The following is a 57,671-nucleotide window of genomic DNA, read 5'->3' on the forward strand; positions in this document are numbered from 1 at the left end:
TGCACCCTTGAGCACTCCGTGGTGCCCCAGCGAGAGGTGTGCGAGTTCGTGTGCCAGGCTCCAGTTCTCGTAGAACCAGTTCCCTGTCCCCGGGATCACGATGACCGGACGCTCCTCCACCAGGAACGAATAGGCCGTGCTGAGGTCGTTGAGTCGTACCACGTCGACATCGATCTCCGCGAGCCGATCGACGAACGGCCGCACGAAGTCAGACCGCAGAAGCGCCCGCGCCCCTTCCACGTCGCGGTGGAGCTGCCGGGCTGCCGGAACCTTCCCTGCCTGCGCGTAGGCGAGGCGAATGTTCTCCAGGAGAACCCGATCTCCGGAGGCGCCGTCGAGCCGTCGCTCCCCTGTCTCATGGTCATACTGGTGCCGGGCCGAGAGCACGAGGCGGTGAGGATCCGGCTCCCCTGTGACCAGTTCGTGCATGTCCGCGTCAAGCTCTCGTGAGATCTGCGCGAGCTCCACCGCAGCAAGGCCCCGTTGCCCGCTGAGCACTCTGGACAGCGCGTCGGGAGTCATCCCCACGCGCTCCGCGAGCTGCTTCTGAGTCATGGACACGGCCCGCATCGCAGCACGGATCCGCTCACCGATGGAGTTCATCCATTCAGCGTACTCGGATATTAGGATTTTCCCAATCGCCAAGTTGTGCAACGCACTCAGCGCCGGCTCAAGCCCAGGGCATGACGCTCGACGCGACGGCGCCCAGCTACTCCGCGAGCTGCGGCAGCTCGTCCCCGGTGCTCGGGTAGCTGGGCTGAGCGCCCTGACCGGTCGCGGCGAAGGCTCCCACCCGGGAGGCGAGACGCGCCGCGGCGGGCAGGCTCTCCCCGCTGGCGAGGCCCACGGCGAGAGCACCGATGAACGCATCCCCCGCGCCGGTGGTATCCACGGCGGTGACGCGTGCGGCAGGGATGCGGTGCGTGCCGTCGGCGTCGGCGACGAGCGATCCCTGTGCGCCGAGGGTGAGGACCACCGAGGTGATCCCGGCCTCGCGCAGTGCGCCGACGATCCGCTCCGGCGCCTCGGGCACCTCAGCGCCCGGGGCGAGCTGGGCGAGGACGAGAGCTGCCTCGTGCTCGTTGACCACCAGCGGGTCCGAGGCGCGCAGCACCGCGGGGTCGAGCTCCATCACGGGGGCGGGGTTGTGCAGGAAGCGCCCGCTGACCAGGGCGGGCAGGGCCTCGATCCCCTCGCGGGGGATCTCGCCCTGGCACACCACGATCGCAGAGGCCGCGATCACCTCCTTCGCCTCAGTGACCTGAGCGGTGTCGACGGAGTCGTTGGCTCCGGCGATCACCACGATGGTGTTCTCGCCGTCCTCGGCCACGGTGACGATCGCGAGGCCCGTGGGCCCCTCGATCTCGCGCACCCCGGTGAGATCGACGCCTGCGGCGCGCAGGCCGGCGAGGCCCACCTCGGCCTGGGTGTCGGTGCCGACGGCGCCGATCATCCGCACGTCCCCGCCGAGCTTCGCCGCCGCGACGGCCTGGTTCGCGCCCTTGCCGCCGGGCAGCATCTGCCCGCCGGTGCCGTGGAGGGTCTCCCCGGGCATCGGGTGCCGCCGCACCTGGGCGATGAGGTCGACGTTGATCGAGCCGACCACCGTGATCACGCCGGCCGGGCTCACTCGTCGTCGTGAGGGCGACCGTGCGGGTCGGGCTCGGACCGCAGCTGGTCCGCGACCTCCTCCTCCGGGCGGGGCGCCGTCGACTGGTCCTCCTCGAGAGTGGGGATCGGCGGCTCGCCGGTCTCAGGGACGGGCTCTTCGGCGGGCTGCTGGGTTCGATCGGTCATGACGAGGCCTTTCATGCTGTGGTCGAGCCAGGATACGCATGGCCGTTCACCGGTCGGCCCCGTCTGGGATGATCAGGGGGACGTCCGATGGACTGCACGGAAGGGGTGGCTGTGGGACTGCGTGATCGTCTTCGCCAGCGCTCGTCGTCGCAGCTCGGTGCCGACTCCCCTGCCCTTGCCTCCGCGGCGCGTTTCGCCGTGCTCGATGTGGAGACCACCGGGCTGGACCCCTCGCGGGAGAGGATCCTCGAGATCGCGATCGTGCACACCGATGTGCACGGACGGGAGCTTCACCGCTGGAGCACGCGGATCAACCCCGGCATTCCCGTGCGTGCCACCCACATCCATGGGATCACCGACGCGGATGTCGCCGACGCACCCCGCTTCGCGGATCTCGCGGTCACGATCGGGATCGCTCTGCAGGGCTTCGTGGTCGTCGCGCACAATGCCGAGTTCGACGTGGAGTTCCTGCGCGCGGAGTTCGCCCGTGCCGGGATGCCGATGCCGCGCTTCTCCACCTACTGCACCCTGCAGGGCAGCACGCTGTACCTGCCTCAGCTGCGGCGACGCACTCTCGCCGAGTGCTGCGCGGCGCTGGGCGTGCCCCATCAGCAGGCGCATTCGGCGCTCGGGGATGCGGCGGCGACGGCAGGGCTGCTCGAGCGATTTCTGGCGCTGGATGCGCAGACCGGCTACGACGCCCCGCTCACGGCGACGCGGGCACTGCGCGCGGCAGCCCCCGCAGAGCAGCGCGACAGCCGGCTGACGAACCAGAATCCGCCCGGAACGGGTCGTCAGCTGGCTGTCGACGTGCCAGCGTCCGCGGCAAGTGGTGCGCCGGCCCCCGCTGCGGCGGTGGCGCCCGTTCCGGTGCCGGCGGGCGACGCTCGCCCCGTTGACCTCTCCCCCACCGCGATCAGGGCCTGGGCCCGCTCACAGGGCATCGCCGTCGGTGATCGCGGGCGGATCAAGGCCGAGCTGGCCGCGCAGTACCGTGCCGCGATGGGCGTGAGCGGCGCCGCCCCCGCGGCGGTGGGCCCGGCGGCGGCTTCGGCGTCTGCGGCTCCGGCGACTGCGGCCCCGGCGGCGGCCCCGGCGGAGCAGCGCAATAGCCCGCTGGCGAACCAGAAATCGCGGAAACTGGGTCGTCAGCTGGCTGTTGACGTGCCGGCGTCCGCGGCAGTTGACACGCCGGGCCCCGCTGCAGCACCGGCACCGCCCGCTGCCGCCGCGCCGCTCACCATCACCGAGGACTTCCAGGCCGCACTCGACCACCTGCACGCCGGCCATCACCTGTTCCTCACCGGCAAGGCGGGCACCGGCAAGTCCACGCTGATCCGCCACTACCTCGAGCACACGCAGCGGTCCACGATCACGGTGGCCCCCACCGGGATCGCGGCGCTGAACGTGGACGGGTACACGATCCATCGCCTGTTCTCGTTCCCGCTCGGCGTCACCGAGGATACGGTGCGCGGTCCCGGCTACTACCCGGGCCGCTTCGCGAAGGCGCTGAAGAACCTGGACACGCTGATCATCGATGAGGCGTCGATGGTGCGGGCGGACCTGTTCGACGCGCTCAACGCCGCGCTCGAGCTGTACGGCCCCGCGCCGGGCACGCCGTTCGGCGGGGTGCAGCTGGTGCTGGTGGGCGATCTGTACCAGCTGCCGCCGGTGGTCACCGATCACGAGGCGGGCTGGATCGAGGAGCGCTTCGGCACCCCGTTCTTCTTCTCCGCCCGGTCCTTCGACACCGAGACGTTCCCGGTGGTGGAGCTGTCCACCGTGTTCCGCCAGCAGGGCGATGACCGCCTGGTCGAGCTGCTGAACGCGGTGCGGGAGGGGACGCTGCTGGAGGATGCGCGGGCGGAGCTGAACCGGCGCACCGATGCCGAGTTCGAGCCGGCGCTGGAGGAGTTCTGGCTGACGCTCGCGACCACCAACCGGATCGTCGGCGCCCGGAACCGGCAGATGCTCGAGCGCCTCCCGGACCCGCCGCAGACCTTCACCGCGCGCATCACCGGGGACACCGACGGGTTCGAGCACCCCACCGAGGACGTGCTGCACCTGGCGGTGGGCGCGCAGGTCATGCTGCTGAACAACGATCCGTCGGACCGCTGGGTCAACGGCACCCTGGGCCGCATCACGGCGATCGGCTCGGATGAGGACGGGCCCGTGGTCACGGTGCTGCTGCGCGACGGCCGCACCGAGCACGTGCGCGAGCACACCTGGGAGATCACCCGGCCGAGCGTGGAGGGCGGCTCGCTGGTGCACGAGATCGTGGGCACGTTCACGCAGCTGCCGATGAAGCTGGCGTGGGCGATCACGATCCACAAGTCCCAGGGGCAGACCCTGGACCGGGTGGTCGTGGACCTCACCGGAGGCACCTACGCGAACGGTCAGCTGTATGTGGCGCTGTCGCGCTGCACGAGCCTCGAGGGGCTGGTGCTGAAGCGCGAGGTGCTGCCGCGGGATCTGAAGACGGACCAGCGGGTGCGCCGCTATCTCGCCACCGGCGCCGCGGCGACGGACACGCTCGGCGAGGCGTACCTGTCGGTGCTGACGGTGGGCACCGTCGGAGATCGGTGGCGGCCCCGACCGGTGGAGATCGCGGTGGTGACCGACGACGGGGACGAGATCTCCACCGTCATCAACCCCACCTCGGATCTGTTCTCCGCGCGGGACGAGTTCGGGCTCACCACGCGGGACGTGCAGCTTGCGCCGCTGCTGGCCGAGGCGTGGCCGGCGCTGTCGGCGCTGCTGGCCGGCCGGGTGCCCGTCGGCGTGGACATCGACCGTCAGCTCGCCCACGTCGACTTCGAGCTCAAGCGCAACGGGATCGTCGAGCCGGTGCCGCTCGGGCTCGAGGTCCCCGGCGGGCTGCTCAGCGCCGACGAGCTCGCGCGGATGAAGGCGCCGACGGCGCTCGAACGCGCACGGGCCGTGCGCGATGCGGTCGCGCGGGTGCGGGCAGCAGGCAAGGAGCTACCCGGGACCGGGGTGGCGTTCCGGCAGGTCGTGGCGGGGCACGGCTATCTGCTCGCCCGCACGACGGGGCCGACGGGGACCAGCGCCCCGACGGGCTTCGTCGTCGGCGGGAACCTCGGCGCGCAGGACGACGCCGCCGAGGTGCTCGCCCACCTGCTCGAGGGGACCTGGCAGCGGGTCCTCTCCCCCGATCAGGAGGTCCTCGAGCGTCTGCGCGGGGTCGAGGAGCATTTCGGGGCGCGGGTGCTGCCCGAGGGCTTCGAGGTGAAAGGCCCGACCAGCGCGGCCGACGTGCTGGTGCCTGGGGCGCGGGTGTGCTTCTCCGGCACCGTCCACTCGCCCCGCCACGGGTTCCTCGAGAAGGAGGAGCTGCACGCCATGGCCGAGGCGCGCGGGCTCGTCGCCGTCCCGAACCTCACCAAGACCAGGACCGATGTGCTGGTCGTGGCCGAGGCCGGGTCGCAGTCGAGCAAGGCGAGGAACGCGGCGAGGTGGGAGAAGCCGGTGCTGACGGCGGAGGAGTTCCTGGAGTGGGTGGGGTGACTTAAAGACTTGGACGCCTAAGACAATCCCGAAGGCAGAAGCAGTCAATTCACCAGTTCACAACACTTCAAGCAAGCCCCCATTGCCTCTTCCAGCCCAGGAATAGCATTGCTTCCGCCAGTATTCTTACACCTCAAGGACTTCACAGAACACACAATCACGCTACCCCCTATCAGTGCCTGCCAATTTGTCACACCCACCCCCTTTCCTGTACTCCTTGAGCCTGCTGTCCGCCTTCTCTTCTTCTCGGTCACGCTCCGCTCTCATCTCACGCCAGATCAAACCGAAAACAATAGCAAATAAAACCATTCCGAGAATCGTCCAAAGCGCACGCACACCCACAGTGGCAGAGTCTGGATTCACATAGAACCACTCAAGGATGGGTGGGATAACTGTCGACGGAAGGAAGAGAGTCGCAATGGCTCCGATAAATATTGCGAAGTGCCGATCAAACTTAGCTCGAGCTCCTTGCACCTCTCGCTCGTGACGAGCCTCAGCTTCCCGATCGCCCCGCTGTCGCTCAGTCTGCTCTCGGAGCTCCTCGCGGTCTATCTGATCTTGACGACGCCGCTTCTCATCTTGCTGCATTCGCGCAATCTGGGCGAGACGGTCGAGGTTCGCCTGGGTTCGCTCAATGGCCGCGTCGACGTCGATACCGAGAGCTGAACGGAAGGCCTCTAGGAACCTCTCACTCCGGGAGCTAAGAACAGGGACACCACTGGCGTAGTCGGTGGTGAAAAGTGCAAATTCTTGCCAGATGCTCAATGCCGTCTCGTGCTGCCCTTTTTCAAGCAGGAGGTCTTCGGCAGTCCGATGCAGCCGGTCAGAGAAGTCTTTTAGGATTCTTCCCTTGAGTAGTTCAAGTGCCAACAGATCTGCGTAGAAGCCGGAGACTTCAGCTCGGTGATCCACGCCGTCCCAAGGCGACAAGGACTCGCCGGGCATGGCAGCAACCCCCGCGCCTTGGCGACTGAACTCCACATGCCAGCCTCGCCACGGTAATGGCGGATTACTGCGGCCCGGAAGATCCTCAGGAACCGAGCAGTCAAGCCAGAAGTCGCGGTCAAGGGTTGCGAAAGCAAAAGCGCGAGCGGCGCGCAGGGCGTCTGCCGAATACCCTTCTGTCGCCACCTCATGATACTTATCATTCTTGCTACTTTTCCTATCGCTTTCAAGACTTCGGAGGGCATCCTCCACGGACCCCGTAGCCACCGTCAAGAAGCTGTAGATTGGAACCAGTGCGCTCGTGCCCGCACTCCCCGCGCCTAAGACACTCACCATCGTCGACGAGTTACCAAGGCTGCCGCCGTCATCAAGAAACTCAAACCTCTTGCTGTCCGTGTTGAAAGCACATTCAGTCGTCGACTCCCGCGAGGACAGCAAATTACCAATCAGGGCACAGAACTGACGCTGGTAGTCTCGCATCAGTCGCCGCAGGGTGTTTGCCAACGCCTCCGCCCGGATCGCCGCATGCCCAGTAACCACATCGCCAGCCGCCACCGTGAGGTCCAGATGGACGATAACAATCGCGGGCGCCATATTACCCATATTTTCGCCCGACTCAAAAGAGGACGATCCTCTACTGGCCCGGACCGGATTCGTGTCTGTTCGAAGGATCTCAAACCCTGTAACAACGATCGCTCGATCCGCCCCAGCCCCCTCTCTCTTGAGGCTACGGATCGTATGCCGGACGTACCTGTGGAAGCGCCGCCCCTTGCCATGCACTAACCGACGAAGTTCGGGCCCTAAGTAAGAAGACCGCTTCTCCCCATCAATTACCTGAATACCTCTAGTCTTACTTGCCCGCTTCACCAGAGAGATAGGCCCTTCACTCCACTCGCTTGGCCCGCCGACACCCGCCGCGCTACGAAGTCGATCGAAGTCTACGTCCGCTTCGAGCAATACGTAGCTGCCTGACGCGTAGTGAGGCCCAACTTCTTCCACATACTGGCTCTTCGCGGCTCGTGGTGAAGGAGAGCGTCGCGTCGCTGGCGTAGAACGACCCGTGGTCCTGCTGTGATGGGTGTTGTCTAGACAGCCACATCCCAGAGGACCACGAGCCTGTGCATGAGAATACGGGTTCGCAGCGAGATGCTGCGAGCACGATCTTCAACCTGCCCGACTACCGCGTCATCGACGCGATCGACCTGCCCGATGGAGGCCGGCGGGTGGTGATCGAATCCATCGAGCCGCCGGGCTGTCCGTCGTGCGGGGTGCTCGCGACCAAGGTCCACTCCCGCCGATCCCAGAAGGTGCGAGACGTGCCCGTGGCCGGGGCGATGGCGGTGGTGTGGGCCAAGCGGCGCTGGTTCTGCCTCGAGTCGGCCTGCGCCCGGCGCACGTTCTGGGAAGCGACCGACCAGGTCCCGCACCGCGCGCGCTCGACGACCCGGCTGCGGGATCAGGTCGTCTCCGCGGTGATCACCTCTGGCCGGGCAGCCTCGGAAGTCGCCCGGGCCCATGGCGTCTCGTGGTGGCTGGTCCAGGCCGCGCTGGCGGCTGCCGCCGTGGTCCTGCCCACCGCCGAGGACGTGTCAGTGACGCGCCTGGGCATCGATGAGCACCGCTACCGGTCGGTGCGCTGGTTCCGCACCGACGACGGTGCCTGGAGACGGTTCGAGCCCTGGATGACGACCCTGGTCGACCTCTCCACCGGGCAGGTCCTCGGTATCGTCGACGGCCGGGACTCCACCGCCGTCGGCGACTGGCTCGCCCAGCGCTCCGAGCTCTGGCGGGAGCGGATCGAGATCGTCGCCATCGATCCCTCGGCCGCGTTCCGCAAAGCACTGCGGACCTACCTGCCCCGCGTTGCGGTCTCGGTCGACAAGTTCCACCTCGTCAAGCTCGGAAACGACATGGTCACCACCGTCCGTCAACGCCTAGCCCGCACCCATCGCGGTCGTCGCGGCCGCAAGGACGACCCGGCCTGGGCCCACCGGATGCTGCTGCTACGCGGCGCTGACACCCTCACTCCACGGGCCTGGGAGCGGTTGGAGTCGGTGTTCCGCACCGATGACCCCACCGACGAGCTCTCGGCCGCCTGGGGCATCAAGGAGCAGCTCCGCCGCTTGCTGGCCACCGACACCCTCGCCCAGGCCTGGGACGAACGGATGCGGATGGGCTACTTCGCCCAGCTCGCGAACATGCCCGAGGCGACCAAGCTCTACGACACCGTCGTGACCTGGTGGGACGCGATCGAGGTCCTCATCGTCACCGGCGCGACCACCGCCCGAGTCGAGGCAGCGAACACCGGCATCAAGAACATCAAACGCACCGGCCGCGGCTTCCGTAACGCGGAGAACTACCGGACCCGTATCCTGTTAGCCAGCGCCGCGAGAACCGTAGCGTGAATACCCGCTACAGCAGGGTCATTCACCACGAACCGCGAAGAGCCCACATACTTGCCAATCTCTTCCGATCCTTGTTCGGCGCTCACCAGACTCCCCCTCATGTGCTGCTCAGCTTCTCGACGCTATCCCTCTTAGTATCTACTACCGGAGCGTAGCGATGTACCACGGACCGCGCCTGAGTGAATGCCCTAGATTCTCTGTCGCCGCTATGCGGATACTGCTTCTCAAGCAATTACACGTGTAGAAGCTTCTCGGCCGTAGCCAGGGGGACTGTCCCAAGGAACTTCGCATGCAACGACTGTCCCATCGACCGCCTGAGCCGGGGACGAGTGCTTGACGTCCGAGGGCCTCAACGAGGTCAGTGCTAGGTACAAGTAGCCCGGGAGGCGACGGACGCCGCGAAGTGGGAGAAGCCGGTACTGACGGCGGAGGAGTTCCTGGAGTGGGTGGGGTAGGTGCGATCAGCACAAAGAAGTACGCCCTGAGGCACCGCCTGCGCTTCGGGGCGACTACTCGAGCTCTGCGGCGATGAGGGCTTCGTCGTCGCGCCCGCCGTAGTAGATGCCAAGCACCTCGACGGCTTCCTCTGTCACCGCGAAGGCGATCACGACTCGACGACGGAATCCGATTGTGCGCAGACCGGGCCGGAGATCATCGCGCGCAACGCCGATGTACGGGAAGACGACCAATCCGTCGCAGTAATCGAGAATCTCGGCCAGATAGCCAGCAGCGCGTTCCGGATATCCGGACTCATCTGCAATCCATGTATAGAGGTCGGTCAGTTGCTCTCGTGCTCGCGGAGCGTAGACGACACGACGGTTCATGCCCCGCTCGACGCAGTGCGCTCCTCGTGGACCATCGCAAGATGCGCGCGCATGTCGTCGGCGCTGATCGCCTGCGACGGATCGGCGCGCAGCTCGTCGTACGCTGCGACGACGTCAGAGCGCAGCCAAGCTTCCACAGCCTCATCGCGCGCGAACAGGGCGCGCAGACCATCGCGGAGCACTTCGCTCTCACTCGCATACGCGCCCGATGCAACGCGCTCCTTCACCGCATCAGCCATGCCCGTAGGAAGGGTGATGCTGAGCTGTTTCGTAGTGCGCATGGCGCCTCCTGCCACATGAGTAGGATTCAATCCTACTCCTGGGCGTCCGCTGTGCACAGTGGTCATCTCACGCCCGACGCGGCGGGCCCGCCCGCGAGGCGCAGCCCCCGGTAGCGGTTCACGGCCGCGTGCAGCTCGAGTGGCCGGGGCCGGGCGAGATGCCCGGGGTGACCGCGATGGGGTGAGAGGACGTCCAGCCCCTCCGCCTCGATCCGCTCGCACAGCGCCGCGATCGCCTGCTCGAGCGAGAGCGGCGCACCGTCCGGTCCGGGCTGGTCGAGCAGTTCGGCGAGGCGGTCCAGGGCGTGGGCGATGGCCTGGGTCTGGGCGGCGTCGACCAGCTGGGAGACGGCGGCGAGGTCGAGGTGCTCGTGGCCGAACCGGATCGTGTCCCGGCCCCGTGCGGTGGCGGGTTTCTTCGTACCCGGCGGGCGCAGCGTGCCCGGCGCCGGGATGCGGGGGCGCGCAGCAGCGAACACGTCGGCCGTCGGCGCCGGTGCATGCTCCGTCGCGAGTGCGCGGGCCTGGGCGGTGACGTCGCGGGGGATGTACTCGTCGAGCACGATGACGTGATCGGCCACGTCGAGGAAGGCGGCCGAGCCGCCGGCCACCAGGACCGTGGACACTCCGCGCTCGCTCAGCAGCGGGCGCACCCGGTCCACGAGCGGGGTGATGGGTTCGCGCTCGGCCGGGACCAGGGCGCGCATCCGCTCATCGCGGAACATCATGTTGGTGGCGGAGGTGTCCTCGTCGATCAGCAGCGCGCAGGCGCCGGCGTCGACCGCTTCGACGAGGGAGGCGGCCTGGGAGGTGGAACCCGAGGCGTTGGTGGTGGAGAAGGCGCGGGTGTCGGTGCCGGACGGCAGGCCGGTGAGGAAGGGCGAGATGTCCACGCCGGTCACGGCGCGGCCGTCCTCTGCGCGGAGCGCGGCGGCGGTGGCCCGGGTGATCACCCATTCGCGGCCGTCGCCCGCCCGGTGCGGGTACACGCCCTTGGCGAGCGCGCGCAGCAGCGTGGACTTGCCGTGATAGCCGCCGCCCACGATCACGGTGACCCCGTCCGGCACGCCCATCCCGCTCACGCACCGGCCGCTGGGCAGATCGAACCAGACCCGCAGCGAGTCGGGGCTGTCGAAGGGGACGGCGCCGTCCGCGAGCGGCAGGTCAGAGTCGCCGGAGCGGCGCGGCAGGATCGCGCCGTCTCCCACGAAGGCCACCAGGCCCCGCCCTGTGAGCTGGTCGCGCAGCGCCTCCTGGTCGCGGTGGAGGGTGACGTGCTCGCGCAGCGCGTCGTCGTCCAGGCTCGCGTGGAGCAGCGCCGCCTCGGCGAGGCGCGGGAGGTGCTCGGTGAGCAGACGGGCCGCCTCGCGGCCGCGGATCCGGCGCCCGGCAGCGGGCAGCGGAACCGCGAGCCGTGCCTCGACGCCCTCGGCGGTGAGGGCGACGCTGGTGCGCTCGAGCACCTCCTGGCCCGGGGCGCCGGCACTGATCCCCTCCCCCAGCTCCGCGGCGACGCGGGCGACGGCGCGGGCCAGGAAGTCCGTGGTCGCGACGCGGCCTCGGTGATCGGAGAGCAGATCCTCCGGCAGGTCGGCGTCGGCCCGATCGACGATCACCCGCATCAGCGACGGCGGGGCGTAGGGATCGACCTGCACATGATCGACCACGAGACGGCACACGCCCAGGTCGTAGCTGCCCCGCAGCTGCTTGTAGGCGCCGTAGCTGCGGGAGTCGATCCCGGTGAGGGTGCGGGCGAGGGCGGTGGCGTCGGCGGTCATGGGTCCATCACACATGACGTTCCGGGCCTTCTGCATCCGCGGCCCACGCCGTCATGCCTGCGAGAGCGCCTCCCGCGCCAGTGCCCGGGCAGCGTCGGACCAGTCGCCACGCGCAGCGCGTCTGTCCTGTACCGGGGTGATGTTCCGCAGCACGGTCGCGGCGGGCAGATCACGCACCATCCAGCGGTCCACGGCGCCGTCCTCGCGGGTGCGCCAGCCGAGCCGGTCCAGAGCTGCGGGTGTCGCGTGCGGATCCACAGCGGTCCCGCTCGGGGTGGATCCGATGTGAGCGAGCAGCAGCACGGTGGCGTCGTGCGCGAAGGATCCCGGTGGTGGGATCAGGGACTGGGCGAGCAGGGACCACAGGGCCTCGGGGTCCTCTGCCACCGGACGTGCACGGCGGGTGGGCAGCAGCTGCCCTTTGAAGGTGCGCAAGATCTTCAGGTGCTTGAGCGCCTCGCGGAAATGGAGCAGCGGAAACGCGTTGATCTCGCGGTTGTTCTTCCCGATCCAGTCGCCCATCTCCGGCACCACCCGGCTCGCGGCTTCGACGTCCGCGGGCTTCAGGTAGCCAGCCGCGGTCAACGGCAGACCTCCATCGGCCGCACGGTCGAGGAACCAGGAGACGCCGCGCAGCGCCGTGCGCTTCTCCTCGGCCGACGGCGCGTCGGTGGCGGTGGCCAGTGCCAGCGACCTGGCGAGCAGGTCGTCCCGAACCGGGGACGGAGGCAGGCGGGTCACGACCGCGGTCAGCACGGCAGAGGCTCCGTACGAGGCGGGGTCGAGATCGGCGAGCTCGAGGGAGCGCTGGAGCTCGGCGAGGTCGAAATGCGCCGGATCCGGGAGCACGCCGGCGAGATCCTCCGCGCGGGTGAGACCGCCGCAGTCCTCGGGCGGGGCAGCACGCCGTCCGCTGAGGGCGCGGGCGGGCGGGGAACCATCCCCTGCCGGGCGCACGGATTCCAGCAGCAGCCGCAGCTGCCAGTCATCGCCGTAGTCATAGACGTATCCCAGGCGGTCTCCACTGGTGCTGAGCACCTCGTCGAGCCGCACCTGCGAGGCGGGAAGCCCCTCGTCCTCCCCCTCGTCGACGTCGAACGGGCAGAGGAACAGCTGTGACTCGAGATCGAAGGGGTGCCCGCCGGCGGCGAAACGCCACAGGTGCGCATCGAACCAGCCAAAGGCGGTCTGGAGGATCCCATGGACCTCCTCGAGCATGAGATCCGAGCGCAGCTCGAGCCGGCGCCAGATCGGCGGAGAGGCATGCTCGAGATCCACGCGGAGCGTGAACAGGGCGGGCTCCTCGCGCGGCGGGTGGCGCAGATCGGGGCGCTCGGGGCGGCGCACCGCTCTGCCCGAGGCGTCGAGCACGCCGTGGAGGATCCCGTGGATCTCCTCGGAGCTCATCCCATCGAGCTGCGCGCGGAACTGGCGCAGGAGCTCGTCGTCGGGAGTCTGGTTCGAGGGCATGGGGCCACGGTATCGGTGCGGCGTGATCACCGAGCTGCCGTGCGACTATGCGGCCGACGGGTCAGGCGAAGCCCTCCTCGACCAGCACGCTCCCGCTCTCTGTGATGACGTGGGCCTGGCCCGAGCCGCCGGCGACGCGGCTCCAGCTCTCCACGACGAGCCGGCCGCGATGGACGGAGAGGCTGAACCCCCCGTACATCCCGGGGTACGGGACCCACAGGGTGTCCATCTGCTCCATGACCAGCAGCTCAGTCGGGACGGGCCGGAAGCGGACCGGGTCGAGCGGCCGGGCGCGCTCGGCGATCAGGTCTGCGAGGTGGGAGTCCCAGGCCGCGAACCTGCTCTCCTCGGAGGGGCCGACGTCGCGCACGGCGAGCGTCTCGAGCAGGTGGTGGTGGCCGCGCTGCCGGGCGAGGTCGAGCGGCCGGTCACCGTCCGCCGTGCGCAGCGACCGCCAGGCACCGACGTTGAGCAGCCGCTCGGCCACGCCCACCGGGGCGCCGAGCCATGCGGCTTGGTGCAGCGGGGTGAACCAGGACCGGCCGGTGACCCGCCACTGGTTGGCGCCGACCCAGGTGCCCTGCTCGACGAGGTCGAGGACCGTGTCCCAGCTGCCCGCCTTCGCGGCATCGGCGAGGCGGGCGGAGTGCTCGACGAGATCGTCGTTCAGCACGTCGGGGTCGAGGACCCCCTGCCATTCGTCGATCACGTGTGGCCCCTCTGCTCGGTGGTGGAGTCAGTATGGCGGTGGTGGCGGACAGTCGGTGCGGGAGCTGGCGTCGGCGGCCGTGGCCTCATCACAACAGAGACTCCGGTCGACATGCCGATGTATGCGCACACATCTCCGCGAGCACCGATCAGAGCCCGGCGACGGAATCAAGACTCTTGCACCGCTTGACAGACGAAGACGTGTGGCTCATGATCTCCGTCATACGAATAACGTCAGCGCGGATCGCACCGGTCCGAGGCGACACCCGACGAGACCCGGAGGCACGCGAGATGGCACAGCGCCCGACCATGCACGACGTCGCCGCAGCCGCCGGCGTGTCCCAGGCCGTGGTGTCCATCGTCCTCAGCGGGTCATACGCAGGCCGCGCCTCGGAGACCACGGCGCAGCGCGTGCGGGATGCCGCCTCGCAGCTCGACTACCGCCCCAACCTTCAGGCGAAGAGCCTGAAGACAGGGGTGGCCGAGATCATCGGACTGGTGGGCGACGAAGTCGCCACCGCCCCGTTCTCGGGAATGCTCATCAAGGGCGCCCAGGACCGCGCCTGGCAGGACGACCACATGCTGATGACCATCGACACCGGTGGCGACGACGCTCTGGAGCACGCGGCGATCCGGACGATGCTCTCGCACCGTGTCCGCGGAGTCATCTACGCCGCCATGTACCACCGCGAGGTGGAGATCCCGGCCGCCGCCCTGACCACTCGCGCAGTGTGCCTGAACGCGAAAGAGCGTGAGAACAGGGTCCCGAGCGTCACGCCGGACGAGGTCGCCGGCGGATACGAGGCGACGAAGGTCCTGCTCGATGCCGGGCACACCCGCATTGCGATGATCAACATCCATGACGTGCTGCCAGCGGGCCGCGGACGGCGCGAAGGGTACGAGCGGGCGCTGCGCGAGGCCGGCATCGATCCTGACCCCGCCCTCATCTGCGGGGGAGAAGGCATCCAGCGCTCAGGCTTCAAGGCCTCCCGGCACCTGATGAGCCTCGATTCACCCCCCACAGCAATCTTCTGCGGCAACGATCGCAGCGCTCTCGGCGCCTACCAGGCCCTTGCCGAGCTCGGCCTCCGGATCCCCGAGGACGTCTCGATCGTGGGCTTCGACGACCAGGATCTGCTGCGCGACTTCTTCCATCCGCCGCTGACCACCGTGCGCCTGCCCTTCGCCGAGATGGGCGATCGAGCGGCCGCTCTCGTGCTCGACTCTGACGCTCCGGCAGAGGTCCACCTGATCCACTGCCCTGTCATCCACCGCCAGTCAGTCGCCCCGCCGAAAGGACGATGATGTCACCTTCGCCCACCACCGCCGATGCCGGCACCGCACCCCTGGTCGATCCTGACCATCACGCCGCGGTCGCCGCATCACCACCCGAGACCCCTCCCCCGCGCGCGAAACGGCGCCTAGTCACCCGCATTCTCCACGCCTGGCAGTTATACGTATTACTCGCGCCGGCTCTGGTCTATCTCATCGTGTTCAAGTACTGGCCGATGTACGGGGCGCAGATCGCGTTCCGTGACTACAACCCGGTCGACGGGTTCTTCTGGAGCCCCTGGGTGGGGCTGGACCACTTCGTCACCTTCGTGACCTCGTTCCAGTTCGAACGTCTGGTCATGAACACCCTGACGATCAACACCGTCGGCCTGCTGGTGGCCTTCCCCGTCCCCATCATCCTCGCGCTGATCGTGAACCAGCTGCCCAGCGAACGGTTCAAGCGCTTCACGCAGACCGTCCTCTACGCCCCCTCGTTCATCTCGGTCGTGGTGATCGTGGGCATGATCCATCTGCTGTTCTCCCCCAGCTCCGGCATGGTCAACCATGCGATCTCGCTGCTGGGCGGCGACCCGATCTTCTTCATGGGCACTCCCGAATGGTTCCGCCCCCTGTACATCGGGTCGGACATCTGGCAGAACGCCGGCTTCTCGATGATCATCTACCTCGCGGCCCTGACGGCGATCGATCCGTCGCTGCACGAGGCCGCCCGGATGGACGGCGCGAACCGCTTCCAGCGGATCCGGCACATCGACATCCCCGGCATCCTCCCGGTGATCACGATCCTGTTCATCCTCGCGGTGGGAAACATTTTCAATCTCGGCTTCGAGAAGGTCTATCTCATGCAGACGGACCTCAATCTCCCCACCTCCGAGGTCATCAACACCTACGTCTACAAGACCGGCCTGCAGAACGCCCAGTTCAGCTATTCCGCAGCGATCGGGCTGTTCAACTCCGTCCTCAACCTCATTCTTCTCCTGACCTTCAACTGGGTCGCGAAGAAGGCCAACCAGTCGAGCCTGTGGTGATGAACATGTCGAGAACTCTGTCCCCCGCCAAGAACTCGCTGCGCCGAGAGCCCTTCCACCGACGGCTGGCCGATCCTCTGTTCGCACTGGTCACCTACGGTCTGATCGGTCTGTCGATCATCGCGATCATCTACCCGCTGTACTTCATCGTGATCGCCTCGATCTCCGACCCGAACCTGGTCCAGCAGGGCAAAGTGATCCTCTTCCCCCGGGGCGTCACCTTCGACGGGTACCTGACGATCTTCGGCACCTCGACGATCGTGCGCGGATTCGCGAACTCCGTCCTCTACACCGTGGTGGGCACCACGCTCAGCGTGGCGATGATCCTCACCGGCGCCTACGCGCTGAGCCGGAAGGACATGCCCGGGCGCAACCTGTTCATGATCCTGTTCGTGATCACGATGTTCTTCGACGGCGGCATGATCGCCCGGTACCTCGTGGTCAAGGAGCTGGGCATGCTCAACACCCTGTGGGCGGTGGTGCTGCCCGGAGCCGTGGGCGTGTGGAACCTGATCATCGCGCGCACATTCCTCCAGCAGAACCTCTCCCCGGAGCTGCGGGAAGCCGCGCAGCTCGATGGCGCGTCCGATTTCCGCTTCTTCTTCGGGATCGCGATACCGCTGTCCAAGCCGCTCATCGTCCTGATGGTGATGATCCATCTGGTGGCGAACTGGAACGCGTTCTTCGACGCGATGATCTATCTGAACGACGAATCGAAGTATCCGCTGCAGCTCATCCTGCGCAATGTCCTCATCCAGTCACAGGCCTCCTCCTCCGGGATGGACATGGCTTCGATGGACAGCACCGCCGCTGCGCAGAGGATGGGCGAGCTGCTCAAGTACTCGATGATCGTCGTCTCCACGATCCCGCTGCTCATCGCCTTCCCCTTCCTCCAGCGCCACTTCATCAAGGGCGCCACCCTCGGCGCCCTGAAGAGCTGACGCCCGCCCCACTCGCACTGCCCCATCCGCTCTACCCCACCTGTACCGCATCACCGCTACGAAGGAGTACCGCCATGCTGTCTCGCCGTCATTTCACCCTCTCCGCCACCGCCCTCGGCCTCACGATGCTGGGCGCTGCCGGCTGCTCCCGCCCCTCGGAACGCACCACCGAGGATCTCTCCGCCGACGTCGGCCTGACCGACTCGGGCCTGCCGATCGTGACCGACGAGCTGACCCTCACCTTCGGCGGCGCGAAGTCTCCGCTCGCACCGGAGTACGAGGCGATGGAGCTGGTGCAGACCTGGAAGGCTGACTCCGGGATCGAGATCACCTGGAACAACGAGCCCGACGAGGTCTGGGGAGAGAAGAAGAACCTGCTGCTGGCCAGCGGCGAGCTCCCCGATGCCCTCTTCAACACCGGGCTCTCCGATGCGGAGGTCGCCAAGTACGGCGCCAACGGCACCCTGATCGCGCTGGAGGATCTGATCGAGGAGAACGCTCCCACCCTCGCGGGGATCCTCGCGGAGCGTCCGGACATCAAGGCCGCGATCACGGCGTCGGACGGCCACATCTACACCCTGCCCTCCGTGGAGGAGATGGGGCTGGTCGAGTTCCCAAGCATGCTGTTCATCAACACGGACTGGCTCGCGGAGCACGATCTCGAGATGCCCACCACGGTCGAGGAGTACCACCAGGCGCTGCTGACCTTCAAGGAGAACGGGCCCAGCGGGGTCCTCCCGCTGTCCTTCCTCGACGTCGGGAACATCGCCGATCTGATCGCGGCGATCGGCGGCCAGGCCGACAACCCCGACCACCGCATCGTGCAGGACGGGAAGGTCCTCTTCACGGCGAACACTGACGGCTTCCGCGACGCGATCGCCGAGCTGCACACCTGGTACGGCGAAGGGCTGATCGACCAGGAGTCCTTCTCCCAGGACTACGTGCAGTTCGTCGCCAAGGGCAAGGCGGAGCCCCAGTCCCTGGGTTCGTTCTACTTCTGGGAGGGCCCCGAGGTGGTCGGGCCCGAGCGGGCCGGTCAGTACGAGATCGTGCCGATCTTCCCCGGCCCCGACGGCGTGCAGCGTGCGTGCGTCGCCAACAACCAGGAGATCAACCGCGGCGCCTTCGCGATCACTCGCACCAACCAGTACGCCACCGCCACGCTGCGCTGGGCGGACATGCTCTTCGATCCGGTCATGAGCGCACAGGCGAACTGGGGACCGATCGGGGTCTCGCAGCAGCTCAATGAAGAGGGTCTGCTCGAGCAGATCCCCGTCGGCGAGGGCGAGACCGAGCAGGAGCGCCGGGTGAAGGTCGCCCCCGGCGGCCCCAAGATCATCACCGCGCAGGACTTCGAGACGGTCGTGCTGGCCGAGCCCCGCGCCGCAGAGCGCCAGGCCCAGATCGCCGAGTTCTACGAGCCCCACCGCGCCAACGAGAAGTACCCGCCGGTCATGCTCTCGGTCGAGGAGCTGAATCGGGTCAGCACCATCGAGGCCGACATCAATACCCTGGTCACCGAGAAGATCGCCGCCTGGATCGTGCGGGGCGGCATCGAGGAGGAGTGGGATGCGTACGTCACCCAGCTGGAGACGATGGGCCTGCCCGAGGTGATCGAGGTCTACCAGGACGCCTACGACCGCTTCACCGCGAACACCTGACCTCCCGGACGCCTCAGAGCCGCCGGTCCCGCCCCACCCGTACATCGAGAGAGATCATGAATACGACGTCACCGCCCGCTGCACTCACCGACGTGCACCGTCCCAGGTTCCATCTGACTGCCGAGGACACCTGGATGAACGACCCCAACGGCCTCATCCGGCACAACGGCATGTGGCATGCGTTCTTCCAGAACAATCCGCACGGCAGCACCTGGGGCAACATGTCCTGGGGCCATGCGGTCTCGGAGGACCTGGCGAACTGGTCCAACCTGCCCGTCGCCCTGCCCTTCTCCGAGACGGAGCTGATCTTCTCCGGAAGTATCGTCCACGACGCCGAGAACACCTCCGGCCTCGGCACGCCAGGCGCAGACGGACCGCTCGTCGCGTTCTACACGAGCGCCTTCACGCAGTCCCACCCCACCACGCCCGGCATCCAGGCCCAGTCGATCGCCTTCTCCCAGGACGGCGGCGCGACCTGGACCTTCTATGCGGACAATCCCGTTCTCACTCGTGATTCCGAGAACTTCCGTGACCCGAAGGTGTTCTTCCACCGCGAGAGCGGCCGCTGGATCATGGTCACCGTCGAGGCCCTCGACCACAGCGTCCATTTCCATGCCTCTGATGATCTGCTGGCGTGGGAGCCCGCCTCCGTGTTCACCCATCCGGGCCTGGACGGCGGCATCTGGGAGTGCCCCGATCTGCTGCGCGTGCCGAGCCCTGACGGCGGGGAGGACTCGTGGGTCCTCGTGATCAGCACCAATCCCGGCGGCCCGGCCGGCGGCTCCGGCACCTACAGTCTGATCGGACACTTCGACGGTCGCCGCTTCACGACCGAGGCACCGCCGCAGCCGCTGGACCTCGGGCCGGACTGCTATGCGGCGGTCTCCTTCTCCGGTGTCCAGGGGGATCCGGTGCTGCTGGGCTGGATGAACAACTGGGCCTACGCGGAGCAGACCCCGACGGCTCCGTGGCGCTCCTCGATGACTCTCCCCCGCACGCTCCACCTCGAGCGGGCGGCCGACGGCACGCTCCAGGTGATCCAGCACCTGGTGATCCCCGAGGAGATCCGGACTCTCGATCTCGAGGTGCAGGCCTCCTCCGCGGTGCTGGCAGAGCTTGATGCGGAGGAGCCGTTCAGGCTGCGCGGCGAGCTGCCCACCGCCTCCGCGCACCGGCTGGTGCTGCGTTTCGGCGACGGCGGGCGGGATCGCGATCTGGTGCTCGCCATCGACTCCGAGGGGCACGTCTCCTTGGATCGCAGCAGCGCGCATGAGGAGCCGTTCGCCCCCGAGCACACGCACTCCCAGCCATACGCCTCGGCACGGGCCGAGGGAGCGGTCGCCTTCGATCTCGTCGTCGACCGCTCGTGCGTGGACCTCGAGCTGGACGGTGGCCGCGCCCTGATCTCCCAGCAGATCTTCCCAGGTGCTCGCACGGTCACCGTCCTCACCGAACCCGCGGCATGAGAGAGCCCACCGCTCTGGTCATCGGGGAGGCTCTGACCGACATCGTCCACGAAGCGGACGGCACGGTGCTGTCTCGGCCCGGGGGCAGTCCCGCCAACGTCGCCGTGGGTCTCGCGCGGCTCGGCGTCCCCACCGCGCTGCTCACCCGCCTGGGCGCCGACGTGAACGGCGGCGCTCTGCGCGAGCACCTCGAGCAGTCGGGGGTGAGGCTGCGCGAGGCCGGCACTGAGCCCCCGGAGAGGGCGCCGACCGCCGAGGCACGGATCGGCCCGGACGGTGCGGCGACCTACCGCTTCGACATCGACTGGAACCCCGGGCAGATACGGCTCGACCCCGTACGCGTGGTCCACACCGGTTCCCTGGCCACGGCGATCGAGCCCGGCGCAGCGGCCGTGGAAGCGGCACTCGCCGCCGCCAACCCGGGCACGCTGATCTCCTTCGACCCGAACGTGCGGCCATCGCTCGGCCTGCCGGTGGAGGACATCCGCGGCAGGGTCGAGCGGATCGCGGGCCTGGCGCATGTGATGAAGATGAGCGATGAGGACCTCGAATGGCTGTACCCCGCGGAATCGGTGGGCGATGTCGCGGCCCGGATGCACGAGGCCGGGGAGGCGCTGTTCCTCGTGACCCGCGGCGCCCGGGGCTGCGCGCTCAGCACTCCCCGCTGGACCTCCGAGATTCCGGCGCTGCCGGTCACCGTCGCCGACACCATCGGGGCGGGCGACGCGTTCATGTCGGGCCTGCTGTTCGCGATCCTCACCGCCGGCGGTGATCAGGCGCTCCGCGACGGCAACGTCCGCCAGGACGCTGCTGAAGCGTGGGCGACGACCGCGCTGCGCAGCGCCGCGATCACGGTGGGCAGGCGTGGGGCGCAGCCGCCGTTCCTCGCGGATCTGGCAGAGGACGCTTTCCGTTGAGGGGCTCGGGCAGGGCCGACCACCCCCGGCTGCGGCTGTACTGACGGCCGACGGGCAGCTGACACCCACCGATGCCAGTAAGAGACTGCAAATCAGTCATTGACTGACTTGGAGCTGTTATGCAGCACTCCGCCCCGAGGCCACGTCAGACGATACGGTCCGGGGGCCGATGGCCCACTTGAACTTGGTGGTGATCCATCCGTTCGCCGATGGGAACGGGCGCACGTCACGTTCGTGCTGGCCGCCCACTACCGGCAGGCACGGACGGTCCAAGGGAGGCTGTGGAGCGCAGATCGCGTCGCCGAGCAGGTCGACGACATCATCGAGGCCGGACTCGCGCCGGAGCGTTCCGCACCCGCGCTCGATCTGGCGTCCTCCGGCTGGGCATTGCGGAACGCCACCTACCGCGAGCTCACGAATGTCACCGCGACGACCGCTTCCCGTGACCTCGCCGCCCTTCTCAGTGCCGGGATCCTGCAACGCCACGGAGCCAAGAGGAGTGACTGGTACAGCCCGGCGGAGACCTATCGTGCCTGGCTGACGGATCTGCGCGAGCAGACGAAAGAGTCGTTCGACGCTGGGGCAGCTCCCTACCGTCTGTCCGCACGCGGTGAGGAGATCCCCATCGCCTCCACGGGGGTCTGATGGTCACGTGCCGGAGCCGGACTGCAACCAGCGTTACCCCGGCAGTCCAGCCTTGGTGAACTCGTCCTGCAGCGCGGGGCGCCGACAGTTCCGGGCGCGGAGGTCGAGGAGCTGCTCGGTCAGCGCTTCGGCGTCGGCGCCGCTGACGTAGCCCATCGCCTCTTTGAGGAACCGTGCCGCCTCCGCGTAGGCGCCACGCTGCCCGACGCTGACGGCAGCCCGCGCGAGCTCGTGCAGCACCCCTGCCGCCTCGGCGCCGTGGATCGGTGCGCGCCAGCGGGCGAGGGCGAGCCATGCGGAGTCCCGCGCCCCGTGCTCGGTCGCCGTCTCCCAGGCGCGGGGCATGTCCTCGTCCCAGATCAGCACGTCCACGAACGACGACCACGCGCCGTGCTCGGCCGCCTGCTCCTGCAGGATGGCCAGCGCCTGCTCTCGCCGCTGAGGGAAGGCAGGGCCGCTGCTGAGCTTGAGGGACTGGAAGGTGCGCAGGAAAGGGTGCTCGACGAAGTTCGTCCACGACAACTCGGTGGCCTCGTCGTATCGGCCCGCTCGGGCGAAGGCCTCGGCGGCGACGGCTCGGAATCGGGCGCTGTCGCCGAAGCGCTCGCGCAGCGCCTGTGCTTCAAGCGCCGCGTCCTCGATGCGCTGTGCATCCAGGAGCACGTTCACCAGTGCGGCGGCGTCACCATCGGTGTCGAGTTCTGACTTCTTCAGCGCGACCAGGCCGTCGGTGCCCCCGATCGCCTCCGCGATCCGTTCGCGCTGCCCAGCGACCTGATATCGGTGCGCACGGTCCTCGTCGCCGAGAGTGCGCCAGCGCTCCTCCACCGCGTCGCGGAGCTCCTCGAGCCCTTCGGCGCCGAGCAGGTCACGGTACTGCTCGGCGGCATCGCTGAACACCTCGAGATCACTGGTGAGCGCGCGCCGCGCGAGGTCCCTCGCGAGCTCTCGCGGGTCCCCCGGAACGGCCTGGGAGGCGCGCAGGTGGATCTCTTCAGCCCGGGAGCAGACGACCGACAGCCCGCCGTCGGAGTCATCCACACCGCACAGGAGTCCTTCGAAGCCGTCGAGGGCGAGCAGCGCCAGCCGTGCCGCGGCCCGCGGAGCGCCGAGCTCGAGCAGCTCCTCGATGCTGTCGAGTGCGTCCCCGATGCCGGTGAAGAAGTCATGCGCCTCGTAGTAGGAGACGTATCCGCCGGTCTCGAGGGAGGCGAGCAGCTGACCGCGCACCGCGTCCTCGTCGATGCTGTCCTCGGGGTCGGCTCCGGCGGCGATGAGCAGCTGCGGATGCAGGGAGGGATCATCCTGTGCGAGGGCGAGCAGCTGTTCCGCGAGCCATTCACGGTCCTGGGCGAGCAGGAACTCCCGCAGATCGGGCACCTGCGGTGCCGGCCCCGCGGCAGGCTCGGCGACCGACGGGTCGGAGTCCTCGAGCCAGAGCAGCGCAGCGGCCACGATGTGCTTGCAGATCGGCTGGTCCTCCGCGAACGGGCAGGTGCACGACCCGGTGAGGCCCCCGGTGGCAACGGAGAGCCGCACCGTGTACTCGTGGTTGCCCATCACCATCGCGACGGCGCTGCGCGACCCCGCCGCGACCAGGACGGCTCGCCCCTGCCCCGCGTACTGGAGGCCACGCCGGAACAGGACGTCCCCAGCGCGAAGGCGGAGGGTGTCCTCGGAGAACGGCAGCGGTGGCATGGGGTCCATTGTGGACCCGCCGCGAAGCAGAGATCAGCTCAGGGCCTGCCCGCGAGTGGATCACTCACGAAGCGACCACCTGGCGCGCGGGTCCTTGTCCGAGCGCCCGTCCCAGGTGACGAGCCCGAGCGCCTCCATCTCGTTCAGCACGCGCCTCACCCAGGGCCTGGAGCGCCCGGTCTCCTCGACGATGTCGCCCGTGCCGAGGGGACGGCTGAGGCCCCGAAGCACCGCGAGGACTTCATCCGCCCCATGAGGGAGCGCATCCTGCTGTTCAAGGCTGAGCCGACTGCTGGCCGAGAGCGTGAGCCGCACGCTGCCACTGGTCTGGTGGTATTGAGGGTCTGCGAGCCCGAGCAGGCGCATCTCCTCGAAGATCCGTCGGATGCCTTCACCGCGCTCCAGGGTGATACCGAGGTCGGAGCAGACCCGGGCGATGCGCGGGTTGCGGGCGTAGCGCGCGATATCGAGAGGGCGGGTGGGATCAGCGAGGCCGGGGAAACGGCCGGGGCTCTCGATCTCTATGCGAGAGGGGTAGATGCTCACGCGGATGTGGTCGCCGGCCATCGAATAGCTGCGGTGGACCACCGCGTTGACGAGCCCTTCCAGCCAGGCGTCGGCGGGGACGATCGGCTGGTCGGTGAAACGCCGGTTCGAGCCGAGTGCGCGCCGGTGAGGGATCCACGCCTCGATGCATTTCGCTGCCTCATCGATGACCTGCGGAATCGGCCCTTCCAAGCGGGCGTCCTTCCCGGATTCCAGGGACTGTCTGCTTCCGGTGCCCGGGGAGTTCTCGCTGTATCGCATGACGCGCACGTGCGCCTGGGGCAGCCAGTCCTGCGGATGCTTGCCGAGAAGAAGGATCGCGGCGTGTGTGAGGCTCCCTTCCCGGCGGAGCAGGCTGCGTGCGCGGAGGGCGGTCGCGTCGTCGACGCTGGCTCCGATGGCGCTGCGATAGCGCTGGAGCTCACGGCCGTCGAGGTCGGCACACGTCGCATCGGGCACCGGTTCGCTCTCGAACTGGGCGCTGCCTCGGTCGTAGTCGAGCTCCCGACGCTGCCCATAGGTGAGCTTCTTCGACTCGTCACCGACGCGCAGATACACATCACCACCGGTGGATTCGTGCACGTGCTCACTGGGAGGGACGTCGATCAGGATCAGCGACCGCCCTCCCCCGAGCTCGAGCCTGCGCACGTGACTTCGCACCGGTGGAACCGTGAAGTCGATCCCGGCTTGGCGGATCGCGTTCTCTTTGTCCGCATCGAGCAGCTCACCGTCATAGGAACCCTCGCGCAATCCGATGGCAAGCGTGCCGCCTTCGGCATTGGCGAAGGCGATCAGCGGCCTGGCCAGATCCTTCACCGCCACACGCGCGGACTTGCGGTCGAACCATTGATCCTCCGGAGCGTCGAGGAGTCGCTGGAGGCGATCATTCGGTGGTGTCTGGTCGAGGTCATGCAGGATCACGGTCGACATGAACCTACTCTAAACGATTTAGAGTAGGTTCGAGCTGGCCTGAACTCGAAGTGCCCAGACAACGGGTCACGCGGCGAACTCATCCTGGAGCACGGGCACCGACTGACCCGGCAGCGACCTAGCGAAGGCCACTCGCCGACGCAGGCGGGGCCGTCGTCTCGCGCGTGACGAGCGTGGTGGCGAGTTGCACGTGGTGGGAGACCGGCTCGATGCCGTCGCCGATGCCCAAAAGGGTCGACATGCCCAGCCGCGCGATCTCCGGCAGCGGGGTGTTCACGGTGGTCAGCTCGATCGGCCCGGGCACCGCGGCGTAGGTGTCGTCGTAGCCGACCACGCTCACGTCCCCGGGCACGGACAGCCCGTGGTGGGTCAGTTCGCGCACCACGAGCAGGGCACCGGGGTCGGTCACACAGAAGAAGGCGGTGGGCGGTGCGGGCAGCTCGAGCATCGTCAGCGCCGCCTCGCCCGACCCCTCGATGCCGGTCTCGGCCACGAGCGCGGGATCCTCGGGGATGCCGGCAGCCTCCAGCGCCGCGCGATATCCGCTGCGGCGCTCGCGGAAACCGGCATGGCTCGCGATCCCGCCGACGAAGCCGATGCGCCGGTGCCCCAGCTCGATCAGGTGCTCGGTGGCCTGCATGCCGCCAGACCAGGCATTCGAGCCGACGCTCGGCACGCTCGCGGGGAGCGCATTGGTGGGGTCGATCGCCACGACAGGGAAGCGCAGATCGGCGCAGACGGCGACGGCACGGGACGGGAGGCGGGCGGTCACCACTAGCATGCCCGCATGCCCCCGCCGGTGCAGCTCCCGGATCCTCTCCTCGGTGATCTCCCGGCCGTAGCTGCTGGCCAGGGGGTTGATCACCTCGAGCACGAGCTCCACATCGCCGGCGGCCGCCTCGGCGACGAGGCCGTCGAGGATGCGCAGGTAGTACAGATTCGCAAGGGTCTCCAGGACCACCACCACGGAGCGTCGGCCGCTGCTCGCACCGGGAATGGTGGTGCGTTCGTAGCCGACCTCCTCGAGCGCCGCCCGGACCCGGGCGCGCAGGGCAGTGGAGACCCCGGGGCGGTCGTTGAGGACCTTGGAGACGGTGGCCTTGGAGATGCCGAGCGAGGCGGCGACGGAGTCGAGGGTGGGTCGATCCTGCGGTCGTCCGGTCATGCGCTCCTCCTCGGCTGGTCCGAGAAGGATCCTACCGGCGAGGAAACTGTTTCGCAGCGCTCCGTGGCGTGACTCACGCTTGACCTCCACTCGGCCTGGACTTACGGTCACTGCATCGTAGGAAACACTACGAAACAGTTTCTTCTGCAAAGGGGCATCGATGACTGACACCACGGCACGCCCGCACCCGGCCGGCACGTACGGCGGAGTGGGCGCCCCGTTCCCCAATCCGGTGCTGCCGGGCTTCAACCCGGATCCCAGCGTGGTGCGCGTGGACGGCGCCTACTACATCGTCACCTCCACCTTCGAGTACCTGCCGGGCCTGCCGGTGTACCGCAGCGAGGATTTCGTGACCTGGGAGCAGATCGGCAACGTCGCCACGAGGCCCGAGCAGCTGGAGATCGCCGAGGTGCCCACCAACATGGGCGTGTGGGCACCTACGCTGCGCCATCACGACGGCGTGTTCCACGTGATCGTCGGGGTGCCCGGCGGCCGCGGCTGCCTCGTCTTCACTGCGACCGATCCCGCAGGTCCCTGGAGCGACGGGATTGTGCTCGAGGGCCTGAACGGCATCGACCCCGATCTCGCCTGGGACGAGGACGGCACCGCCTACGTGACCTTCTCCGGCCTGATCCTCTCGGGCCCGGAGACGGGCAAGCACCTCGGCATCCAGCAGGTCCGTGTCGACCTCTCCACCGGCGCTCTGCTCGAGGAGCCGCGCTCGCTGTGGTCCGGCTCGGGCTTCATGTTCCCCGAGGCGCCGCACCTGTACCGGCGCGGCGAGCACTGGTACCTGGTGATCGCCGAGGGCGGCACCGAGCGCGGTCACGGGGTCTCGATCGCCCGGTCCGACTCCCCCGTCGGCCCCTTCGAAGCCGGCCCCGCCAACCCGATCCTCACCGCCCGCAGCACCACCCGGCCGGTGCAGAACACCGGTCACGGCGATCTCGTGGAGGGCCCCGACGGCTCGACCCTGCTGGTCATGCTCGGCGTGCGCCCCCTCGGCGGCACCCGCGCCTTCTCCCCTCTGGGCCGCGAGACCTTCGTGACCCGCATCGAGTGGGTCGATGGCTGGCCGGTGGCCGAGCCCGTCGCGCTCGCTCCGCGCCCCGACCCCAGCGAGCACGTCCGCTTCGACGCGTCGCTCGACAACCGCTGGATCGGCGTGCGGCGCCTGCCGCAGGAGATCGCAACCCCGGACACCGCCGCCGGGACGCTGAGCCTCACCGGCGACGGCAGCACCCTCTCGGATCTGCGGCCCGTCTTCCTCGGCCGCCGCCAGCTCGCGGTCGAGACCGCGGCGAGCACCACCCTCGACGTCTCCGCCGGCACGGGCGGCCTCGCCGTCCGCTTCGACGAGGACCATCACTACTCGATCCGGGCCCGCCGTGAGGGCGACCGCGTGCAGGTGACCGCCGAGGCGGTGGTGCCCGGGATCCGCCAGGAGTGGACCGGCAGCCTTCCCGCCGGTCCCGTGACCGTGCATCTGGACTCCTCCCGGCCGCGCAGCGCGACCTTCGGCACCCTCGCAATGACCAGCGACGTCATCGCGTTGTGGGCCGAGGCCGGCGGTGAGGAGCTGCGCCTGGCCGAGGTCGATGCCCGCTACCTGAGCGCCGAGACCGCCGCGTCCTTCACGGGGCGAGTGCTGGGGCTGTTCGCCACCGAGGGCACCGCGGTCTTCCACGGCTATGACGCCGTCGGCACCGAGCAACCCGTCACTCCCTTCGGCTCTACCGACTGAGCGCCTCCCCCACCGCACCGACTCCCGGGCGCTCCCCTCCTGTTCAATGACGACACCCCTCAAGGGACACCATGAGCCTTCACCCGCCTTCCATTCCCGAATCGAGCACGAACCCGCAGCCCGAGGCTCTCGCCCCGGACGACGCCACCCCTGACCACAGCGTCCCGGACAGGGTCGCTCCGGACCTCGGTGCCGTTCCCACCAGGGCACGGATGATCCGCTTCGGCGCCGGATTCCTCGCCTTCGGCCTGCTGTGGGCGGTGGGCCTGGCGATGGTCGCCAACGTCCTGCTGCCCCAGCGGCTGACCGACATCGGCGTCGCCTCGCCGGACGCCTGGTTCGGCACCATCAACTCAGTCACCGCGGTGGTCTCGCTGGTCTCGAACCTCGTCTTCGGGAACCTCTCGGACCGCATCCGCTCGCGCTTCGGCCGCCGCACCCCGTGGATCCTGGGCGGTGCGCTGCTGGGCGGTGCCTCGCTGTTCCTCGTCGGCACCCTCGGCGATCCCGTCGCGATCATGGTCATGTACTGCGTGACCATGGTGGGCCTGAACATGATGCTCGCCCCCGCGGTCGCCGTGATCTCGGACCGGGTGCCGCTGTCGATGCGCGGCACCATGTCGGCCTTCTTCGGAGCGGGCGCGACGGTCGGCTACCCGCTCGGTGCGCTCATCGGTGCCTCCTTCATCACCGCGACGCTGTCCGGCTACACCCTCGCCGCGATCCTCCTGGCCGCCGCGGGCGTGATCACCCTGTTCGCCTGGCCCCGTGAGCGCTCCGCCGCCCACGACGCCCCGCGGGATGCCGGCACCTTCAAGGACCTGCTGCTGTCGTTCCGACCGCCGCGCCGCGCGCCGGACTTCTACCGCGCCTTCGCCGGCCGCCTGTTCATGCTGGTCAGCTACCAGATGATCGCCGCCTACCAGCTGTACATCGTGCAGAACTACGTGGGACAGTCCGTCGTGGAATCCGCAGCGACGATTTCCACCATGTCGGTGATCACCCTCGTGGTGGGCCTGGTCGCCTCGCTCGGCGCCGGTCCGCTCTCCGACAAGATCGGCCGCCGCAAGGCGCCCGTGATCGTGGCCAGCCTGCTGTTCGCGGTGGGTGTGGCGATGCCGTGGATCTTCCCCTCCACGACGGGCATGCTGCTGTACGCGGGCATCGCCGGGCTCGGCTACGGCGTGTACAGCTCGGTGGACCAGGCGCTGAACGTGGACGTGCTGCCGAACCAGGAGGAGGCCGGGAAGGACCTGGGCATCCTCAACCTCGCCACCACCCTCGGGCAGACCCTCGGCCCGATCATCACCTCGAGCGTCGTCGTGATCACCGGCTCCTACCTGCTGATCTTCCCGATCTCGATCACCATGGCGATCCTCGGTGCCCTGAGCATCGTGGGCATCAAGTCCGTCCGCTGACTCACCTGAGAACGGAGCATCATGACTGTCTTCCCCCTGTCCCGCGGCTGGACGTACCGCACGCCGCTCGGCCCCTTCCAGGCTGCGGACGCCGCGACCACCGCGGAAACCCCCGTGCACCTGCCGCACGATGCGATGCGCGATCTCGAGCGCTCGCCACAGGCACGCTCGGCCGGCGCGATGGCGTACTACCCGGGCGCCGCCTTCGCCTACCTGCACCGCCTCGAGGTGCCTGCCCAGTGGGCGGGCCGCACGATCCATCTCGAGATCGAGGGGGCGCAGCGCCGCTCCCAGGTGTTCGTCAACGACGAGTTCGTGGGCAACCGTGCGAACGGCTACGCCCGCTACTTCGTGGAGCTCGGCCCGTACCTGCGCTACGGGCAGACCAACGAGCTGCGGATCGAGGTGCGCACCGGCGAGGACTCCCGCTGGTACTCCGGGGCTGGCCTGCACCGTCCGGTGCGGCTGCACGTCGCACCCGCGGTGCACGTGGTGCCCGACGGGGTCACCGTGCGGACGCTCGAGCTCGAGGACCACCGGGCGACCGTCGAGGTCGCGACCACCGTGCGCAACGCCTCGCCCCTCACCGCGACCCGTCGGGTGCGCACCGTGCTGCGGGGGCCGGGCGGGGGGAGCGTCAGCGTCGAGGACTCGCCGGTGACGCTGATCCCCGGTGAGCAGGCGCTAGTGCGCCAGCGGTTCTGGCTCTCCGATCCCGCCCTGTGGTCGCCGGAGGCCCCGCAGCTGCACACCGCTGAGGTGGCGCTCGACGACGGCGAGGAGCCGGTGATCGAGACCTTCGGGGTGCGCACGATCAGCGTGGACCCCCAGCGGGGGCTGCGGCTGAACGGGCAGCCGGTGCTGCTGCGCGGGGCGTGCGTGCACCACGACAACGGGCCGCTGGGCGGGGCAGCGATCGGCCGGGCCGAGGAGCGGCGGATCGAGCTGCTGAAGGAGGCCGGGTTCAACGCCCTGCGCGCCTCCCACAACCCGTTCTCGAGCGCCATGCTCGAGGCGTGCGACCGCCTGGGCATGCTGGTCATGGACGAGGCCTTCGACATGTGGACCCGCTTCAAGTCCGTCGAGGACTACGCGCTGGACTTCCCGCGGTGGTGGCGGGAGGACCTCTCGGCGATGATCGCCAAAGACCGCAACCACCCCAGCGTGATCATGTACTCGATCGGGAACGAGATCATCGAGACCGGCACCCCACACGGCTCCCGTCTCGCCCGGCAGCTCGCCGAGCAGGTGCGGGAGCTGGACCCCACCCGTCCCGTCACCAACGGCATGAACGCCATGCTCGCGGTGATCGACCAGGCAGGAGACGTGCTCGACCCGTCGGTGCCGCTGAACGAGGCCGGTGACGTGTTCAACCTGGTGGGGGCGAGCGAGGCGGCCTCCCAGCGCACCGAGGAATCCAGCGCCGTGCTGGACGTGGTGGGCTTCAACTACGCCGAGAGCAGGTACGCGCTGGACGCGGGGCGGTTCCCCTCACGCGTGATCGTGGGCTCGGAGACCTTCGCCCCGAAGATCGGGCAGCTGTGGCCGCTCGTGCTCGAGCATCCGCACGTGATCGGTGACTTCACCTGGACCGGCTGGGACTACCTCGGTGAGGTGGGGATCGGCGCGACCGCCTATGCGGAGGATCCCGACGCCGTCGCCGCGCTCGAGCGCGAGTACCCCTTCCTCAGCGCCTGGACCGGTGATCTGGACATCACCGGTCACCGCCGTCCCGTCTCCTACTACCGGGAGATCGTGTTCGGGCTGCGCACGGAGCCGTACATCGCGGTGCTGCGCCCCGAACACCACGACCACACGATCACCATGCAGTCGCCCTGGGCGTGGTCGGACTCGATCTCCTCGTGGACCTGGCCCGGGTTCGAGGGCAAGGCCGTGCAGGTCGAGGTGTACGCCGACGCCGACGAGGTGGTCCTGCAGCTCGACGGCGCCGAGGTGGCGCGGGGCGAGGTGGGTGCCCGCCTACCGATGCTCGCCGACCTGGAGACCGAGTACCGGCCCGGAGAGCTGGTCGCGATCGCCCTGCGCCACGGGGAGGAGGTGGGTCGCACGGCACTGCGCACTGCCGGACCGGAGCGCCTGGTCGCGACCGCGGATCGCACGAAGCTGCGGGCTGACGACGACGATCTCGCCTTCGTCGAGATCGAGCTGCGCGATGCCGAGGGGACCCTCGCGACCGCGGCCGAGCACCCCGTGACCGTAACGGTCGACGGCGCCGCGGTGGTGCTCGCCGGGATGGCCAGTGCTCGCCCGTCCACCGAGGAGCGCTTCGTGGACGCCACCTGGCGGACCTTCGACGGCCGCGCCCTCGCCGTGATCCGGCCCGTCCGGCCGGGTGCCGCGACGGTGACCGTCAGCGCGCCGGGTCTGGAGAGCGTGGAGATCGCGCTGGAGGTCGAGGCGAGGCTCTGACGCCTGGGGTGAACTGGGTGCGCTTCTGAACCACTGCCGGCGCTGAGGTGGTTCAGAACCGCGTCCGATGCAGGCGTGGGACCCTCACCGTGTCGAGACCGAGCGACCTGATGCTGCGGGGCGACCCCCGGAGCGGCAGGTGCTCACCGGGCGGGCACGTGGACGATGCTGAGGGTGGTGAGCTCGTCACCGGTGTAGTTGAACAGGACGTGGCGTCCCTGTGCCCGATAAAGGTCGATGTCTTCTCGAGTAGCGCTGGAGCTCGGCGAGGTCGAAGGGCCCCGCCGGCGGTGTAGCGCCACAGGTGCGCATCGAACCAGCCGAAAGGGGTCCGGAGCATCCCGTGGATCTCCTCGGAGCTCATCTCGCTGAGCTGCGGGCGGAACTGGTGCAGGAGCTCGTCGTCGGGAGTCTGGTCCGAGGGCATGTCCGCGGGCATGAGGCCTGCGGTACCGGTGCGGGTCGGCCGAGGGGTCAGGCGCAGCCCTCCTCGACCAGCACGCACCCGCTCTCGGTGATGACGTGGGCCTGGCTAGAGCCGCCCACCACACGGCTCCAGCTCTCCACGACGAGCCGGTCACGGTGGACGGAGAGGCTGAACCCGCCGTACATCCCGGGGAACGGTACCCGCAGGGTCTCCATCTGCTCCATCGCCAGCAGCTCCGTGGGCACCGGACGGAAGCGGACCGGCTCGAGCGGCCGGGTTCGCTCGGCGATCAGGTCGACGAGGTGCGAGTCCCAGGCTGCGAAGCGGCGTCGATCGGATGCACTGACGTCGCGCACGGCGAGCGTCTCGAGCAGGTGGTGGTGGCCGCGCTGGCGGGCGATGTCGATCGGGCGGTCACCGTCCGCAGTTCGCAGCGATCGCCATGCGCCGGCGCGCAGCAGCCGCTCGACCACGCCGACGGGGGCGCCGACCCATGAGGCCTGGTGCAGCGGGGTGAACCAGGAGCGGCCTGTGATCCGCCGCTGGTTCGCGTTGCTCCACGTGCCGTGCTCGACGAGGTCGAGGACCGTGTCCCAGCGGCCGGCCTTCGCGGCATCGGCGAGGCCGGCGGCGTGGTCGACGAGGTCGCTGTTCAGCACGTCGGGGTCGAGGACCCCCTGCCATTCGTTGGTCATGCCTGGCCCCTCGGGTCGGTGCTGGGGTCAGTACGGCGGAGTGCGGGACCGACTGCTTCGGGGTCAGACTTCGCGGGGATGCGTACCTCGGTCGACGCGAGGATTTCGACTATACGAGGCTAGTCCGGATGACGTGCGCCTCTCACTCGCCGCGTCAGTTATCCGCTCCGTGCTTGTCTGACACTGACATAGAGCTCAGATGGCCGGACGCCCGTATTTGCTGCCCTCCGGTTCGTCAGCCTCACGCAGGTCTGATCGAATACCGCCGTCCCGCCCGCCCCAAAAAAGCCCAGTTCTACACTCGGCACCGACTGTGCTCGATAATGGCTGGGACTCAGCTCGCGCCCAGCGCCGTGTCACAGAGCCTCAGCGATCTCCAGCATCCGTTCTGCTGCATGCCGATCCGTGATCAAACCGGTGATGAGCCCGGAACGCGCGACTCCCGTGATCGCTCGTGCTTTGTCTCCACCAGCAGCCACCGCGATCACGTGAGGCGCCGCGCTGAGCTGATGGATCTCGGTGGTGACGCTCATTCGCGTGATGCCCTGCGCTACGACCCCGCCGTCGGCGGTGAACCAGTGGCCGAGCATCTCGGCCACCGGCCCCTCGTCGTCCAGCTGTTCTTGAACCGCCGGCGGGTAGGCCGTGCGCAGAATAGACCTCGATGGGCCCCAGGCACCGATCCCGACCACGGCAAGATCGAGTTGTTCGTACAGCTCTCTCACGGCCCCCAGCTGCGAGATCCAGCTGTCCCGGCGCTGGACGCTTCCAGCGAAGAGCGGCGCGCCGAACGTGTGCACGCGGCCACCGGCGTCCTCGACTCCGGGGCGAAGCTGGTCCAGGGGGGCCATCGGTGCTGTGGATGGGAGGGCGCCGACCAGCTGCACCACAGTCACTGCCGGGGGGTCCACGATCTGCGCTCCGAGCACGTGCATCGTTCGGCCACCGCCCACACCCACGACGTCACCCTCCTCGAGCGACTCTCGCATCAGCTGCGCGGCCATCATCGTGACCGCTTCGCGCACCTGCGCGGGTGACCCCTTGGACTCCACGACCTTGACCAGCGGGAGCCCAAGTGTGGTCTTGAGCGGATCGGCGAGCTCAGGCAGGTTCTGCGAAGGCTCGTGGATCTCGATCCGGATGATTCCGCGCTCCCGGCCCTTCGCGAGCATTCGCGCGATCTTGAAGCGCGACAGATCGAACCTGCGGCCCAGGTCAACCTTGGAGACGTCTTCGAGGTAGTACAGCCGACCGAGCTCGGCCAGCAGCTGATCCTCGGTCATCGCGTCGCCGCGTGCTGCGTCGCTCGGATCGCCGTGGCCCAGGAAGGGCGCAGTTCGCACGGGTCGAGCACCTCCTTTGGTCTCAGAACGGATGCATTCCGCAGTGGCAGTTGACACCATCGCGCACTCACCATAGCTTTGCGCATAGGAGCACGACGTCGTGCTCATCTGAGCATTCTATGGGCAGGTGCGCACCAGCGCCAGATCCCGCGGCAAGCGCGATGACGACGACGTTCATCCCGCATCTCAGTGGCCAGCCTTCTCGACAAGGAGTACGTGTTGCGCAAGATCATCAACGCCCCGCAGGACTTCGTCGACGAGTCGATCGACGGGATTCTGCTGGCGCACCCCGACAAGCTGCGCGCCGCTGACGCGGAACGTCGCGCCATCGTGCGCGCTGACGCTGGAACTTCGAATCGCGTCGGTATCGTCACCGGTGGAGGCTCTGGCCACCTCCCGCTGTTCCTCGGATACGTGGGGCGCGGCCTCGCGTCCGGCGTCGCCGTCGGGAACGTCTTCTCCTCCCCCTCCCCCGAGCAGATCCACGCCGCGACGATCGCGAGCGACGACGGCGCAGGTGTGCTGTACCTCTACGGGAATTACGGCGGGGATGTGTACACCTTCGATCTCGCCGCAGATCTGTCCTCGGCCGACGGAGTCCCGACGGCCACCGTGGTCGGCACCGACGACATCCTCTCGGCCCCCACGGAGAAGGCCGCTACGCGCCGAGGGGTCGCCGGCCTGTTCTTCGCCTACAAGACCGCGGGAGCTTCCGCCGAGCGCGGCGATGACCTCGAGACCGTCACAGAGATCGCGCAGCGCACGGTGGACCGCACCCGCACCATGGGCGTCGGCCTCTCCCCCACGATCCTTCCGGCCGCCGGGGAGCCCACGTTCACCCTCGACGAGGGCGAGATGGAGGTGGGGATCGGGATCCATGGCGAACCGGGACACCACCGCGGCCCGCTGGAGACGGCTGATGAGATCACCGACCGATTCATGGGCGAGCTTGTCAAAGAGCTCCCGCTGACCACCGGCACGAAGGTAGCGGTGCTGGTGAATGGTCTCGGATCGACTCCTCTCGAAGAGCTCTACCTGATCTACCGACGGGTGCACCGCACCCTCATCGAGCGTGGTGTCGAGATCGCACACACCTTCGTGGGCGAGTACGCGACCAGCCTCGAGATGGCTGGGGCATCGGTCTCGATCTGCCATCTCGACGATGAGCTCTCCGACCTGATCTCTCAGCCAGCCGACTCGCCGTTCTTCACGCACGGGAGCCCCGCCGGCAACGCTTCCCCCCGGGAGACCACGAGTGCGCCGACGGCCCCCACGGACGCATCGAAGCGCACCGAACGAGAGATCGAAACAGTCCAGGAGCCCGGCCCGCTGCGGGAGGCGCTGGTCGACGTCGCCACGCGACTCCCCGCCCACAACGACGAGCTGCGGGAGCTCGACGCCGCACTCGGCGACGGCGACCTCGGCATCACGGTCGCCTCCGGCGCAAATGCGGTTCGCGAAGCACTGGCCGCTCTGCCCGCGGGTGCCTCTTCCCGCGAGGTGCTCCGCGCTGCGGGAACAGCCTTCGCCTCAGCCAACCCCTCGACGTTCGCCGCGCTGATCGGCGGCGCGACGCTGGCCGCCGCCTCCGCTGCCGTCTCCGAGGAGATCGAGCCGCTGACCCTGGTGGAAAAGATTCAGGAGCGAGTCGCACAGCGCGGCGGAGCCGAAGTCGGCGACAAGACGGTGCTCGACGCCATCGACGCCATCCGGGCCTCACTCGCAGAGACTCCCAGCGCAGATCCCGTGGAGCGGGCTCGAGCAGCCCGCGAGGCGGTTTCCGCCGTGGTCACCGACTATGCCGACAAACATTCCATGCGAGGTCGCGCCGCATGGGTCGGGGAACGTTCCATCGGACGCAAAGACCCCGGGCAGGTCGCTGCGCTCCGCTTCCTCGACGACCTCATCGAGCATCTCGAAGCTCGCCTCGCCCGCTCTTGATTCGCACCAGAACCGACAACTCTCCACAGGAGGACACCATGTCCCGCATCGCTCGTCCCACCCCCAGCCGCCGCTCCATGCTCTACGCCGGCTTCGGCGTCTTCGCGCTTCCTACGGCCCTCTCTGCCTGCGGCACAACTGAGGAGGGCGCCGACCCCGCAGCTCCCGTCGATGGTGAGGGCGGCGGCGGTGATGCAAGCGGCGCCGTGGTCTCGGTTCCCAAGCTCACCGGCATACCGTGGTTCAACCGCATGGAAGAAGGCGTCGAGCTCTACGCCGAGGACACAGGCGAGAATGCCTACTACCAGGGATCCGCCGAGGCGGACGCCGCCGCGCAGGTCCGCGTGATCGAAGACCTCATCGCCTCCGGCGTCTCGGCCCTCTGCGTCACGCCCTTCCAGCCCGATGCCGTCGAACAGGTTCTCGCCAAGGCCATGGATTCCGACATCGTCGTGATCACCCATGAAGCGCCCACGATCGAGAACGCCGACTACGACGTCGAGGCGTTCAAGAACGATGAGTACGGGATCAACCTGATGGACGAGCTCGCCAAGGCGATGGGTGAAGAGGGTGAGTACGCCCAGATGGTCGGCTCGCTCTCCTCCACCACCCATATGGAGTGGGTCGACGCCGCGAAGAAGCATCAGGAGGAGAACTACCCGAACATGACGCTCGTCGGTGACCGCGTCGAGACCTCCGACGATGCCCAGAGGGCGTACGAGGGCATGCAGGAGCTGCTGAGCGCCTACCCGAACCTCAAGGGGGTACAGGGCTCGGCATCGACCGACGTGGTCGGCGCCGGCCAGGCTGTCGAAGAGGCCGGCATGCAGGATTCCATCGCGGTGGTCGGCACCGCGACTCCGAAGGACACTGTCGATCTCCTGGAGTCGGGCGCGATCGACGTCATCCAGTTCTGGGACCCGGGCTATGCCGCATACGCCCAGAACGTGATCGCCAAGCTGCTGCTCGACGGGGAGACGGTCGAGGACGGAGCCGACCTCGGCGTCGAGGGCTATTCGGCGATCAGCATCGAGGACAAGGTGATCTATGGGGACAAGGCCTGGATCAACGTGACTGCGGAGAACTCCGGCGACTATGACTACTGATCGCCCCGATCCCGTCGACCCGGACCGCGACGAGCTCGCGGTCCGGGTCGACGGAGTCACCAAGACCTTCGGCACGGTCCACGCGCTCGACGACGTCTCCTTCCAGGTGCGCCGCGGGACCATCCACGCACTCGTCGGTGAGAACGGTTCCGGCAAATCAACTCTGACCAAGGTGATCGCCGGAGCTCACGCACCGGACTCCGGCGCCGTCTCCCTGGACGGGGAGCTCATCGAAGACCTCACTCCCCGCGATGCGCTCCGCCACGGCGTCCGCGTCATCTATCAGGACTTCGCACTGTTCCCCAATATGACGGTCGCCGACAACATCGGCTTCGACGGCGACGTGAACCCCGCCGGGCTAGTCCCGCGGGGCAAGAACACCGCGCGAGCCCGCGACGCGCTCAAGACTCTCGGGCTGACCATCTCCCCGTCGACCGTGCTGGGCTCCCTGTCCACGGCGGAGCGCCAGCTCGTGGCCATCGCCCGTGCGGTCTCCGCCGATGGCCGGATCATCCTCATGGACGAGCCAACAGCCGCGCTGACGCAGAAGGAGATCGATGCCTTCCTCGGCACGGTCCGCCATCTCGCCTCCCAGGGACTGAGCTTCGTGTTCATCTCGCACAAGCTGCGCGAGGTGGTCGAGATCGCCGACGACGTCACGATCATCCGTGATGGGAAGATCGTCGACAGCGGGCCCGCCGAGAACTTCGACCAGGAACGGATCTCGAACCTGATGACCGGCAGCACGGTCTCGAACGTTCGTCGGGAGACCGCATGGGACGTCTCGGAGCGGCCTCTTCTCGCCGCGCATCAGATGCGCCTGGGCTCGGTCTTCGCCGACATCGATCTGGAGCTCCATGCCGGGCGGGTGCTCGGTCTGTCCGGACTCGTCGGATGCGGCAAGATCGAGATCGGTCTCGCCCTGGCTGGGCTGATCCCCATCGATCAGGGCCGCATCGAGCTGGACGGGGCTGAGCTCCACAGAGCCCGCTCGGAGAGGTCGATCCAGTACGTGCCCGATGACCGGCTCACCGAAGGGCTGATGCTCGACTGGTCGATCGCGGACAACATCGCCATGAACTCGCTGGACCAGACCACCGGACGCGGGGGGCTCCAATCCGTCTCGAAGCTCGGCGAGCTCGGCAAAAGGTGGAAGGAACAGCTCCGGATCAAGACCCCCACCGTCGCGGCCCCCGTTTCCGCGCTCTCCGGAGGCAACCAGCAGCGAGTGCTTCTGTCCCGGATGCTTGCCCCCCAGCCGCGCGTGCTGATCCTCAACAACCCCACGGTCGGCGTGGACGTCGGCTCTCGAGCAGAGATCCACGACCTGATCCGTTCGGTCGCGGATGACGGCACCGCAGTGCTCCTCATCTCCGACGAGCCCGCAGAGCTGATGAGCGTCTGCGATGACCTCGTGTTCATCGTGGACGGACGGATCACCGCCCGGCACGCAGCAGACGAGATCGACGAAGAGGGAATCATCGACATCAACGGACAGGGGAAGGCGGCATGACCACCGAAACCCACACCGCCCCAGCCGGCCAGAGCGTACTTGCACTCCTCCTGGCCCGTCGCGAGCTGCTGCTGATCGTGGTCATCATCGCTACGGTCATCATCTTCTCGATCGCCAATCCCTCATTCCTCTCGCTCGCACACCTCTTCGGGGTCGGGCGTTCCACGGTCTACATCGGGCTGATGGCCCTGGGCGTGATGCTCGTGCTGCTGACCGGTGGCATCGACATCTCCGTCTCCGCGATCGCCGTGAGCTCGATGTACCTCACCACCGTCACCCTCATGGCCTTCGACTACCAGGGGACGTTCCTGGCAGCGGTCGCGCTCGCCGTGCTCATCGGAGGAGTGCTCGGCTTCATCAACGGCGTGCTGGTGACCTGGCTGAAACTTCCCTCCCTGATCGTCACCATCGGCACGCTGACTCTGTACCGCGGAGCATTGCTCGCGTTCGTGGGCACCGACCGCTTCCGCAGCCTGCCTGCACAGATGGCAGAGTTCTCCGGTTTCGCCGTGTTCAGGACCTCGGACAACGGACGTATCGTCGCCCTCCACGGCGCCGTGCTGATCCTGATCGTGATCGGCGCCGTGCTGGCACTGGCGCTGAGCCGCACCTGGTGGGGGCGCTACATCTATGCCATCGGCGACAACGAGGAGGCGGCCGAGCGGATGGGCGTCCCTGTGCGCACCATCCGGGTCACCGCCTTCGTGCTCTCCGGCGCTCTCGCCGGACTGGCCGGGCTGTTCTACGCGGCGATGAGCCGGACTGCGGATCCCGCATCCCTGAGCGGCGTGGAGATGACTGTCCTCGCAGCAGTAGTGCTCGGCGGCGTCGCCGTGACCGGAGGACGCGGCAGCGTGCTCGGCACTCTGCTCGGGGTCCTGCTTATCACCATGGTGGGCTCGAGCCTCGTGCTGGTGGGGATCCCCACCGCATGGCAGCAGCTCTTCATCGGGCTCTTCGTCCTGTTCGGGGTCGGCGTACCCGCACTCAGAGAGCGAAGAAACGAACGTCGACGAGGAATGGTGGTGTCGGAATGATCGAGGCACGTCTCGGACCCCGCGCGCACATCGTGCTGCTGGGCGCCCTGGTCGTCGTGCTCGCCGGGTCGCTCAGCGCCCTCGCGCCCAGCACGTTCCCGACGCTGCGGAACATGCAGTCGATGATGGGGCAGATCGCACCTCTGGCGATCCTGGCCATCTGCATCGGGATCACCTTCCTCATCGGAGGCATCGACCTGTCGATCGTCGCCGTCGCGAACTGTGCTGCGATCACTGCGGCGCTCGTCGGGGAAGCCATGGGGCCCGACGCCGGCGCTCTCGGCATCCTCGCTGCAGCCGGCTCCGCGCTGGTGATAGGCCTCCTGGCGGGGCTCCTCAACGGATTCCTGATCGCAACGCTACGAGTCCACCCGATCCCGATCACGCTCGGCACGATGAGCCTGTTCATCGGGATCAGCACCGGCATCACCAACGGCGCGACCGTCTTCGGGAACGGGTACCTGAGCGGCCTGAGCACCGCGACCGTCGCGCTGATGCCAATGACCTTCGTGATCTTCCTGGTGCTGCTGGCGGTCTTCACCGTCATCACGCTGAAGACCCGCACCGGTTTCCACATGTACGCGCTCGGGGAGTCCGCCAAGGTAGCTCGGTTCTCAAGGCTTCCCGCCAGCCGCACGATCCTGCTGACCTACGCCGCCTCGGGTGTCCTGGCGGCTGTCGCCGGCCTGATCATGTTCTCGTCCACCAACGCCGCCAACGTCTCCTTCGCCAGCTCCTACCTTATGCAGGCCATTCTCATCGCTGTCGTGGCCGGCATCGATCCGTACGGAGGCACCGGACGACTGTGGGCGATCCTGCTGGGCGCCGCTGCCATGCAGATGCTGCAGACCGGGATCAACATGTCGCTCGGCAGCTGGTCCGGCTCGGCATTCGCCTCGAACTTCATCTGGGGCATTCTGCTGATCGCAGTGCTCGGGCTCTCGAAGTGGCTGTCCACGAGGAAGCACCGCATCCGCGAAGCGGAGGTCGAGGAGAAGCTCGAGAAGACGGAAAGTGTGGTGAGCACCTGAGCTGATTGGTGCGGCCGCCGTGCGTGGAGCGGGGTTTGCGGGGTGATGGAACCGAATGGAGCGGTTTCACCCCCGGGCCCGTACCGACTACTTCCGCCGCGGCGGCCGCAGGTCGATCCGAGGCCAGTCGACGTCGTGCCTCATCAGCTTGATCAGATCGCCCTGCCGTGGTTGCTCCATAACGGAGCGGTACGCGCCGAGAGTGCATTGCAGTCGCAGACAGCGGCCTCCAAACTCCTGAAGCAGGATCCCAGTCGCGAGCCCCTCGCAGACACGCCACCGCTCTCCCCCCATCACGCACTGTCCGCGTTGCTGGGCTCAACCCTCCCTCCGAGCGCGCCGCGGCCCGCACTTAAAGCCAGCCGACAGTCCCGTGGGATGGCGGAAGCGGAGGCAGTTCGAGTCGTAGGCCCTGGTGAGCCAACCCCTCTGGAGAGGCTAATTGGGGATCCCACGTGGAAGCTGGCGGCACCGGCCCTCGCGCCAGAAGAGACGGAGTATCTGAGGCGTCTCCACCAGACCCTAACGGAGGACGGCTTCGTCAGCTCCTGGCACCTGGCTACTTCCGGGGTGCTGGCTCGCTCTACGTTCTTGCGTGGGATTAGAACCTCCAGCAGGCCCGAGGCGCATCAGTCCACGGGCGACCACGCCACCGCTAGGGCCTCCCGGATCTCCGCCGGCCCCGCGGCCAGGTCGACCTGTCGCACCGCGACGGGGAGACCATCGATCTCGACGTCGAGATCGCGACCCCTGGAACCGTCGACGAGAGCGCCCAGCAGCACCGCGCGGGTCTCTCCCGCGAACTCGCCGCGAAAGACGGAGGCGTAGGAGACGAGCTGACGGAAATAGCCGGGCTTGATCATCGTCTTACCCTGGTGGTGGGTGAAGATCGGTGCGAACTTGCACTCGAGGATGACCTGCTCGCCGTGCCCGCGGATCACCACGTCGGCGTTGAGGTTCGGCAGGAATGCGAGGTCAGCGGGGTCCCCGGTGGCGGGCCAGGGGCGCCGCTCGGCACGGACCGAGTAGCCTCGGGGGCCTAGATGGTGGCGGTAATAGCCGCGCAAGGCCTGCTCGAACAGTCGTCGCAGCGCGTGCTCGTTCCGCAGGATCGCCGGGAGCTCTACCTCACCGGGTGAGTGTTCCGGTGCGCACATGTCCCGCAGCAGGACGCTGAGGGTCAGGAGCGTGCGATCCTCGGCGTCGAAGTGGCCGAACTGCTCCTTGGAGAGCTGAGCCGGGGTCGGGTCCAATGGACTCACGCCCGAGCGCTCGAGCATCTGCGCGGTGGTCAGGCAGCGCCGGCGCACGGCGCCGGAGACCGCACAGCGGGACGCACGGCGCAGGGTGACGAGCATGGACCTGTAGCGGGGCAGGTCGACCGTTCGCGGTCCGCGGCTCAGTCGACGCTGGGCCAGCGATTCCGAGTCAGCGGCTGGTGTCGCTGCTGGAGTCGTGGTCTATGGGGCGAGCTGACTGACGGCAACGGCTGAGAGCGAGGTCGCGAGCTCATGAGGGCCAGGTCATGGACACCAATTCACCGAGCCGGCCGCCCCATCATCTGCCGAGAGCGCTCCGAGTCTCCTGCCACACGCGGAGGACATACGCGCGCCCGGACTCCCCGTCGAGCGGCTTGATCTCCCGTTCGCCCGACGCATCGCGGATCCACAGCGTGACACGGTCCCACTCCTCACTCGAGGGTGGGCCGACGAACACATGGATCGGGTCAGCTGCCCCGTCCGCACGCACCAGCCTCGATCCCAACCGCTCAGCGCCGTCTCCCTCGTTGACGCCAACAGTCCCTTCTCCGTCGGCGCCAGCTCGAGCAGGCGGTGCGGGAGGATCACCTCCCGTTATTCGTCGACGAGGAACTCCTGCGTGGCGGTCCGGCGGCCCTCGCGGACGCCTCGGACGCGACCGCATGCGTCTGCTACGGTCGTTGCCGATCCCTCGGGTGCCCGTCGCAACGGGCTGAGATCGAACTGTCGCGGTTCGAGCACCGACCGAACCTGCCCCGGGTCATGCCGGCGAAGGAAGAAGGAGAGCGACTGCATGTCCGCACGCCCTGAGAACTACCCCACCCACAGCCTCGGCCATCTCGAGGACCCCGCGCACGGCCTGCGGGTGCCCGTCACCCGCATCGCCCAGGACCCCTCCCCCGACGGGACGGCCAACCCGCCGCTGGCGGTGTACCGCACCGCCGGCCCCGGATGCGTCCCGGAGGAGGGCCTGCCGCCGCTGCGCGAGGAGTGGATCCGGGGCCGCGGCGACGTCGAGGAGTACGCCGGCCGGGCCCGCGATCTGTCCGACGACGGGCGCGAGGCGGTGCGCCGCGGCGAGGCCAGCGCCGAGTGGCGCGGCGAGAGCCGGCCCCCGCTGCGCTCCCTCCCGGGCCGGCGCGTCACCCAGATGCACTACGCCCGTCGCGGCGAGATCACCCCGGAGATGCGCTATGTCGCGCTGCGGGAGGGCTGCGACGTGGAGCTGGTGCGCAGCGAGGTCGCGGCGGGCCGCGCGATCATCCCCGCGAACGTGAACCATCCCGAGGCGGAGCCGATGATCATCGGACGCAGCTTCCTGGTGAAGGTCAACGCGAACATCGGCAATTCGGCGGTGACCTCCTCGATCGCCGAGGAGGTCTCCAAGCTCGAGTGGGCCACCCGCTGGGGCGCCGACACCGTCATGGACCTCTCCACCGGGGACGACATCCACACCACCCGCGAGTGGATCCTGCGCAACTCCCCGGTGCCCATCGGGACCGTCCCGATCTACCAGGCGCTCGAGAAGGTGAACGGGGACGCGAACGCGCTGACCTGGGAGATCTTCCGGGACACCGTGATCGAGCAGTGCGAGCAGGGCGTGGACTACATGACGATCCACGCCGGGGTGCTGCTGCGCTACGTGCCGCTGACGGCGAACCGGGTCACGGGGATCGTCTCGCGCGGCGGCTCCATCCTGGCCGGCTGGTGCCTGGCCCGGCACCGGGAGAACTTCCTCTACGAGCACTTCGACGAGCTGTGCGAGATCTTCGCCCGCTACGACGTCTCCTTCTCCCTCGGCGACGGGCTGCGGCCAGGCTGCCTCGCCGATGCGAACGACGACGCGCAGTTCGCCGAGCTCGACACCCTCGCCGAGCTGACCCGCCGGGCGTGGGAGCACGATGTGCAGGTGATGGTCGAGGGCCCGGGGCACGTGCCGCTGCACCTGGTACGCGAGAACGTGGAGCGCCAGCAGGAGCTGTGCGACGGCGCGCCGTTCTACACGCTCGGCCCGCTGGTCACCGACGTGGCGCCGGCCTACGACCACATCACCTCCGCCATCGGCGCGACGGAGATCGCCCGCTACGGCACCGCGATGCTCTGCTATGTCACGCCGAAGGAGCACCTCGGGCTCCCGGACCGCGATGACGTGAAGACCGGGGTGATCACGTACAAGATCGCCGCTCACGCGGCCGATGTCGCCAAGGGACATCCCGGGGCCCGCGAGCGAGACGACGCCCTGTCGAAGGCCCGCTTCGAGTTCCGCTGGCGGGACCAGTTCGGGCTCTCGCTGGATCCGCAGCTGGCCGAGGAGTACCACGACGAGACCCTGCCGGCCGAGCCCGCGAAGACCGCGCACTTCTGCTCCATGTGCGGGCCGAAGTTCTGCTCGATGAGGATCTCGCAGGACATCCGCGACACCTACGGCGACGCCGCCTCCCAAGAGCGGATCGCCCAGGAGGGCATGGCCGAGAAGTCGCGGGAGTTCCGCGAGCGCGGCGGCACCGTGTACCTGCCGACGCCGCGATTCTGATCCCCGTCCGCCCGCGGAGCGCGCCGCGGCGCGCGCGGGGCTCGGCGGCCGGGTGCGGGGGCATGCACAGTCGCCGTCGCACCCGGCCGGGCCGCACTGTCCCTTCACGGCAGGCGGGAGCTGTGCCAGGCCAGCGTCGATGTGGATGAGGTCATGGACCCGCTCCGCCGAGCCCCTCAACGCTCTGCTTGCGCAGCCTCCCACGCCCCGTAGCTCTTGCCGAGCTCGTCAACCCACTCGATTCGACCATTGGCAGTGGCTCGGCCCAGGACAACTGCCGCTGCAGCGGACGGGGACGAGTACACGACGTCTTTCAGAACGCGCCCCAGTTCCCCACCACTGAGCGGCTCCACCACCTTCATCAGATCCGCGTGCTGGATCGACCGGCTCTCGAACTGCCGGGCCGTGGACGCCGCCTGCTTCCCAGATCTGCGCATCACGCTGCTGACGATCGACCCTTCGAGGAGCGTGAATTCTCCATCGAGCACCTGGGCACGGGCTTCTATCCCCTTCGGCGTCCGGAGGAAGAAGGTGGGGCTGTCAGGGGCCACCTGCTCGAGCTCCAGGGCCGCCTGCCCTTTTGCGCGATTGACGGGGACGGATTGTGTCGTCGCTCTGCCGCGGAAGATGTCGTGTCCGAGCACGGGCATGAGGATCCTCACCTGATCGATGAAGTAGTCCATGTCCGAGGCGTCCGCCTCGGGCAGGTCGGCACCCCCGGTCGGTCCTTGTATGTTGACGAGGGGGATTCGGCCGATGTCCTTGGCGATGCGCACCAGCCGGGATTCCAGGTAGCGCACGTGGGCGCTGGTGAGGTTCGCGTCTTTGGACGTCACGATCACGACCTCATCCCAGAAGTGCTTCTTCGCGTCGTGGTCAACCAGCCTCTTGCCCACGTTGTCGCTCTCGCCGATGTATGCGACCCGTTCATCGTCGTCACCTGTGCCGAAGAGGATGTAGATGCCGGTGCGGCTGGCTTCGGGGCGCGTGCGGATCTCTCCGAGCTCGAGCCGCTTCCCCTTGAGCACATGACCCGTCCAGTTGCCGATCTCGGCGGTCATGAGCCCGCCCGGCTTCCCGTCGACGAGGAAGAGTCGTACATGTTTGCCGGTCATCGAGTGCCGTCCTCCCGCAGCTCCTCCGCATACCGCGGCGCGAGCGACTCCATCTGCTGCATGACGTCGACGATGGCCTGGGGCTGCTGGTCCGGCGGGTACTTGTACTTGCGCAGCAGGCGCTTGATGGAGGAGCGGAGCTTGGCCTTGACGTCGTCGCGCACGGTCCAGTCGGTGCGGATGTCACGTTGCATGATCGTCACCAGCTCCCGAGCGATCTGGGCGAGGGTGTCGTCGCCCATCACGTCCACGGCCGAGGGGTTCTGTGCGATGACGTCGTAGACCGACAGCTCGTCGGTACCGAGCGGAGGACTGAACTGCGTGCCACGGTCGGCTTCGGCACGGACCTCCTGGGCCATCTCGATGAGGCGCGCGATGATCTCCGCGGCGGTGAGCTGCTTGTTGGTGTACTTCAACATCAGCTCGTTGATCCGCTCGGAGAACAGCTTCGAGCGCACCTCGTTCCCGCGGGTGACCCGGGCGGCTTCCTCAAGGATGGTGGCCTTCAGTGCTTCGATCGCGAGCTGGGACTTCGAGGGCTTCTTCGCCTCCTCGGCCCAGGCGGGGGTGATCGCATCGAGCCGCTGGAGTTCGAGCCCTGCCTCCTGGTAGATGTCGACCACCCCGGTGCTCTCGGCGGAGTCGACCAACAGTTCGCCGAGCAGGCGCCGCACCTCGTCGGTGATGGGCTCTCCGCGGGATAGGCGCTCGCGGGCGTCGTACTTCGCCATCCACACGCGCACCTCCTTGTAGAACTGCACCTCGGGCAGCAGCGGCTGGATGTCGCTGTGCCCGGCGGCGAGCGCCCAGGCGCGGTCGAGCTTCGAGGAGAGGCTGCGGAAGGCGTCGGCAAGGGGGCGGGCGTCCGGGTCCTCCGGGTCGCTGTTCCCGTCGGTCAGCGGTGAGCGCAGGAAGTTGGTGGTCGCGGAGACGGCGTCGATGAAGCCGCGGCGCACGTCAGCGTTCTGGATCGCCCTCCAGTCGAGGGTGACGATCTCGCGCAGCGAGCCGACGAGGGCGTGGACCAGCTGGGCGGCCTCGTCGACGTCGCGCCGGCCGACGCTCGGGTCGGTCGGGTCGGCGTCGTGGGTGAACTCGCGCAGGGCGGCGTTGAGGTTCTCGAGCAGCGGGGCGTAGGCGACCAGGAGACCGTCCTGCTTGCCCTTGTAGGTGCGGTTGACGCGGGCGAGGGTCTGCATGAGCAGGGCGCCCTTGATGCTGCGGTCGAGGTAGAGGGTGTGCAGGGCGGGAGCGTCGAAGCCGGTGAGCATCATGTCCTTGACGATGACGATCTCGAGCTCGTCGGCAGGGTCCTTGACCCGCTGCTTCACGGCGGCGATCGCGCTGGGTCGGCGCATGTGCGCTCGGATCTGCTCGGGGTCCGACGGGTTCGCGGTGTAGACCGCCTTGATCCTCCCCTTGGCGTCGGAGTCGTCGTGCCAGTCGGGGCGCAGCGCGATGATCTCGTCGTAGAGCCGGGCGGCGATGGACCGCGTGGCGGTGACGATCATGGCCTTGCCGGGTCCCTCGATCGCGGTGCGCATGTTCTCCCGCCGCTGCTCCCAGTGCGCGACGAAGTCCTCCGCGAGGGTGCGCAGGCGCTCGGGTGCGCCGTAGAGCGCCTCGAGCACGACGACGGACTGCTGGAGGCGCTGGCGGTCCACGTCGTCCAGGCCCGCGGTGGCCTCCTCGGCGGCGTCGTCGATCGTGTCGTCGTCGAGGTCGGCGAGGCGGGCGAGCTGGATGAGGCGGGGTTCGAAGTAGACGGGCACGGTGGCCTTGTCGTCCACCGCGCGGCGCAGGTCGTACACGTCGATGTCGGCACCGAACACCTCTCGGGTGTCGCGGTCCGCTTCCCGGATGGGTGTGCCGGTGAAGGCGATGAGCGCGGCGTTCGGCAGGGCGCTACGCAGGTGGCGAGCGTATCCGTCGAGGTCGCCGTAGTGGCTGCGGTGGGCCTCGTCGGCGATGACGATGATGTTCCGTCGGTCCGAGAGCAGGGGATGCGCGGCGCCGGCCTCACGCTCGGCCTGGGAGCGGCCGAACTTCTGCAGGGTGGTGAAGTAGATCCCGCCGGTGCGGCGCTCGCTGAGCTGGGCGCGCAGCTCTTCGCGGGAGCCGATCTGGCGGGGCTGCTCGGGCAGCAACGTGGAGCGCTGGAACCCGTCGAACAGCTGAGTATCGAGCTCGGTGCGGTCGGTGAGGACGACGATGGTGGGGTTCGCGAGCTGCGGATGTCCCATCACCTTCGCGGTGTACAGCTCCATCTCCATGGACTTGCCCGAGCCCTGGGTGTGCCAGACCACGCCGATCCGCCCGTCGGAGCGGACGGCCTCGATGGTGGAGCCGACGGCCTTGGTCACGGCGAAGTACTGGTGCGGCTTGGCGATGCGCTTGGTGAGCCCGCCAGCATCTTCGTCGAAAGCGACGAAGTCGTGGAGGAGCTGGCCGAAGCGCTCGAGGTTGAACAGGCCGTTCAACGTCCAATCGATCTCGGTGTGGTGCTCGCCGTCCGGGCCGGGCTCCCCCATGGCGACGGGGTGGCCGTCATCGTCCACGTTCCAGGAGGCGAAGTGGTTCCAGGGCGTGAACGGCGTGCCGTAGCGGGCGTTGATGCCGTCGGTGGCGACCACGAACGCGGCGAAGCGGAACGCCATCGGGAGTTCGGCGACGTAGGTCTGCAGCTGGTTATAGGCGGCCTCGGCGGTAGCGGCCCGGGATCCGGCCTGCTTGAGCTCCATGATCGCCAGCGGCAGACCGTTCACGTAGGCGATGACGTCGAAGCGCCGCTCCACCTGGCCGCGGCGCAGGGTCACCTGGTTCACCACCCGGTAGCTGTTCAGCGCCGCGTCACCGGAGAGGAAGCGGATCACGGGGGTGCGCTCGCGCCCGTCGTGGTCGACAAAGGTGATGCCGCGGTAGCCGTCGCGCAGGATCTCGTGGAGGCGATGGTTCTCGGTGATCGCGTCCTGCGACTGCGGGGTCAGCACTTCCGTTGCGGCCTGTTGCAGGTACTCCCCCGGCACGTCCGGGTTGAGGTTCTTCAGTGCCTGATCGAGCGTGCCGCGCAGCACGATGTCCTGCCACGACTCCCGCTCCCCTGAGCCCGGCGCGACGTCTGCGCCGGGCGTGTACCGCCAGTCGAGCTCGCCCATCCGATCGATGACGAGCTGCTCCCAGGCGTCCTCACCGGTGTGGGACGACATGTCAGACGACCTCCTCGACGGTCTTCTCAGCATCCTTGACGGTGATCTTGCCGGACATCAGAAGGGGAAGGAGCTCGTCACGGGTGGCGGCGAGGCGTTGGTTCTCGAGTTCGGCTTGAACCGCACGTTCCAGAAGCGATGCGAGCATGCCTTCAAGCTCCCCCGATAAATCGCCGGGCACCAGCAGAGCCGTAGCCTTGACCTCCTTGCCGTTGACTGACGCGAACACAGTCCCGCCCCCCTGGTACTCATCCCAGATCGACTGGAAAGCACGGAGGCTGAAATGAATCGTCGCAGGTCGCTCCGCCGAAAAAATGCTCGCAAGCCCTCGACCAATGCACACATCCTCGGTTGCAATATTCACCTCCCCCACCGGCGCCCGGACAGCAAGTAGAGTCGCCCCCCTTGGTGCCATGCGCACAGGGTTCGTCGTACTCACCCTCACTTCCGGAAAGACTGCACCAAAGTCACGTACACCCTGATAGAACCGTACACCCTGCCCTTCCTCGTTCAGAAACTCCCCCTTCGGAGACGACCCCATCACTATTTCGGCAAGCTCCGAAAGGGGCTTCGGCGACCCGTCCGCCCCCCGTCTCCTCACTAACGCCTCGCCCAGCTCCATCACTAGTTCGATCCCGCGGCGATTCGCGGCAACCTTGTCGTCAAGGGCATTGAGAACAAGTGCCACATTTCGCTGAGCACCCAGAGAAAGAATAGGGATTTTAAGCTGACGAAGGATCTGAAGGTTGATGTGCGGGACTCCAGTACGGATCGCCCGATCGTCTATCTGCCTAAGAAATTCCTCGGACCTGCAGGCGTAGTACACAAACTTCGGATCGAACCTGGCGGCATCGACTCGCAGTCGCATTTGGCTTTGCGATATTACGAATGTTCGACTTTCAGTATCGTCGATTCTCACGACCTGACCGAGCGTTCCGCGCTGAGTGAACACTATGTCGCCCGCCGTCGCCGTATTCCGAGCAAGATCCCGTCGATACTTCTCCTCAGAAACGTACGCGAACGGACCTTCGAGAGCGCCATGGCCAGCCATGTTACTTCCCCTGATTACAGGAACACCGTCGTCAACATAATCCTTCGATACGAGATTTGAACCGAACGGGCCCCCGGCGAAACCTCCGGCCTCTGCAACTTTTTCAAGGGCAATCATCGCCATCACGCCAACCTCCCCAGCTGCTCCCGCACCACCGCATCCAGCCGCGCAGACTCATCCAACGCCGCAGTGAGCTCCCTTGTGAGCCGCTCGATCTTCTGATCGATCGGCTCGTCATCCTCCTCGGCCTCCGGGGCGCCGACGAAGCGGCCCGGCGTCACCGCCCAGCCCGCCTTCTCGATGTCGTCGATCGTCGCGGACTTGCAGAAGCCGGGTACGTCCTCGTACTCACCCTCGGCCGACTCACGACCGCGCCAGGTGCGGAACGTGTTGGCGATGCGGTGGACGTCCTCGTCGGAGAACGTCCGCTCCACGCGGTCGATCATGTGCCCCATCTCGCGGGCGTCGATGAACAGCACCTCGCGGGAGCGGTCGATCGACCCCTTGGAGCCAGCGGTCTTGTCGTTCGCGAAGAACCAGACGCACACCGGGATCGCGACCGAACGGAACAGGTTCGGCGGCATCGCCACCACGGCGGAGACCACGCCGGCCTTCAGCATGTTCTTGCGGATCTCTCCCTCTCCCCCGGTGTTCGAGGCCATGGTGCCGTTGGCCATCACCACGGCCGCCTCGCCCTGGGCGGAGAGCTTGGAGAGGATGTGCTGCATCCAGGCGTAGTTGGCGTTGCGCACCGGGGGCACTCCGTAGGTCCAGCGTGCATCGTCCTCGCTGCGGGCCCAGTCCTTGATGTTGAACGGCGGGTTCGCCAGCACGTAGTCCGCCACCAGGTTCGGGTGGATGTCGCGGGCGAAGGTGTCGCCCCAGCGGGCGCCGAGGCCCTGGGAGTCCATGCCGTGGATGGCGAGATTCATCTTCGCCATCCGCCAGGTGCGCTCGTTGAGCTCCTGGCCATAGACGGCGATGTTCGTCGGGTCCTCGTCATGTGCAGCGAGGAACTTCTCCGCTTGCACGAACATGCCGCCCGAGCCGCAGCACGGGTCGTAGACACGGCCCTTATGCGGCTCGAGGATCTCCACCAGGGTGCGTACCAGCACGGGCGGCGTGTAGAACTCCCCGCCGCGCTTGCCCTCGGCCTTGGCGAACTTGTCCAGGAAGTACTCATAGACCTCGCCGAGCAGGTCCCGGGCCTTCGAGACGCCCTCGCCGGTGAAGCGAGCCGAGTTCAGCAGGTCCACCAGCTCGCCCAGGCGGCGCTGGTCCACGTTGTCGCGCCCGTAGATACGCGGCAGGGTGCCCTCGAGGGAGGTGTTGTCGCGGCCCAGATGCCCCATCGCGGCGTCGATCAGGTCGCCCACGGTCTGCCGATCGGCGCCCGGCCCGGCCTGGGTACCCTTGGCGTGCGCGGCGATGTACTCCCAGCGGGCGGCGGGGTTCACCCAGAACACGCCGGAACCGGTGTACTCATCGACCTCCTCGAGGGTCTCGGCGATGAACTGCTCGTCCTCGCCGTCGAGCTCGGCGCGGATCGCCTCGCGCCGCTCCTCGAAGGCGTCGGAGACGTACTTGAGGAACACGAGCCCCAGCACGACGTCCTTGTACTGGCTCGCGTCCATGGAGCCGCGGAGCTTGTCCGCCGCCTTCCACAGCGTGTCCTTGAGCTCCTTGGGCGTCGAGGGCGCCAAGGCGGCCTGCTTCGTGGCCATCAGTTCTCCTTCTCGGGGGTGATGAGCGTGGCGGCGAGGGTTCCGGCCGCCACGGCCTGGATGAGTTCGTCCTCGAGCTGGTCGAGGGAGTCGAGTCGCCGACGGAGCTCGGCACGCCGATCTTCCAGCAGGGGTCCGACAGCGTCGAGCGCCGGGAGCGCCTCGGCGGGGATCGTGCGCAGGCGCCAGGTGCGCCGGTCGCGGCCCTCCTGGGCGGCGATGTCGGCGGCCACCACGCGGGGGTGCAGCACGCGCGTTGCATGGACGGCGGGCCGGCAGCGGAGCACCCGGGCGGGAGCCTGCAGCAGGTGACCACCGGCCGTATCGACCACTGCGGCGGCGCCGCCCTCCGCGGTGAACACCACGTCGCCGGGGAGGGTGAGGATGCTGCGCGGGACGGTCTGCTCCAGCACGAGACGGTCGGCGGCCCGCTGTCCGAGGCGGCTCGGGTCGCGCACCTCCTCCGGTCCGATCACGGTGACGCTGCCCGCCGCAGGGGCACCGATCACCTGGGAGGGCAGGCGTGTGCCGCGGACCTCGCGGGCCAGGCCGTTCAGGGCCTGTGCCCAGGGGAGCGAGGGATCGGTCCGGTTCTCCTCGGTGGCGCGAAGGGCGAGGGTCTGCGAGAGCGCGCCATCGTCCAGCTCCCACAGCCGGGCGAGGCTCTCGCCGCCGCTGCGCGTCGGCTCGGCCAATGGGGAGACAAGAAGATCCCGCCGCCGCAGGAGCGCACCGGTGGCCACTCGTGTGCCGGTGAGGAAGGCGTGGGCAGTCAGGGACGTCCCTCCGGCCAGCGCCGCGGCGACATCGGCGGCAATGGCCGCTCGAGACGAGGCGTCCAGAGACGTATCCGCATGCTCCCCGTACACGGTCCAGTCGGTGCCGGCGTGCGGCGCTGCGGTGCCGAACACCCACAGTCCGAGGCGGCGCCTGCCTCCGAAGCGGCTGAGGCCCTTGGGGAGTCGCGCCGCGTAGCGCAACGGGGCGGGACTCTCGGACCGAGGCAACAACAACCGAGTACGCGCGGCGCGCAAGGACTCGTCCCTGAGGGGATCCAGCACGAGCTTGCTCGGCCCGATGACCATCGCGATATTAGCGTGCCCGAGGTCCAGCAGCATCGCCTCGACGTGATCGAAGAAGGCCATCGGGTCGCCGGCGGCCTGGTCGTAGTACAGCGCAAGGTGCGGTTCGTCGAGCCAGTCGGTCGGATCAACGACATGATCGGGGCCGGCATGCGCTGCGAGCATCCGCAGTGCAGCACGGGTTTCCATCGACATGTCCGGGCTCAGCTCAGTCCCGAAACGCGGCTGGTCCTTATCGCCGAGGACGCGAGCGAGTTCTGTGGCAATCTGCAGAGCGCCGGAGCCCTGCAGGTCGAGGCGCCGGGGTGCGAGCTCGAGGAGAGTGCGGAGCAGATCGACGACAAGAGCGATACCGGGCGCGGTGAGTGCACTGGGAGCCCAGGCTCCACCTGGACGACTGAACGCATCGACCAGACGCTCGAGCAGGGCACGGCCTGAGAAAGCCGCTTCAGCGAGTTCGTCCACAGTCGAGAGAAGCTCGGGCTGAGCCCATAGCTCTTCAAGGTGCTCCTGGTTCACCAACAGATCGAGTGCGTGGTGCGTGAGCACCTCGCGGACGTCGCCGAGCTGGATCTCCGCGAGCGGTCCGCCCACGAGCTCGTGCAGGAGAGACAGGATCGATGCTGCCTCGGGATCGCCTCTCATCTCCTCGAACATTGAGGAGTGCAGGAGAACCTCGAGTGGAGCATCAGCATTATTGCCCTTCCCCGTCACCTCCAGCCACGAAGCAATCTGCTCGGCGTCGAAGAGCAGCTCGTCCTCCGACAGCGAGGGCGGGAACGGGTGCGGAGTGCCGGCGGCGCGCGTTCGCCACATGCTCACCACGCCCCGTTGCACGCGGGTGAGCTCGGCGATGGACTGCATTGTCAGTGTCGGCACGGCTCACCTCCTCGAGTGGAAGTTCACGATAGCCGAGAGGGCCAGCCAGCGCTCAGGTGGGTATTGATAAGAGGACTTATCGATGCCCCATCTGTCATTTGTCGCATCGGCGCGACATGGTCTGGTCACGCACCGCGGACCTCGCAGTGCTCAAGACGAACCGGCCTGGTCCGGCCCACGAAGGAGCAAGCCATGCGCATCACATCCTCCACGTCGCTGAATGCGGGACGCCGCCGCTCTCTACGGCGTCTCGCCGGCAGCCTCACCGGTACTCTGTCGATCCTCGCGCTCCTCAGTGCCTGTGGAACCGCGAACGATCCGCCCGCCGACGACGCTGACGCGACTCCCGCCTCCGCCGCCGCGGCACAGGAGATCGAGCGCGACGACGCCGGGACCGACCTGGACGCCGCGGAGCCGTCCGAGAGCACCGACTCCTCCCCCACAACAGAGCCCGAGTCCAAGACCGAGGCGGAGGACGAGCCGGAAACTGACACGGAAGCCGAACCGGAGCCCGTCGAACCGCAGTCTTACTCCGGCACGGGCGCCGAGGTGGTGATCATCGATCCACTCGGCGAGGACGTGTTCTACGCGACCGTCGCCCATGACGGCTCCAGCAATTTCGCCATGTGGTCCGTGGACGAGAACGGGCAGGACATCGATCTTCTGGTCAACGAGATCGGTGACTACGACGGTGACGTCGCGCTGAACTTCGCCGAGGACCCCGCCGCGCTGCGCGTGGAAGCCGACGGCGCCTGGAGCATCGACCTCGTCCCCCTCCAGGAGGCACCTCGCTGGGATGGGAGCGCCCCGTTCGAAGCCACAGGCGACTCCATCGTCATCGTCGCAGGCGTCGCGGAGGGCCTCACCCCGGTCACCCTGACCCATGACGGGGAGAGCAACTTCGCGATCTGGGCATGGGGCGAGAGCCACCCCGATCTGATCGTCAACGACATCGGTACCTACGACGGCACCACGCTGCTCCCCGACGGCTCCCTCGTCCTGCAGGTGAACGCCGACGGAAATTGGACCATCTCGACCAACTGACCACCCAGTCCCGCAGCAGTCCACACCACCTCGGACCCGAGAGGACACCTATGTCCACGATCGCCGACAACTTCTTCAAGGACGGCTCCTTCGGCCGGCGTCTCCTCGCATTGCTCGCCTCCGTCTACGCCATCGCTCTGCTCTGGGGACAGCGCGCGGGCGGAGAAGAAGCCCGTGGGTACGACGTCATCGCCTCGATACTGCGCAGTCTCGGACTCGACGGCGTCGCGGACTGGATCGTCGAAAGGCTCATGGCCACGGTGCACTCCAGTCCGCTGACGACGGTCGCCGCGGCGCTCGTGCTTGCAGCCTCCGTGCTCAGCATGACCGCGACCTACCGTCGGACTGTCGCCAATGTGAGTCCGCAGTCATCCTTCGCCCTCCTCCTCGCCCTCTGCCTCCTGATCGACACCAACAGGCTGACGTTCTTCGAGGCGGCGATAGGCACTGCAGTCACGGCGGTCCTGGTCGGAGTCTTCTGTCTGCTTCCCAGCGACGAGCAGTTGACCCCTGCAGCCGCTGTCGGACTACTCATCGTTCTCGGCCCGGCCGCCGCGATCCTCTACGCGCCGGCGAAGATCATCAGCTGGTTCGTGACCGAATCGCTGCCACAGAAAGTCTCGGTAGCGCTCGAGCGCGAGACGGGCCCGGTGAAGGTCGAAATCATCGACAGCACGGGGCCGAAGGGGGCACTGCTGCGGTGAACCCCTCTCGCCCTCTCCTTCTTCTTCAGGCCCGGACCTCAAGAGGTCCATCGATGCCGTTCGTACCCGAGGCGGTCAGAGCATTCGGTGACTGGCTCGAGGCTGTCGCCTCTTTGGTGCGCGGTCTCTTGGACAGGGAGTGAACCCTGCCCTCGTTGTTTGAACTGATCAACCACACCGGAAGCCCTCACCGCGGCGGCCGGAGATTGATCCGCGGCCAGTCCACGTCCTCCCCCATCAGCTTGATCAGGTCCTCCTGCCGGGGCTGGCCCATCACGGAGCGGTACGCGCCCAGGGTGCGCTGCAACCGCAGGTACTGGCGTGATTCGCGGCTGAGCGGCATGGCCGGCACGTAGCGTTCGATCTTGGCGGGGCCGTCGTGGAGCCAGAAGGGGCTGAGCCCGTCGCTGTCCGGTGGCTCGGCGGCGACGGCGGCGTCGAACATCGCTGCCCAGGGATCGTCGTAGCCCTCGGAGAGCGCCGCATCGCCATGGCAGTGGGCGATGTTCCGGCGGATGGCGTGCCCCTTGTATCGGTGCACGCGGCCTTCGCGCTGTTCGAGGTCCACGGGGTTGCCGGGCAGGTTCCAGTGGACGATGGCGTGGCTGTAGGTGTGGAAGTCCAGGCCCTCCTGTCCCACGGAGGTGCTGGCGAGCACGAACGGCCAGAACGGCGAGTTGAAGCTGTCGCGCACCGAGGCCTCCCGCTTCTCCGCCTCCTCGGAGCTCAGGGTGCGCCCGAACCGCGCTGCGATGTGGGAGTTCAGCTTGTGCGTGGCCACCTCGATTTTGGAGCCGTCGGAGCGCAGCTCGTGCACTTCGTTCGCGGCGGTGCGGATCGCGGCCGTGGTGCGGATCCTGGCGGCCAGTGCCTCGGCCCGGGCGGCCGGCTCGTCGCGCCGGAGCCCCAGTGCGTCGACGAGGGTGTGCACGTACTCGTCGAGCATCGACTGCAGATTGCCGTCCAGGCAGTAGCGGAGTGCCAGATGCCAGTAGCCGTCGGTCTCCTCGGCCCCGGCACCGGTGGCGGCGCGCACGGCGGCCATCGTCTCGGGCCGGTTCAGCAGGCTGCGCAGGCCCGCGCTGATCTCGTGGGCGGCGCGGCGCACGTGGACATCGGCGTAGGAGCGCTCCCCGCCGGCGGCGCGGCCCACGGCGCGCAGCGCGCACACCCCGGGCGCGGCGATCGCCACCTGGGCGAGCACTGCGGCGAGATCCTCCGGCGGGGCGCCGAGCACCTCCCAGTCCGGGGCGAGCGCGAAGTCGACGTGGTCGCGGAAGCGGTTGATGGTCTCGTCCTCCCCGTCCGCGCCTTCGCCGCTGCCGTGCAGGCCGAGGTCCTCGAGCCCCAGCGCGCCGTCGAGGAGGTAAGGGGCCACGCCGTACCAGCCGGCGGTCTGCCCCTTCGTGTCCTGCACGGGCAGCTCGAGCGCGTCCAGGCGCTGCTGGATCCTGCCGGTCACCACCTCCAGCAGTCGCTCACGCTCCAGCGGGAGCTGCTCACCGGTCTCCCGGGCGATCGCGAGCGGGTCCCCGAGCTCGGCGAGCGCGACCGAGGGGTGGAGCAGCGCCAGGTGCGGCAGGTTCATCAGCTTCCCATCGGCAACGGCGAAGCGCAGCAGCGGCGAGGCGCGCGGCCCGTCGTACAGCGCCGGAGCGCCCCTCCCCTGCCCCGGGGCGAAGGCGCTGAGCCGTCGGTCCGTTTCGTAGCTGAACAGGGCGGAGATCGCCTTCGGCACCACGCTCCAGGCGGAGAACACCAGGCGTTTGGTGAAGCTGCGCGCGCCCTCGGTCGCGAAGGGGCCGCCCGGGGTGGTGTACGGCAGAGAGGGCGGGAGCCAGGCGAGCTTCCACACGCCGCGCTCCATGGCGGCGTCGATCATGGCGCGGAGCTTGGGGTTGCCGGGGTCGATCTCGCGGAACCGGTGCACGTCGTCCCAGGAGAGTAGGCCGTGTCGGTGCAGGTGCAGCAGCGCCGCGAGGTCCTCGTCGCCCTCGTGGGCGAGGTCGAGGGTGCGGCGCTGGGCCACGTAGGCCGACGGGTCCATGAGGTTCACCGGGAAAGGGCTCGAGCGCCAGAACTCGAACATGTCCATGCCGTGGGCGCGGCGGCCGATCGCGTCGGCCGCAGTCCACACCTCGAGGTCGCCTGGCCGCAGCTCGAGGGACGGCATCTCCATCTCGCGCAGCATCCCGTCGGCCACCGCGGTGGAGCCCAGGCGCTCGGTGCGGGACATGACCCGCTGAAGCTCCGCCTGGGCCCGGGCCGTCGCCTCCTCGGCGCGGCGCGTGCCCTCGTCGGTGCCCTGGAGCATGCCCTCGCGCACGTGGGCGAGATGCTCCCGCACGAGGTCCGCGCGGTCGGGG

The 57,671-nt window shown here is 68.1% G+C and carries 41 protein-coding genes and 1 riboswitch (2 of these 42 only partly in view); of the genes, 20 read left to right on the forward strand and 21 right to left on the reverse strand.

Annotation, left to right across the window (positions count from 1 at the left end; all coding sequences use genetic code 11):
• From BN4251_RS09265 to BN4251_RS18295, 3 genes are all read right to left on the reverse strand, one after another.
• Positions 1–603: the 5' portion of a helix-turn-helix domain-containing protein gene (locus tag BN4251_RS09265; RefSeq protein ID WP_087484806.1), read on the reverse strand. Its footprint begins 474 nt before the window's first position; only the first 603 of its 1,077 coding nucleotides appear in the window; the start codon lies at positions 601–603; its stop codon lies off the left edge, out of view.
• A 106-nt stretch (positions 604–709) separates the two neighbouring features.
• On the reverse strand, positions 710–1,630 hold the full coding sequence (locus BN4251_RS09270) for a ribokinase (RefSeq protein WP_087484807.1): 921 nt from the start codon (positions 1,628–1,630) through the stop codon (positions 710–712).
• A complete protein-coding gene (locus BN4251_RS18295; protein WP_170931905.1) occupies positions 1,627–1,797 on the reverse strand; it encodes a hypothetical protein in 171 nt (56 codons plus the stop codon). Before BN4251_RS18295 ends, BN4251_RS09270 begins: the two co-directional genes overlap by 4 nt.
• A gap of 111 nt (positions 1,798–1,908) precedes the next feature.
• On the opposite strand from BN4251_RS18295, the gene BN4251_RS18875 reads away from it, so the two are divergent.
• Positions 1,909–5,325 carry an exonuclease domain-containing protein gene (locus BN4251_RS18875; protein ID WP_281255311.1) on the forward strand — a complete coding sequence of 1,139 codons (3,417 nt, stop codon included), beginning with the start codon at positions 1,909–1,911 and terminating at the stop codon, positions 5,323–5,325.
• A 162-nt stretch (positions 5,326–5,487) separates the two neighbouring features.
• Here the strand turns inward: BN4251_RS18875 and BN4251_RS18000 are convergent, their stop codons facing one another.
• The gene (locus BN4251_RS18000) at positions 5,488–6,864 is read right to left on the reverse strand and encodes a hypothetical protein (RefSeq protein WP_140398415.1); all 1,377 of its coding nucleotides are present in this window, start codon (positions 6,862–6,864) and stop codon (positions 5,488–5,490) included.
• Between the two features lie 524 nt (positions 6,865–7,388).
• Here BN4251_RS18000 and BN4251_RS09285 point away from each other — a divergent pair.
• Positions 7,389–8,675 (forward strand): ISL3 family transposase, encoded by a 1,287-nt coding sequence (locus BN4251_RS09285; RefSeq protein WP_087483965.1) that lies wholly within the window; start codon positions 7,389–7,391, stop codon positions 8,673–8,675.
• A 509-nt stretch (positions 8,676–9,184) separates the two neighbouring features.
• Here the strand turns inward: BN4251_RS09285 and BN4251_RS09290 are convergent.
• From BN4251_RS09290 to BN4251_RS09310, 5 genes are all read right to left on the reverse strand, one after another.
• The gene (locus BN4251_RS09290) at positions 9,185–9,499 is read right to left on the reverse strand and encodes a type II toxin-antitoxin system RelE/ParE family toxin (protein ID WP_087484809.1); all 315 of its coding nucleotides are present in this window, start codon (positions 9,497–9,499) and stop codon (positions 9,185–9,187) included.
• Entirely contained in the window at positions 9,496–9,780 is a 285-nt protein-coding gene (locus BN4251_RS09295; RefSeq protein WP_087484810.1) for a ribbon-helix-helix domain-containing protein, read from the reverse strand. The genes BN4251_RS09290 and BN4251_RS09295 overlap by 4 nt, the downstream gene beginning before the upstream one ends.
• Positions 9,781–9,842: 62 nt before the next feature.
• On the reverse strand, positions 9,843–11,558 hold the full coding sequence (locus tag BN4251_RS09300) for an ABC-ATPase domain-containing protein (protein ID WP_087484811.1): 1,716 nt from the start codon (positions 11,556–11,558) through the stop codon (positions 9,843–9,845).
• 51 nt (positions 11,559–11,609) lie between these two features.
• Positions 11,610–13,028 carry a plasmid pRiA4b ORF-3 family protein gene (locus tag BN4251_RS09305; protein ID WP_087484812.1) on the reverse strand — a complete coding sequence of 473 codons (1,419 nt, stop codon included), beginning with the start codon at positions 13,026–13,028 and terminating at the stop codon, positions 11,610–11,612.
• A gap of 61 nt (positions 13,029–13,089) precedes the next feature.
• Positions 13,090–13,737, reverse strand: a complete 648-nt coding sequence (locus BN4251_RS09310; RefSeq protein ID WP_087484813.1) for an ankyrin repeat domain-containing protein — start codon at positions 13,735–13,737, stop codon at positions 13,090–13,092.
• 290 nt (positions 13,738–14,027) lie between these two features.
• On the opposite strand from BN4251_RS09310, the gene BN4251_RS09315 reads away from it, so the two are divergent.
• The 7 genes from BN4251_RS09315 (at position 14,028) to BN4251_RS09345 (ending at position 21,684) form a co-directional block, all read left to right on the forward strand.
• Positions 14,028–15,041 (forward strand): LacI family DNA-binding transcriptional regulator, encoded by a 1,014-nt coding sequence (locus BN4251_RS09315; RefSeq protein ID WP_245810278.1) that lies wholly within the window; start codon positions 14,028–14,030, stop codon positions 15,039–15,041.
• Positions 15,041–16,054, forward strand: coding sequence for an ABC transporter permease (locus BN4251_RS09320; protein ID WP_087484814.1), 1,014 nt, complete (start codon positions 15,041–15,043; stop codon positions 16,052–16,054). The genes BN4251_RS09315 and BN4251_RS09320 overlap by 1 nt, the downstream gene beginning before the upstream one ends.
• Positions 16,055–16,059: 5 nt before the next feature.
• On the forward strand, positions 16,060–16,995 hold the full coding sequence (locus tag BN4251_RS09325) for a carbohydrate ABC transporter permease (RefSeq protein WP_245810279.1): 936 nt from the start codon (positions 16,060–16,062) through the stop codon (positions 16,993–16,995).
• A 74-nt stretch (positions 16,996–17,069) separates the two neighbouring features.
• The gene (locus BN4251_RS09330; protein ID WP_087484815.1) at positions 17,070–18,656 is read left to right on the forward strand and encodes an extracellular solute-binding protein; all 1,587 of its coding nucleotides are present in this window, start codon (positions 17,070–17,072) and stop codon (positions 18,654–18,656) included.
• A 56-nt stretch (positions 18,657–18,712) separates the two neighbouring features.
• Positions 18,713–20,122, forward strand: coding sequence for a glycoside hydrolase family 32 protein (locus BN4251_RS09335; RefSeq protein ID WP_087484816.1), 1,410 nt, complete (start codon positions 18,713–18,715; stop codon positions 20,120–20,122).
• Positions 20,119–21,039 (forward strand): carbohydrate kinase family protein, encoded by a 921-nt coding sequence (locus BN4251_RS09340; RefSeq protein WP_087484817.1) that lies wholly within the window; start codon positions 20,119–20,121, stop codon positions 21,037–21,039. Before BN4251_RS09335 ends, BN4251_RS09340 begins: the two co-directional genes overlap by 4 nt.
• A gap of 234 nt (positions 21,040–21,273) precedes the next feature.
• A complete protein-coding gene (locus tag BN4251_RS09345; RefSeq protein ID WP_245810280.1) occupies positions 21,274–21,684 on the forward strand; it encodes a Fic family protein in 411 nt (136 codons plus the stop codon).
• A gap of 33 nt (positions 21,685–21,717) precedes the next feature.
• Here BN4251_RS09345 and BN4251_RS09350 read toward each other — a convergent pair whose 3' ends face one another.
• From BN4251_RS09350 to BN4251_RS09360, 3 genes are all read right to left on the reverse strand, one after another.
• Positions 21,718–23,382 (reverse strand): SWIM zinc finger family protein, encoded by a 1,665-nt coding sequence (locus BN4251_RS09350; RefSeq protein WP_170931908.1) that lies wholly within the window; start codon positions 23,380–23,382, stop codon positions 21,718–21,720.
• A 60-nt stretch (positions 23,383–23,442) separates the two neighbouring features.
• Entirely contained in the window at positions 23,443–24,858 is a 1,416-nt protein-coding gene (locus BN4251_RS09355; RefSeq protein ID WP_087484820.1) for an ATP-binding protein, read from the reverse strand.
• 118 nt (positions 24,859–24,976) lie between these two features.
• Complete coding sequence (locus tag BN4251_RS09360; protein WP_087484821.1) at positions 24,977–26,023, reverse strand: LacI family DNA-binding transcriptional regulator; 1,047 nt, start codon at positions 26,021–26,023, stop codon at positions 24,977–24,979.
• Between the two features lie 160 nt (positions 26,024–26,183).
• Between BN4251_RS09360 and BN4251_RS09365 the strand changes: the two genes are divergently transcribed.
• The 3 genes from BN4251_RS09365 (at position 26,184) to BN4251_RS09375 (ending at position 31,615) form a co-directional block, all read left to right on the forward strand.
• Positions 26,184–27,767 carry a glycoside hydrolase family 43 protein gene (locus tag BN4251_RS09365; RefSeq protein ID WP_087484822.1) on the forward strand — a complete coding sequence of 528 codons (1,584 nt, stop codon included), beginning with the start codon at positions 26,184–26,186 and terminating at the stop codon, positions 27,765–27,767.
• Between the two features lie 71 nt (positions 27,768–27,838).
• Entirely contained in the window at positions 27,839–29,185 is a 1,347-nt protein-coding gene (locus BN4251_RS09370) for an MFS transporter (RefSeq protein ID WP_212647602.1), read from the forward strand.
• Between the two features lie 21 nt (positions 29,186–29,206).
• Positions 29,207–31,615, forward strand: a complete 2,409-nt coding sequence (locus tag BN4251_RS09375; RefSeq protein WP_087484824.1) for a glycoside hydrolase family 2 TIM barrel-domain containing protein — start codon at positions 29,207–29,209, stop codon at positions 31,613–31,615.
• A gap of 474 nt (positions 31,616–32,089) precedes the next feature.
• On the opposite strand, the gene BN4251_RS09385 is transcribed toward BN4251_RS09375, so the two are convergent.
• Positions 32,090–32,737: an ankyrin repeat domain-containing protein gene (locus BN4251_RS09385; RefSeq protein WP_087484826.1), complete on the reverse strand. Its 648-nt coding sequence runs from the start codon at positions 32,735–32,737 to the stop codon at positions 32,090–32,092.
• 356 nt (positions 32,738–33,093) lie between these two features.
• Entirely contained in the window at positions 33,094–34,188 is a 1,095-nt protein-coding gene (locus tag BN4251_RS09390; RefSeq protein WP_087484827.1) for a sugar-binding transcriptional regulator, read from the reverse strand.
• Positions 34,189–34,296: 108 nt separating this feature from the next.
• On the opposite strand from BN4251_RS09390, the gene BN4251_RS09395 reads away from it, so the two are divergent.
• Genes BN4251_RS09395 through BN4251_RS09415 form a run of 5 tightly spaced genes read left to right on the forward strand, consistent with a single transcriptional unit; the run spans position 34,297 to position 40,708 of the window.
• On the forward strand, positions 34,297–36,021 hold the full coding sequence (locus BN4251_RS09395) for a dihydroxyacetone kinase family protein (RefSeq protein WP_245810281.1): 1,725 nt from the start codon (positions 34,297–34,299) through the stop codon (positions 36,019–36,021).
• A gap of 38 nt (positions 36,022–36,059) precedes the next feature.
• Complete coding sequence (locus BN4251_RS09400) at positions 36,060–37,127, forward strand: autoinducer 2 ABC transporter substrate-binding protein (RefSeq protein WP_087484829.1); 1,068 nt, start codon at positions 36,060–36,062, stop codon at positions 37,125–37,127.
• Positions 37,117–38,640 (forward strand): sugar ABC transporter ATP-binding protein, encoded by a 1,524-nt coding sequence (locus BN4251_RS09405; protein WP_087484830.1) that lies wholly within the window; start codon positions 37,117–37,119, stop codon positions 38,638–38,640. The genes BN4251_RS09400 and BN4251_RS09405 overlap by 11 nt, the downstream gene beginning before the upstream one ends.
• Positions 38,637–39,677 carry an ABC transporter permease gene (locus BN4251_RS09410; RefSeq protein WP_087484831.1) on the forward strand — a complete coding sequence of 347 codons (1,041 nt, stop codon included), beginning with the start codon at positions 38,637–38,639 and terminating at the stop codon, positions 39,675–39,677. The genes BN4251_RS09405 and BN4251_RS09410 overlap by 4 nt, the downstream gene beginning before the upstream one ends.
• On the forward strand, positions 39,674–40,708 hold the full coding sequence (locus BN4251_RS09415; protein WP_170931909.1) for an ABC transporter permease: 1,035 nt from the start codon (positions 39,674–39,676) through the stop codon (positions 40,706–40,708). Before BN4251_RS09410 ends, BN4251_RS09415 begins: the two co-directional genes overlap by 4 nt.
• A gap of 629 nt (positions 40,709–41,337) precedes the next feature.
• Here BN4251_RS09415 and BN4251_RS09425 read toward each other — a convergent pair.
• A complete protein-coding gene (locus tag BN4251_RS09425; protein ID WP_087484834.1) occupies positions 41,338–42,066 on the reverse strand; it encodes an McrC family protein in 729 nt (242 codons plus the stop codon).
• A gap of 582 nt (positions 42,067–42,648) precedes the next feature.
• Positions 42,649–42,763, forward strand: a riboswitch (TPP riboswitch).
• On the opposite strand from BN4251_RS09425, the gene thiC reads away from it, so the two are divergent.
• A complete protein-coding gene (gene thiC / locus BN4251_RS09435; RefSeq protein WP_087484836.1) occupies positions 42,761–44,500 on the forward strand; it encodes a phosphomethylpyrimidine synthase ThiC in 1,740 nt (579 codons plus the stop codon). (Overlaps the previous riboswitch by 3 nt.)
• Positions 44,501–44,676: 176 nt before the next feature.
• On the opposite strand, the gene BN4251_RS09440 is transcribed toward thiC, so the two are convergent.
• Genes BN4251_RS09440 through BN4251_RS09460 form a run of 5 tightly spaced genes read right to left on the reverse strand, consistent with a single transcriptional unit; the run spans position 44,677 to position 53,557 of the window.
• Positions 44,677–45,615 carry a GIY-YIG nuclease family protein gene (locus BN4251_RS09440; protein ID WP_087484837.1) on the reverse strand — a complete coding sequence of 313 codons (939 nt, stop codon included), beginning with the start codon at positions 45,613–45,615 and terminating at the stop codon, positions 44,677–44,679.
• Positions 45,612–48,821: a type I restriction endonuclease subunit R gene (locus BN4251_RS09445; RefSeq protein ID WP_087484838.1), complete on the reverse strand. Its 3,210-nt coding sequence runs from the start codon at positions 48,819–48,821 to the stop codon at positions 45,612–45,614. The genes BN4251_RS09440 and BN4251_RS09445 overlap by 4 nt, the downstream gene beginning before the upstream one ends.
• 1 nt (position 48,822) lies before the next feature.
• On the reverse strand, positions 48,823–49,995 hold the full coding sequence (locus BN4251_RS09450) for a restriction endonuclease subunit S (RefSeq protein WP_087484839.1): 1,173 nt from the start codon (positions 49,993–49,995) through the stop codon (positions 48,823–48,825).
• Positions 49,995–51,596, reverse strand: a complete 1,602-nt coding sequence (locus tag BN4251_RS09455; RefSeq protein ID WP_087484840.1) for a type I restriction-modification system subunit M — start codon at positions 51,594–51,596, stop codon at positions 49,995–49,997. The genes BN4251_RS09450 and BN4251_RS09455 overlap by 1 nt, the downstream gene beginning before the upstream one ends.
• Positions 51,596–53,557: a hypothetical protein gene (locus BN4251_RS09460; protein WP_140398416.1), complete on the reverse strand. Its 1,962-nt coding sequence runs from the start codon at positions 53,555–53,557 to the stop codon at positions 51,596–51,598. The genes BN4251_RS09455 and BN4251_RS09460 overlap by 1 nt, the downstream gene beginning before the upstream one ends.
• Before the next feature lie 192 nt (positions 53,558–53,749).
• Between BN4251_RS09460 and BN4251_RS09465 the strand changes: the two genes are divergently transcribed.
• Positions 53,750–54,601, forward strand: a complete 852-nt coding sequence (locus BN4251_RS09465; RefSeq protein ID WP_087484842.1) for a hypothetical protein — start codon at positions 53,750–53,752, stop codon at positions 54,599–54,601.
• A 50-nt stretch (positions 54,602–54,651) separates the two neighbouring features.
• On the forward strand, positions 54,652–55,305 hold the full coding sequence (locus BN4251_RS09470; RefSeq protein ID WP_087484843.1) for a hypothetical protein: 654 nt from the start codon (positions 54,652–54,654) through the stop codon (positions 55,303–55,305).
• Positions 55,306–55,492: 187 nt separating this feature from the next.
• Here BN4251_RS09470 and BN4251_RS09475 read toward each other — a convergent pair whose 3' ends face one another.
• Positions 55,493–57,671, reverse strand: the 3' portion of a protein-coding gene (locus BN4251_RS09475) for a helicase-related protein (RefSeq protein WP_087484844.1). It continues 1,031 nt past the right edge of the window; only the last 2,179 of its 3,210 coding nucleotides appear in the window; its start codon lies off the right edge, out of view — the gene reads right to left on this strand; its stop codon occupies positions 55,493–55,495.

This window comes from Brachybacterium massiliense (assembly GCF_900184245.1).
GTDB lineage: Bacteria > Actinomycetota > Actinomycetes > Actinomycetales > Dermabacteraceae > Brachybacterium > Brachybacterium massiliense.

What these genes read in the sequence shown, in the direction of transcription:
- BN4251_RS09445 (WP_087484838.1), bottom strand. Translation starts at nt 48,821, where the DNA reads ATGTCGTCCCACACCGGTGAGGACGCCTGGGAGCAGCTCGTCATCGAT.
- BN4251_RS09330 (WP_087484815.1), top strand. Translation starts at nt 17,070, where the DNA reads ATGCTGTCTCGCCGTCATTTCACCCTCTCCGCCACCGCCCTCGGCCTC.
- BN4251_RS09455 (WP_087484840.1), bottom strand. Translation starts at nt 51,596, where the DNA reads ATGGCCACGAAGCAGGCCGCCTTGGCGCCCTCGACGCCCAAGGAGCTC.
- BN4251_RS09415 (WP_170931909.1), top strand. Translation starts at nt 39,674, where the DNA reads ATGATCGAGGCACGTCTCGGACCCCGCGCGCACATCGTGCTGCTGGGC.
- BN4251_RS09290 (WP_087484809.1), bottom strand. Translation starts at nt 9,499, where the DNA reads ATGAACCGTCGTGTCGTCTACGCTCCGCGAGCACGAGAGCAACTGACC.
- BN4251_RS09365 (WP_087484822.1), top strand. Translation starts at nt 26,184, where the DNA reads ATGACTGACACCACGGCACGCCCGCACCCGGCCGGCACGTACGGCGGA.
- thiC (WP_087484836.1), top strand. Translation starts at nt 42,761, where the DNA reads ATGTCCGCACGCCCTGAGAACTACCCCACCCACAGCCTCGGCCATCTC.
- BN4251_RS09340 (WP_087484817.1), top strand. Translation starts at nt 20,119, where the DNA reads ATGAGAGAGCCCACCGCTCTGGTCATCGGGGAGGCTCTGACCGACATC.
- BN4251_RS09405 (WP_087484830.1), top strand. Translation starts at nt 37,117, where the DNA reads ATGACTACTGATCGCCCCGATCCCGTCGACCCGGACCGCGACGAGCTC.
- BN4251_RS18295 (WP_170931905.1), bottom strand. Translation starts at nt 1,797, where the DNA reads ATGACCGATCGAACCCAGCAGCCCGCCGAAGAGCCCGTCCCTGAGACC.
- BN4251_RS09300 (WP_087484811.1), bottom strand. Translation starts at nt 11,558, where the DNA reads ATGACCGCCGACGCCACCGCCCTCGCCCGCACCCTCACCGGGATCGAC.
- BN4251_RS09465 (WP_087484842.1), top strand. Translation starts at nt 53,750, where the DNA reads ATGCGCATCACATCCTCCACGTCGCTGAATGCGGGACGCCGCCGCTCT.
- BN4251_RS09440 (WP_087484837.1), bottom strand. Translation starts at nt 45,615, where the DNA reads ATGACCGGCAAACATGTACGACTCTTCCTCGTCGACGGGAAGCCGGGC.
- BN4251_RS09305 (WP_087484812.1), bottom strand. Translation starts at nt 13,028, where the DNA reads ATGCCCTCGAACCAGACTCCCGACGACGAGCTCCTGCGCCAGTTCCGC.
- BN4251_RS09470 (WP_087484843.1), top strand. Translation starts at nt 54,652, where the DNA reads ATGTCCACGATCGCCGACAACTTCTTCAAGGACGGCTCCTTCGGCCGG.
- BN4251_RS09425 (WP_087484834.1), bottom strand. Translation starts at nt 42,066, where the DNA reads ATGCTCGTCACCCTGCGCCGTGCGTCCCGCTGTGCGGTCTCCGGCGCC.
- BN4251_RS09410 (WP_087484831.1), top strand. Translation starts at nt 38,637, where the DNA reads ATGACCACCGAAACCCACACCGCCCCAGCCGGCCAGAGCGTACTTGCA.
- BN4251_RS09325 (WP_245810279.1), top strand. Translation starts at nt 16,060, where the DNA reads ATGTCGAGAACTCTGTCCCCCGCCAAGAACTCGCTGCGCCGAGAGCCC.
- BN4251_RS09375 (WP_087484824.1), top strand. Translation starts at nt 29,207, where the DNA reads ATGACTGTCTTCCCCCTGTCCCGCGGCTGGACGTACCGCACGCCGCTC.
- BN4251_RS09450 (WP_087484839.1), bottom strand. Translation starts at nt 49,995, where the DNA reads ATGGCGATGATTGCCCTTGAAAAAGTTGCAGAGGCCGGAGGTTTCGCC.
- BN4251_RS09315 (WP_245810278.1), top strand. Translation starts at nt 14,028, where the DNA reads ATGGCACAGCGCCCGACCATGCACGACGTCGCCGCAGCCGCCGGCGTG.
- BN4251_RS09355 (WP_087484820.1), bottom strand. Translation starts at nt 24,858, where the DNA reads ATGTCGACCGTGATCCTGCATGACCTCGACCAGACACCACCGAATGAT.
- BN4251_RS09370 (WP_212647602.1), top strand. Translation starts at nt 27,839, where the DNA reads ATGAGCCTTCACCCGCCTTCCATTCCCGAATCGAGCACGAACCCGCAG.
- BN4251_RS09385 (WP_087484826.1), bottom strand. Translation starts at nt 32,737, where the DNA reads ATGACCAACGAATGGCAGGGGGTCCTCGACCCCGACGTGCTGAACAGC.
- BN4251_RS09390 (WP_087484827.1), bottom strand. Translation starts at nt 34,188, where the DNA reads ATGAGCACGACGTCGTGCTCCTATGCGCAAAGCTATGGTGAGTGCGCG.
- BN4251_RS09350 (WP_170931908.1), bottom strand. Translation starts at nt 23,382, where the DNA reads ATGCCACCGCTGCCGTTCTCCGAGGACACCCTCCGCCTTCGCGCTGGG.
- BN4251_RS09400 (WP_087484829.1), top strand. Translation starts at nt 36,060, where the DNA reads ATGTCCCGCATCGCTCGTCCCACCCCCAGCCGCCGCTCCATGCTCTAC.
- BN4251_RS18000 (WP_140398415.1), bottom strand. Translation starts at nt 6,864, where the DNA reads ATGGCGCCCGCGATTGTTATCGTCCATCTGGACCTCACGGTGGCGGCT.
- BN4251_RS09320 (WP_087484814.1), top strand. Translation starts at nt 15,041, where the DNA reads ATGTCACCTTCGCCCACCACCGCCGATGCCGGCACCGCACCCCTGGTC.
- BN4251_RS09335 (WP_087484816.1), top strand. Translation starts at nt 18,713, where the DNA reads ATGAATACGACGTCACCGCCCGCTGCACTCACCGACGTGCACCGTCCC.
- BN4251_RS09295 (WP_087484810.1), bottom strand. Translation starts at nt 9,780, where the DNA reads ATGCGCACTACGAAACAGCTCAGCATCACCCTTCCTACGGGCATGGCT.
- BN4251_RS09360 (WP_087484821.1), bottom strand. Translation starts at nt 26,023, where the DNA reads ATGACCGGACGACCGCAGGATCGACCCACCCTCGACTCCGTCGCCGCC.